The organism is Streptomyces sp. NPDC002476 (assembly GCF_042889785.1).
Lineage (GTDB): Bacteria > Actinomycetota > Actinomycetes > Streptomycetales > Streptomycetaceae > Streptomyces.
Genome location: NZ_JBIARH010000003.1, coordinates 125,237 through 182,142 on the forward strand (window position 1 = coordinate 125,237; position 56,906 = coordinate 182,142).

Annotated in this window: 49 protein-coding genes and 1 pseudogene (2 of these 50 running past the window's edge); 33 read left to right on the forward strand and 17 right to left on the reverse strand. The window is 71.3% G+C overall.

Features of this window, described 5'->3' with window-relative positions:
* From ACFYXM_RS04420 to ACFYXM_RS04440, 5 genes are all read right to left on the reverse strand, one after another.
* Positions 1–824, reverse strand: partial view of a glucoamylase family protein gene (locus ACFYXM_RS04420; protein ID WP_389286753.1) — the 5' portion only. It extends 694 nt beyond the left edge of the window; 824 of the gene's 1,518 nt are visible here — the first part of the coding sequence; it begins with the start codon at positions 822–824; the stop codon falls past the left edge of the window.
* A 297-nt stretch (positions 825–1,121) separates the two neighbouring features.
* Positions 1,122–2,324 carry a glycoside hydrolase family 1 protein gene (locus ACFYXM_RS04425; RefSeq protein WP_389286755.1) on the reverse strand — a complete coding sequence of 401 codons (1,203 nt, stop codon included), beginning with the start codon at positions 2,322–2,324 and terminating at the stop codon, positions 1,122–1,124.
* A gap of 251 nt (positions 2,325–2,575) precedes the next feature.
* Positions 2,576–3,511, reverse strand: a complete 936-nt coding sequence (locus tag ACFYXM_RS04430) for a carbohydrate ABC transporter permease (protein ID WP_389286757.1) — start codon at positions 3,509–3,511, stop codon at positions 2,576–2,578.
* Positions 3,508–4,500: a carbohydrate ABC transporter permease gene (locus ACFYXM_RS04435; RefSeq protein WP_389286759.1), complete on the reverse strand. Its 993-nt coding sequence runs from the start codon at positions 4,498–4,500 to the stop codon at positions 3,508–3,510. Before ACFYXM_RS04435 ends, ACFYXM_RS04430 begins: the two co-directional genes overlap by 4 nt.
* Before the next feature lie 24 nt (positions 4,501–4,524).
* Positions 4,525–5,775, reverse strand: a complete 1,251-nt coding sequence (locus tag ACFYXM_RS04440) for a sugar ABC transporter substrate-binding protein (protein WP_389286761.1) — start codon at positions 5,773–5,775, stop codon at positions 4,525–4,527.
* A gap of 270 nt (positions 5,776–6,045) precedes the next feature.
* On the opposite strand from ACFYXM_RS04440, the gene ACFYXM_RS04445 reads away from it, so the two are divergent.
* Positions 6,046–7,041 carry an acetylxylan esterase gene (locus ACFYXM_RS04445; protein ID WP_389286763.1) on the forward strand — a complete coding sequence of 332 codons (996 nt, stop codon included), beginning with the start codon at positions 6,046–6,048 and terminating at the stop codon, positions 7,039–7,041.
* 309 nt (positions 7,042–7,350) lie between these two features.
* Here ACFYXM_RS04445 and ACFYXM_RS04450 read toward each other — a convergent pair whose 3' ends face one another.
* The gene (locus ACFYXM_RS04450; RefSeq protein WP_389286765.1) at positions 7,351–8,403 is read right to left on the reverse strand and encodes a LacI family DNA-binding transcriptional regulator; all 1,053 of its coding nucleotides are present in this window, start codon (positions 8,401–8,403) and stop codon (positions 7,351–7,353) included.
* A 497-nt stretch (positions 8,404–8,900) separates the two neighbouring features.
* On the opposite strand from ACFYXM_RS04450, the gene ACFYXM_RS04455 reads away from it, so the two are divergent.
* The 13 genes from ACFYXM_RS04455 (at position 8,901) to ACFYXM_RS04515 (ending at position 28,137) form a co-directional block, all read left to right on the forward strand.
* Positions 8,901–11,264: an ABC transporter family substrate-binding protein gene (locus tag ACFYXM_RS04455; protein WP_389286766.1), complete on the forward strand. Its 2,364-nt coding sequence runs from the start codon at positions 8,901–8,903 to the stop codon at positions 11,262–11,264.
* A 645-nt stretch (positions 11,265–11,909) separates the two neighbouring features.
* The gene (gene typA, locus ACFYXM_RS04460; RefSeq protein ID WP_389286768.1) at positions 11,910–13,814 is read left to right on the forward strand and encodes a translational GTPase TypA; all 1,905 of its coding nucleotides are present in this window, start codon (positions 11,910–11,912) and stop codon (positions 13,812–13,814) included.
* Positions 13,815–14,345: 531 nt separating this feature from the next.
* Positions 14,346–15,998: an ABC transporter substrate-binding protein gene (locus tag ACFYXM_RS04465; protein WP_389286770.1), complete on the forward strand. Its 1,653-nt coding sequence runs from the start codon at positions 14,346–14,348 to the stop codon at positions 15,996–15,998.
* A gap of 168 nt (positions 15,999–16,166) precedes the next feature.
* A complete protein-coding gene (locus tag ACFYXM_RS04470) occupies positions 16,167–17,090 on the forward strand; it encodes an ABC transporter permease (protein ID WP_389286772.1) in 924 nt (307 codons plus the stop codon).
* 31 nt (positions 17,091–17,121) lie between these two features.
* Entirely contained in the window at positions 17,122–18,045 is a 924-nt protein-coding gene (locus ACFYXM_RS04475) for an ABC transporter permease (RefSeq protein WP_389286774.1), read from the forward strand.
* Positions 18,046–18,062: 17 nt separating this feature from the next.
* The gene (locus ACFYXM_RS04480) at positions 18,063–19,118 is read left to right on the forward strand and encodes an ABC transporter ATP-binding protein (RefSeq protein ID WP_389286776.1); all 1,056 of its coding nucleotides are present in this window, start codon (positions 18,063–18,065) and stop codon (positions 19,116–19,118) included.
* Positions 19,111–20,262: an ABC transporter ATP-binding protein gene (locus tag ACFYXM_RS04485; protein WP_389286778.1), complete on the forward strand. Its 1,152-nt coding sequence runs from the start codon at positions 19,111–19,113 to the stop codon at positions 20,260–20,262. The genes ACFYXM_RS04480 and ACFYXM_RS04485 overlap by 8 nt, the downstream gene beginning before the upstream one ends.
* Positions 20,263–20,908: 646 nt before the next feature.
* Positions 20,909–22,534 (forward strand): ABC transporter substrate-binding protein, encoded by a 1,626-nt coding sequence (locus tag ACFYXM_RS04490; RefSeq protein ID WP_389286780.1) that lies wholly within the window; start codon positions 20,909–20,911, stop codon positions 22,532–22,534.
* Positions 22,535–22,637: 103 nt separating this feature from the next.
* Positions 22,638–23,561, forward strand: a complete 924-nt coding sequence (locus ACFYXM_RS04495) for an ABC transporter permease (RefSeq protein WP_389286782.1) — start codon at positions 22,638–22,640, stop codon at positions 23,559–23,561.
* Positions 23,554–24,531, forward strand: coding sequence for an ABC transporter permease (locus ACFYXM_RS04500; protein WP_389286784.1), 978 nt, complete (start codon positions 23,554–23,556; stop codon positions 24,529–24,531). The genes ACFYXM_RS04495 and ACFYXM_RS04500 overlap by 8 nt, the downstream gene beginning before the upstream one ends.
* 10 nt (positions 24,532–24,541) lie before the next feature.
* Positions 24,542–25,519: an ABC transporter ATP-binding protein gene (locus ACFYXM_RS04505; RefSeq protein ID WP_389286786.1), complete on the forward strand. Its 978-nt coding sequence runs from the start codon at positions 24,542–24,544 to the stop codon at positions 25,517–25,519.
* Positions 25,509–26,729, forward strand: coding sequence for an ABC transporter ATP-binding protein (locus ACFYXM_RS04510; protein WP_389286788.1), 1,221 nt, complete (start codon positions 25,509–25,511; stop codon positions 26,727–26,729). Before ACFYXM_RS04505 ends, ACFYXM_RS04510 begins: the two co-directional genes overlap by 11 nt.
* Before the next feature lie 274 nt (positions 26,730–27,003).
* Positions 27,004–28,137 (forward strand): hypothetical protein, encoded by a 1,134-nt coding sequence (locus tag ACFYXM_RS04515; RefSeq protein ID WP_389286790.1) that lies wholly within the window; start codon positions 27,004–27,006, stop codon positions 28,135–28,137.
* Positions 28,138–28,329: 192 nt separating this feature from the next.
* Here the strand turns inward: ACFYXM_RS04515 and ACFYXM_RS04520 are convergent, their stop codons facing one another.
* Positions 28,330–30,462 (reverse strand): prolyl oligopeptidase family serine peptidase, encoded by a 2,133-nt coding sequence (locus ACFYXM_RS04520; RefSeq protein WP_389286792.1) that lies wholly within the window; start codon positions 30,460–30,462, stop codon positions 28,330–28,332.
* 206 nt (positions 30,463–30,668) lie between these two features.
* Between ACFYXM_RS04520 and ACFYXM_RS04525 the strand changes: the two genes are divergently transcribed.
* The 4 genes from ACFYXM_RS04525 to ACFYXM_RS04540 all read left to right on the forward strand — a co-directional run bounded on the left by ACFYXM_RS04525 (position 30,669) and on the right by ACFYXM_RS04540 (position 34,726).
* A complete protein-coding gene (locus ACFYXM_RS04525; RefSeq protein WP_073781780.1) occupies positions 30,669–30,863 on the forward strand; it encodes a hypothetical protein in 195 nt (64 codons plus the stop codon).
* Positions 30,864–31,084: 221 nt separating this feature from the next.
* Positions 31,085–32,053, forward strand: coding sequence for an N-acetyl-1-D-myo-inositol-2-amino-2-deoxy-alpha-D-glucopyranoside deacetylase (gene mshB / locus ACFYXM_RS04530; RefSeq protein ID WP_389286795.1), 969 nt, complete (start codon positions 31,085–31,087; stop codon positions 32,051–32,053).
* The gene (locus ACFYXM_RS04535) at positions 32,050–32,496 is read left to right on the forward strand and encodes a DUF6113 family protein (RefSeq protein ID WP_389286797.1); all 447 of its coding nucleotides are present in this window, start codon (positions 32,050–32,052) and stop codon (positions 32,494–32,496) included. The genes mshB and ACFYXM_RS04535 overlap by 4 nt, the downstream gene beginning before the upstream one ends.
* A 175-nt stretch (positions 32,497–32,671) precedes the next feature.
* Complete coding sequence (locus tag ACFYXM_RS04540; RefSeq protein WP_389286799.1) at positions 32,672–34,726, forward strand: hypothetical protein; 2,055 nt, start codon at positions 32,672–32,674, stop codon at positions 34,724–34,726.
* Positions 34,727–34,834: 108 nt separating this feature from the next.
* On the opposite strand, the gene ACFYXM_RS04545 is transcribed toward ACFYXM_RS04540, so the two are convergent.
* On the reverse strand, positions 34,835–35,554 hold the full coding sequence (locus tag ACFYXM_RS04545; protein WP_389286801.1) for a hypothetical protein: 720 nt from the start codon (positions 35,552–35,554) through the stop codon (positions 34,835–34,837).
* Between ACFYXM_RS04545 and ACFYXM_RS04550 the strand changes: the two genes are divergently transcribed.
* Positions 35,534–35,839: a Scr1 family TA system antitoxin-like transcriptional regulator gene (locus ACFYXM_RS04550; RefSeq protein WP_389286802.1), complete on the forward strand. Its 306-nt coding sequence runs from the start codon at positions 35,534–35,536 to the stop codon at positions 35,837–35,839. The two genes, ACFYXM_RS04545 and ACFYXM_RS04550, sit on opposite strands and share 21 nt — an antisense overlap.
* On the forward strand, positions 35,826–36,128 hold the full coding sequence (locus tag ACFYXM_RS04555) for a DUF397 domain-containing protein (protein ID WP_389286803.1): 303 nt from the start codon (positions 35,826–35,828) through the stop codon (positions 36,126–36,128). Before ACFYXM_RS04550 ends, ACFYXM_RS04555 begins: the two co-directional genes overlap by 14 nt.
* Before the next feature lie 117 nt (positions 36,129–36,245).
* Here ACFYXM_RS04555 and ACFYXM_RS04560 read toward each other — a convergent pair whose 3' ends face one another.
* Positions 36,246–36,974 (reverse strand): class F sortase, encoded by a 729-nt coding sequence (locus tag ACFYXM_RS04560; RefSeq protein WP_389286805.1) that lies wholly within the window; start codon positions 36,972–36,974, stop codon positions 36,246–36,248.
* 189 nt (positions 36,975–37,163) lie between these two features.
* On the opposite strand from ACFYXM_RS04560, the gene ACFYXM_RS04565 reads away from it, so the two are divergent.
* Positions 37,164–38,048 carry a hypothetical protein gene (locus ACFYXM_RS04565; RefSeq protein ID WP_389286807.1) on the forward strand — a complete coding sequence of 295 codons (885 nt, stop codon included), beginning with the start codon at positions 37,164–37,166 and terminating at the stop codon, positions 38,046–38,048.
* A 476-nt stretch (positions 38,049–38,524) separates the two neighbouring features.
* On the opposite strand, the gene ACFYXM_RS04570 is transcribed toward ACFYXM_RS04565, so the two are convergent.
* Entirely contained in the window at positions 38,525–39,394 is an 870-nt protein-coding gene (locus tag ACFYXM_RS04570) for a tetratricopeptide repeat protein (RefSeq protein WP_389286809.1), read from the reverse strand.
* A gap of 16 nt (positions 39,395–39,410) precedes the next feature.
* On the reverse strand, positions 39,411–40,478 hold the full coding sequence (locus tag ACFYXM_RS04575; protein WP_389286810.1) for a GNAT family N-acetyltransferase: 1,068 nt from the start codon (positions 40,476–40,478) through the stop codon (positions 39,411–39,413).
* A gap of 117 nt (positions 40,479–40,595) precedes the next feature.
* On the opposite strand from ACFYXM_RS04575, the gene fdxA reads away from it, so the two are divergent.
* Positions 40,596–40,916 carry a ferredoxin gene (gene fdxA / locus ACFYXM_RS04580; protein ID WP_018956287.1) on the forward strand — a complete coding sequence of 107 codons (321 nt, stop codon included), beginning with the start codon at positions 40,596–40,598 and terminating at the stop codon, positions 40,914–40,916.
* A 130-nt stretch (positions 40,917–41,046) separates the two neighbouring features.
* Positions 41,047–42,174, forward strand: a complete 1,128-nt coding sequence (dapC, locus tag ACFYXM_RS04585; RefSeq protein WP_389286812.1) for a succinyldiaminopimelate transaminase — start codon at positions 41,047–41,049, stop codon at positions 42,172–42,174.
* Positions 42,175–42,318: 144 nt separating this feature from the next.
* Here dapC and ACFYXM_RS04590 read toward each other — a convergent pair whose 3' ends face one another.
* Positions 42,319–42,717, reverse strand: a complete 399-nt coding sequence (locus tag ACFYXM_RS04590) for an ATP-binding protein (RefSeq protein ID WP_389286814.1) — start codon at positions 42,715–42,717, stop codon at positions 42,319–42,321.
* Positions 42,718–43,004: 287 nt separating this feature from the next.
* Entirely contained in the window at positions 43,005–43,982 is a 978-nt protein-coding gene (locus ACFYXM_RS04595; protein ID WP_389286816.1) for a hypothetical protein, read from the reverse strand.
* Positions 43,983–44,257: 275 nt separating this feature from the next.
* On the opposite strand from ACFYXM_RS04595, the gene dapE reads away from it, so the two are divergent.
* Together dapE and ACFYXM_RS04605 are read left to right on the forward strand one after the other, a co-directional pair.
* A complete protein-coding gene (gene dapE / locus ACFYXM_RS04600) occupies positions 44,258–45,361 on the forward strand; it encodes a succinyl-diaminopimelate desuccinylase (protein WP_389286818.1) in 1,104 nt (367 codons plus the stop codon).
* Between the two features lie 83 nt (positions 45,362–45,444).
* On the forward strand, positions 45,445–46,194 hold the full coding sequence (locus tag ACFYXM_RS04605; protein ID WP_389286820.1) for a TIGR00730 family Rossman fold protein: 750 nt from the start codon (positions 45,445–45,447) through the stop codon (positions 46,192–46,194).
* A 112-nt stretch (positions 46,195–46,306) separates the two neighbouring features.
* Here ACFYXM_RS04605 and folP read toward each other — a convergent pair whose 3' ends face one another.
* Positions 46,307–47,179, reverse strand: coding sequence for a dihydropteroate synthase (folP, locus tag ACFYXM_RS04610; RefSeq protein ID WP_389286821.1), 873 nt, complete (start codon positions 47,177–47,179; stop codon positions 46,307–46,309).
* A 243-nt stretch (positions 47,180–47,422) separates the two neighbouring features.
* Here folP and ACFYXM_RS04615 point away from each other — a divergent pair.
* Positions 47,423–47,744: pseudogene (locus tag ACFYXM_RS04615) on the forward strand (DivIVA domain-containing protein); the annotation flags it as partial.
* A gap of 265 nt (positions 47,745–48,009) precedes the next feature.
* On the forward strand, positions 48,010–48,612 hold the full coding sequence (locus ACFYXM_RS04620; protein ID WP_389286823.1) for a DNA-3-methyladenine glycosylase I: 603 nt from the start codon (positions 48,010–48,012) through the stop codon (positions 48,610–48,612).
* A gap of 98 nt (positions 48,613–48,710) precedes the next feature.
* Here ACFYXM_RS04620 and ACFYXM_RS04625 read toward each other — a convergent pair whose 3' ends face one another.
* Entirely contained in the window at positions 48,711–49,523 is an 813-nt protein-coding gene (locus ACFYXM_RS04625; RefSeq protein WP_389286825.1) for an enoyl-CoA hydratase/isomerase family protein, read from the reverse strand.
* A 324-nt stretch (positions 49,524–49,847) separates the two neighbouring features.
* Between ACFYXM_RS04625 and ACFYXM_RS04630 the strand changes: the two genes are divergently transcribed.
* Positions 49,848–50,015 carry a DUF3117 domain-containing protein gene (locus ACFYXM_RS04630; RefSeq protein WP_003966491.1) on the forward strand — a complete coding sequence of 56 codons (168 nt, stop codon included), beginning with the start codon at positions 49,848–49,850 and terminating at the stop codon, positions 50,013–50,015.
* Positions 50,016–50,257: 242 nt separating this feature from the next.
* Here ACFYXM_RS04630 and ACFYXM_RS04635 read toward each other — a convergent pair whose 3' ends face one another.
* Positions 50,258–50,923 (reverse strand): O-methyltransferase, encoded by a 666-nt coding sequence (locus ACFYXM_RS04635; protein ID WP_389286827.1) that lies wholly within the window; start codon positions 50,921–50,923, stop codon positions 50,258–50,260.
* Between the two features lie 179 nt (positions 50,924–51,102).
* On the opposite strand from ACFYXM_RS04635, the gene sigE reads away from it, so the two are divergent.
* The 5 genes from sigE to ACFYXM_RS04660 all read left to right on the forward strand — a co-directional run bounded on the left by sigE (position 51,103) and on the right by ACFYXM_RS04660 (position 56,205).
* A complete protein-coding gene (sigE, locus tag ACFYXM_RS04640; protein ID WP_389287169.1) occupies positions 51,103–51,867 on the forward strand; it encodes an RNA polymerase sigma factor SigE in 765 nt (254 codons plus the stop codon).
* The gene (locus ACFYXM_RS04645) at positions 51,864–52,955 is read left to right on the forward strand and encodes a zf-HC2 domain-containing protein (RefSeq protein ID WP_389286829.1); all 1,092 of its coding nucleotides are present in this window, start codon (positions 51,864–51,866) and stop codon (positions 52,953–52,955) included. The genes sigE and ACFYXM_RS04645 overlap by 4 nt, the downstream gene beginning before the upstream one ends.
* 138 nt (positions 52,956–53,093) lie before the next feature.
* Positions 53,094–54,842 carry a trypsin-like peptidase domain-containing protein gene (locus ACFYXM_RS04650; RefSeq protein WP_389286831.1) on the forward strand — a complete coding sequence of 583 codons (1,749 nt, stop codon included), beginning with the start codon at positions 53,094–53,096 and terminating at the stop codon, positions 54,840–54,842.
* A gap of 99 nt (positions 54,843–54,941) precedes the next feature.
* On the forward strand, positions 54,942–55,427 hold the full coding sequence (locus tag ACFYXM_RS04655) for a sec-independent translocase (protein WP_389286833.1): 486 nt from the start codon (positions 54,942–54,944) through the stop codon (positions 55,425–55,427).
* Between the two features lie 118 nt (positions 55,428–55,545).
* The gene (locus ACFYXM_RS04660; RefSeq protein ID WP_389286835.1) at positions 55,546–56,205 is read left to right on the forward strand and encodes a hypothetical protein; all 660 of its coding nucleotides are present in this window, start codon (positions 55,546–55,548) and stop codon (positions 56,203–56,205) included.
* Positions 56,206–56,303: 98 nt separating this feature from the next.
* Here the strand turns inward: ACFYXM_RS04660 and ACFYXM_RS04665 are convergent, their stop codons facing one another.
* A protein-coding gene (locus ACFYXM_RS04665; RefSeq protein WP_389286837.1) for an Mrp/NBP35 family ATP-binding protein crosses the window boundary here: on the reverse strand, positions 56,304–56,906 show its 3' portion. 531 nt of this gene lie beyond the right edge of the window; the window shows 603 of its 1,134 coding nt (coding positions 532–1,134); its start codon lies beyond the right edge, outside the window; its stop codon occupies positions 56,304–56,306.

Below are 56,906 nucleotides of genomic sequence, written 5' to 3' on the forward strand. Positions count from 1 at the left end.
TCGTGCTCGGGGAGCATGGTGCGCAGCAGGTGCCAGTAGTGGTCGGCGGGCAGCGAGCCGTCCGCGATGCCGAGGTAACTGGCCATGCGCGGCTCGGTGTTGAGCGCGCCGTAGTGGTGGCCGGTGGGTTCCCCGGTGTCGGTCCAGAAGCCGCCGCGCAGCTGCCCGGGTCCGGCGACGGGGTCGGCCGGGTCGTACGGGGTGTAGTAGTACGACCAGTCCGCGGCGGCCAGGATGCGGCCGATGCGGGGGCGCAGGGCGGGCGCGGCGTCGGCGGCGATCCGCAGACCGGTGACCAGCCAGGCGTTGTCGACGGACGACAGGAACGGGCGCACCGGGTCGCCGGTGCCGGGCCACTCGGTGATGACCGAACCGTCGTGCGCGTCGTACCAGTTGAGCCAGAAGCCGTGGTGGCGCTCCAGCTTCTCGACGGCCCGGACGGCGCGCTCCAGGCGGCGTTCCATCGTGGAGCCGTCGATGACGCCGAGCCCGGCCGCGGCGACGGTCGACCAGAGGCCGCAGCCGATGTTGGTCGGGGAGGTCTGGCGCGACTGGACGGGTGCGCCGGGGCCGCTGACGTCGATCTTGTCGACGGCGAGACCGAAGTCGGTCGTCATCGCTTCCATGGAGCGGTACGTGTCGCGGAACCAGCGCCGCAGCAGCGCCGTGTTCGAGCCGTGCGCGAACCGGGCGGCGCCGGTGGCACCGGTGGCACCGGTGGTGTTCGCGGCGGGTGCGGCGCTCGCGGAAGGTACGGACACCGCGCCGAGCGACAGGGCGGCTGCCCCTGTTCCCGCAGCGGTGAGAAACGTGCGACGGTCCATCAGAATCCTTCGAAGAAGAGCCACCGACTGTGGGCGGTGGACGGATTTCGTTCGTCGGTCGTGCTGAGGGCGCGGGGCGCCGTGGTGCGTACGGCACCCGCGCGGGCGACGCGCGTCGGCGGGGCTGGACACGCGCGTCGCCCGCACGGGCGGGGGCGTACGGGAACCGGGCGGTCGTCAGGTGCCTCCGGGTTCCCGTACGGGCGGGAGCGTCGTCGGATCGCTCCCGGTCTCGGGCCGGCAACGGCCGATGGGCCGAGGCCGGTCGGGGCCGAGGTGGGCCGGCGGGACCGGTGGTCAGCCGGCGATGCGCGGCAGGGCGCGCGTGCGGCCCATCTCGCCCAGCCAGCGGGCGGACGGCTTGGGCAGCCGCTCGAAGGTCTCCGGGTCCCAGCCGATCAGGCCGAAGGCCGGCTTGTAGGAGCCCCACTCATAGTTGTCGAGCGCGCTCCACGCCAGGTAGCCCTGGATGTTCAGGCCGTCCTCCAGGCCACGGGCGACCTCGTTCAGTGCGCCGGTGTAGTAGTCGATCCGGCGGCTGTCGTCGTCGGTCGCGATGCCGTTCTCGGTGACGATCAGCGGCATGTCCTTGCCGATGACCTCGGCGGTGTGGCGCAGGGCGTGGCCGACGGCGGACGGGTAGTACTCCCACTGGGTGAGGGTGCGCTCGGCGTCGTCCGGCGTCGGGATCGGGCCCTCGGGGCCGATCTTGGTCCGGGTGTAGGACTGCACGCCGATCCAGTCGTCGCCGCGGGCAGCCTCGATGAAGACGTCCTCGCGGGGGTGCCGGTAGGCCGCGGTGACCTCCTCGGCGCCGGGCAGGGCCTGGTAGACCTGGTTGGCGATGGTCCAGCCGACCTGGATGCCGGAGTTGATCGCCCGGACCTCCTTGACGGCCGCGTGGTGGGCGGCGATGACGGCCTCGGTGGTCTCGTCGTCGGGGGTCGGCAGGCCCGCGGGCGGGAAGCTGTTGTCGCCGCGCTTGGCCTGGCCCGCCATGACGGCGATCATGTTCGGTTCGTTGATGGTGCAGACGTGCGTGACGCCCTCGGCGATCACCGGTGCGCAGGCCGCGACGTAACGGGCGAAGAGGTCGACCGCGCCCTCGGCGGTCCAGCCGCCGCGCGCCTCGAACCACTGCGGCACCGTGAAGTGGTGCAGCGTGATCATGGGGCGCAGACCGCGTTCGACGGCGCCCTCGACCATGCGGCGGTAGTGGGCGAGTTCGGCGCGGGAGAAGCGGCCCTCGGCGGGCTCGATGCGCGCCCACTCGATGGAGAACCGGTAGTCGGTGAAGCCCAGGGCGGCCAGCACGTCCATGTCCTCGCGCCAGCGGTGGTAGCTGTCGCAGGCGTCCAGGCTGGGCTCCTGGATGTGGGTGCCCGCGGTGTGTTCCTTGACCCACCAGTCGCAGTTGGTGTTGTTGCCCTCGATCTGGTGGGCGGCGGTGGAGGCGCCCCACAGGAAGCCTTCGGGGAACGGGACCTGGGTGTGAGTCATCGCGGAATGTCCTTCCGGTGCGTGAAAAGGGTGTGGCCGACGCGGGGTGTGGGGTGCGCGGCCTCGTACGTTTCGGTGGGGCGGCGGTCTCGTGCGGGCCGGTCCTGCGGCCCGGCCGGTCGAGCCGGTTCGCGTGCGCCGGTTCCGTGGGCCGGTCCCATGAACCGGCTCGTGGGACCGGCCGCCCGGGGCAACCTCCCCGAGGCAGTCCTCGAAGCGGTCTTCGGAGAGGCGTGCCGTGGTGCGGGCCGCTACTTCATGCCCGCCGTGGCGATGCCCTGGGTGAAGTGCCGCTGGAGCGCGATGAAGACGACCAGGACCGGCAGCACGATCAGGAACGAGCCGGCCATCAGCATGCCGTTGGAGCCGCCCGCCTTGTTGGGGTCGGTGGCGAAGGTGGCCAGCGCGACCGGCAGGGTGTACTTGTCGGGGTCGTTGGTCGCGATGAGCGGCCAGACGAAGTTGTTCCAGGAGCCCAGGAACGTGAAGATCGAGAGCGTCGCCAGGGCGGGCTTCACCAGCGGCATGACGATCCGCCAGAAGATGTACCACTCTCCGGCGCCGTCCATCCGGGCCGCTTCCAGCAGCTCGTCCGGGATCGACTGCATGAACTGCCGCATCAGGAAGACCCCGAACGCCCCGGCGGCGAACGGCAGCACCAGACCGGCGTACGAGTCGATCAGCTGGAGCTTGCTCATCAGCACGAACAGCGGCAGCAGCATCAGGTTGCCGGGCACCATCAGCGCGCCGAGGACCAGCCCGAAGATCTTGTTGCGTCCGGCGAAGTTCAGCTTGGCCAGGGCGTACCCGAGCATCGAGCAGAACACCAGATTCGAGACGGTGACCAGCACTGCCACGATCAGCGAGTTCATGAAGTACAGCGGCAGATCGAGCTTGTCGAGCAGGTCCCGGAAGTTGTCCAGGGTCCACTCGGTCGGGAGCCACACCGGCGGGCTGGCCGCCAGGTCCTGCGGTGTCTTGAAGGCGGAGACCGCCATCCAGAGGAACGGCGCCGACATGACCAGCAGGCCGACGGAGAGCAGGACGTAGACGAGGACGCGCCCGGGGCCGCCGGACCGGTCCTTGCCGGCCGGCCGCCGCGAGCCCCCGGACCCCGACGGCAGTGGACCCCCGGACTTCTTCTCCGGCGCCGTCGGAACGGCGCCCGGTGCACTGGTGGCGCTCATTTCGTGTTGTCCTTCAGCAGTCGGAGCTGCAGCACCGTGATGCCCATGATCACTACGAAGAGGACATACGCCATGGCGCTCGCATAGCCCATGTGGAAGAAGTTGAAGCCCTCGCGGTACATGTTCAGCGAGACGGTGAGAGTGGAGTCCGAGGGGCCGCCCTGGGTCATCACGAACGGTTCCTCGAAGACGTTGAGGTAGCCGATGGTGGTGATCACCGTGGCGTAGAGCAGTGTGGGGCGCAGCAGGGGCACGGTGATGCCCTTGAACTCCTGCCACACACCGGCCCCGTCCAGCCGCGCGGCCTCCCGGACCTCGGTGGGGATGGCCTGGAGACCGGCGATGAAGAGCACCATGACCGTACCGAGGTTGCGCCAGACCGCCATCGCGATCATGGAAGGCATGGCGAGCGTCTCGGAGCCCAGGAAGTCGGGCGCGGTGAGACCCACCTCGGAGAAGAGGCCCGCGACGAGTCCGTCGGTCGGGTCGAGCACGAACCGCCAGACCACGGCGACCGCGACGATGGTGGTGACCACCGGGGCGTAGAAGCCGACGCGGAAGAAGGTCCGGGCCCGGTCGATGCCGTTGTTCAGCAGCACGGCGACGATCAGCCCCAGGGAGATCGTCAGGGGGACCCCGACCACCACGAAGTACGCCGTGTTGAACAGCGACTTGAGGAACTTTTCGTCGCTGAAGAGATTGACGTAGTTCTCGAAGCCGACGAAGTTCGCGTCCCACGGGTGCGTGACATTGCGCAGCCCGAAGTCCGTGAAGCTCATCGCCAGCGTCGCCAGGATCGGGAACGCCATGAAGACGAGGAAGAGGACGAGGAAGGGGGTGGAGAACAGCCAGCCGGCCAGGTTCTGCACGCCCATCGACGACTTCTTGCCACCCCGGCGACCCACGGGCCCGGTGGCCGGGGACCCGGAGGTCCCCGGCCCGGCCTGCACCGTGGCCGACTCCGCGGCCTTTGAGGTCATGGTGCGCATGACTCCTACTTCACGAGACCTTGATTACTTCACGAGACCTTCGATTTCGGACTGAGCCGTCTTCAGCGCGTCCTCGGCGGACGCCTTGCCCTGGGTGACCTTGCCGATGGCCTGGTCGACCTTGTCGGTGATCTCGGTCCAGTTGGACAGCGAGGGGGAGGCCTTCGCGGTGTCCATCTGCTTCTTGAAGACCTGGAGGGCGGCGTCGTCGGCGAGGTCGCCGGAGGTCCAGGCGGAGGTGTTGGCCGGCAGGTCCTTGGTGCGCTTGTACCAGTCGGCCTGGCCCTTGGTGTCGGTCAGGTACTTGATGAACTCCGTGGCGGCGGCCTTGTGCTCGCTGTCCTTGGAGATCACCAGGGACGAACCGCCGGCCATGGAGACGGAGGACTTGTCGGCGGGCACGTTCGCCACCGCCCACTTGCCGTCGATCTGCGGCTGGCCCTCGTTCAGCAGGGTGACGTGCCAGGGGCCGCCGAAGAACATCGGGACACGGCCGTTGCCGAAGTCCTTCACCACGTCGTAGCCGGGCTGCACGGACTTGTTGGAGAGGCCCTTGTCGAAGTAGGAGCCGTACTCCTTGAGCGCCTTGACGGCCTCGGGGCTGTCGATGACGACCTTGCCCTTGTCGTCGACGATCTCGCCGCCGGCGGAGTAGAGGAAGGAGTAGAAGTTCTGCACCGTGTCCAGGCCGCTCGGCTGGATGGACAGGCCCCACTTGGTCCCGGCCTTCTTCTGGTAGGCCGTGGCGAGGTCCTGCATCTCCTTCCAGTTGGTCGGAGCCTTGGTGACACCGGCCTTCTCGGCCAGGTCGGTGCGGTAGTAGAGGACGCGGGTGTCGACGTACCACGGCACGCCGTACGCCTGGCCGTCCACCTCGCCCTGCTTCCAGCCGGACGGGAAGAAGTCCTTCTCGTCGAACTTCTTGGTGTCGACCGGCTCCAGGACGCCGAGTTCGGCGAACTCGCCCATGTAACTGCCGCCCATCTGCGCCACGTCCGGCAGGGTGCCGGCGGCAGCGGCGGAGACCAGCTTCTGGTGGGCGACGTCCCAGCCGACCGGGGTGACCTTCACGGTCACGTTCGGGTTGGCCTTGGTGTACTCCTTGGCCACATCCGTGAGTTTCTCGCCCTCGGCGCCCATGGCCCAGACGGTGATCGTCTGCTTCTCGTCCGCCGCGACGCCGTCGCCACCGGAACTGCCGCACGCGGTGACACCGAAGGTGAGCGCGGCGGCGACGGCGATCGCGACCGAGACGTTTCTGGTGGTGCGGGGCATGGAGGGCTCCTCCTTGAGCAATCCGGATGTATGCGCTGCCTGTAAGCGCATACATCACTCTGCGGCAGGAATTCGGAATTCCGCAAGAGGGTGCTAGGTCACACTCGTGCAACGTGCCGGACACCTGGACGTTCGACTTGGCACGTTAGATGCACTGTTTGTGGAATTGGTAATGAAGTGACCGATTGGCGGATGAATATGACGGATTGCATGTAAAGGGTCACGGATTGTGCGGGGGTGCGGGGTGACGGCTTCGGTACTGTCGCGACCATGACTTCGTTCGAACACGATTTCCCCTTCGATCCGTCCTACGGGCGCACGCTCGACGACCTGCTCCGCGTCCCCGCCCCCGCCACCGCCCCGGATGACTTCGACGCCTTCTGGCGGGCCCGGTACGCGCAGGCGCGCGCGGTCGCCACGGAGCCGGAGCTGGGGCCGCTGGAGGAGGAACGCGACGGCGTACGGATCCACGGGGTGACGTTCACGTCGGTCGGCGGGGTGCGGCTCGGCGGCTGGGTCGCGCTGCCCGCCGAGGGGGCGTCGGCGGAGTACGGATTCGTCATCGGGCACGGGTACGGCGGCCGCGCGGAGCCCGGCCCCGACGTGCCGCTGCCGCTGCCCCGGTCGGCGGCGATCCTGCCGTGCGTACGGGGTCTGCCCGCGCGCGGCCTGCGGCAGGACGTGCCGGACACCTCCGCCCGGCACGTCCTGCACGGCATCGCCTCGCGCGACACCTACGTCATAGGTGACTGCGTGGCGGACCTGTGGTGCGCCGCGTCGGCGCTGAACGAACTGGTCCCGGAGACGGACCCCCGGGCGGGCGGCCCGCGGCTCGGCTACCTCGGCGAGAGCTTCGGCGGCGGGCTCGGCGCCCTGGCCCTGCCGTGGGACGACCGGTTCGGCGCCGGGCAGTTGACGGTGCCCACGTTCGGCAACCACCCGCTGCGGCTCACCCTGCCCTGCGCGGGGAGCGGGGAGGCGGTGCGCGGACACCACCGCACGCACCCGGAGGTCACCGAGGTGCTGCGGTACTTCGACGCCGCCACGGCCGCGACCCGGCTGGAGCTGCCGGTGCTGGTGGCAGCGGCGCTCTTCGACCCGTCGGTGCCGCCGCCGGGACAGTTCGCCGTGCACAACGCCCTGCCCGGTGAGCGTGAACTCCAGGTGCTGAGCGCGGGGCACTTCGAGCACCCGGGGCGGGCGGCGGAGACGGAGGAGCTGCACGCGGCCCGGCGGCGGTTCTTCGGGGCGCACCTGAAGGCGTGAGGGCGGCGGGCGGGTCCGGTGGGGCCCGTCCGGCGACTCGCTCCGGCCGGCGGGGCCGGCGGGCGCGTTCCGGCGGTCCGGGCCGGGCCGTGGGCGGGTCCGGCGGGTCGGTCCGGGGCGAGTTCCCACGGGCCGGTCCCGGCGGACAGCGTTCGTGGTCCCGGCGGACGTCGTTCCCGCGGGCGCGCGCCGCTCCGGGCGACCGCGGCTCGCGCGTCGTACTTGCGCGGGTGCGGGTGCGGGTGCGGGTGCGGGTGCGGGTGCGGGTGCGGGTGCGGGTGCGGGTACTGGTTCCGGTGCTCGTTCCGGTCAGGCGCAGCCGCAGCTGGCGCGGCGGACCACGGACACCGGCAGCATCAGCGACACCGGCTCCCGCCCGCTGTCGCCCAGTCGCTGCACCAGCAACTCGACCGCCTGGTCGCCGAGTCGGCGGATCGGCTGGCGGACGGTCGTCAGCGAAGGGCGGACGATCCGGCTCAGCGGAATCCCGTCGAACCCGGTCACCGCGACGTCCTCCGGCACCCGCACCCCCCGCCGCTCCAGCGCCCGCAACGCGCCCACCGCCATCTGGTCGTTGGCGAAGAGCATGGCCTCGGGCCGTTCGCCCTTCCGGTCCAGCAGCGCCTCGGCGGTCCGCGCGCCCTCCGCCTGCGTCATGATCTCTGCCCGCAGGTCCGGCGCGTCCGGCACCGGCAGCCCGGCGTCGCGGCACGCCTCCCGGAAGCCGCGGAACCTCGCCTCGGCGTCCGGCGACTCGACCTCGCCACCGACGAAGGCGAGCCTGCGCAGCCCGTGGTCCTCGATCAGATGGCGGGCCAGCTCGCGCTCCCCGTCGGCGTTCGCGACGACGATGTGGTCGAGATGGTCGATCTCGCGCGGCCCCGCGAGCATCACCACCGGCAGCCGCCGCGAGATCACTTCGAGGTCCTCGGTCGGCACGGTCCGCGCCAGCACGGCGAACCCGTCGACCCGGCCCGCCACCTTCGCGACGCTCTCCGGTCCACCCTCCAGTGACGCGGCGATCAGCAGCGCGTACCCGTGGCGGCGCGCCGCCCGCTCCATGCCGCGGATGATCTGGTCGGAGTAGAGCATCACCGCGTCGTCGGCGTCGCTGTCCGCCTCCGCGTCGGCCTCGGCGTCGGGGTCGGCCATGTCGGGGAAGCAGAGACCGAGCACGCCGGTGGTCCGGCTGGCCAGACCGCGGGCGTTCCCGCTGGGTACGTACCCGAGCTGGCGGGCGGCTTCGAGGACCCGCTCACGGGTCTGGGCGCGTACCGAATCGGGGGTGCGGTAGACCCGGGAGACCGTGGCAATGGAGACGCCCGACCGCTCGGCGACGTCATACACCGTTGGGGCGCTCACTCGATCGACCGTCCGTCCGTTCCCTCTCGCGCCCGTACGTCCCTGCCGCCGCACGTGCCGACCTTCGTTTGAAAGCGCATTCACCCTAGATCGCTGGTCACGCGAGGGGCAAGAGCGTCCGAAGGAATGACAGGCAGCCCTGCAAGGTGGCTGACCGCGGGTCGCCAAGAACGACTGGCTCGCCGAGGCACTCGCCGCCGAGCTGGACGACGAGGAGCGCCGCACGGTCGCCCAGGCCGCGGAGCTGCTCGACCGGCTGGCGGGGGCGTGAGCGGGAGCTCGTCGAGGACACCCCGGTGCGCGGGCGCGTGTGCGGCCGGTATTGCGCTGCGCGGGTGAGCTTCGGGGAGCCCCCGCCGTGTCTGCGCCGCCTCATGCGGGTGTGCGCTTTCAGTGGATGGGCGAACCAGTGTGATCAACTGCATATGCCATCCAAAACGCACAAATCCGGCCCGTCCCGGTGCGGGTGGGTCGGGCCGGCCCCGGAGGTATCAGCCATGTCCCACGTCGGCGTCCCGTGGGGGACGGCCCGTAAGCGCCGTTCGCTCGCGCTCCTCACGACGGGTGTGCTGACGCTCCCCGTACTGGCAGGCTGCACCGCCGACGACAGCGGATCGGCGACGGCCGCCGCCGCTCCCCAGGACATCGCGGTCGCGGGCCGGGGCTCGGTCGCCGCCGGGGGGACGGTCCACTGGGCGATCGACTCCGTGCCCGCCACCCTCAACGCGTTCCAGGCCGACGCCGATGGCTCCACCACCCGCATCACCGGCGCCGTGCTGCCGACCCTGTTCCCGCTGGACGCCCGGGGCAGGCCGCAGCTCAACCCGGACTACCTGGAGTCCGCGAAGGTGATCGAGCGCGAGCCCCGGCAGGTGGTCAGCTACAAACTCGACCGGAAGGCGGTGTGGAGCAACGGCCGGCGGATCGGGGCGCCCGACTTCGTCGCCCAGTGGCGGGCGCTGAGCGGCAGGAACTCGGCGTACTGGACCGCGCGCAACGCCGGATACGACCGCATCGCGAAGATCGAGCGCGGCGCCGACGACCTGGAGGTCCGGGTCACCTTCGCCAAGCCCTACGCGGACTGGCGGTCGCTGTTCTCCCCGCTGTACCCGAAGGAGGTGACCGGCGCCCCGAACAACTTCAACGACGGCGCGCGGACCGCCCTGGCGGTCACGGCCGGACCGTTCCGGCTGAGCGGCGTGGACACGAAGGCGGGCGAAGTCACTCTTGTCCGTGAGCCGCGCTGGTGGGGGAAGCCGGCCAAGCTCGAATCGCTCGTCTTCCGCGCCGTCGCGCCGAAGGACCGCGTCCAGGCCCTGACCGAGCGCAAGGTCGAGGTCGCCGACATCGACGCCGGCACGGCCAACCGGGTCGCCTCCGCGGCCCGCGGTAACGGTCCGAACGGACAGCCCCTCGCCCACGGGCCCGGGGCCGCGGACGACCCGGCCGCCGCGATGCGGTCCTGGGCCATGGCGTACGGCTCGGACGAGACGGAGGCGGCCGCCGCGCGGGCGGCCAGGGAGAAGGCCCGGGCCGCCGCGGAGGCGTACACGGCCGAGCAGAACGCGCTGCGCTCGTACGCGGTCCGCAAGTCGCTGGAGCCCGCGTACACCCAGCTCGCGCTCAACGGCGGGTCCGGGCCGCTCTCCGACGAGCGGGTGCGGCGCGCGGTCGCCCGGGCCCTGAACCGGCAGGAACTCGTCGACACCGTACTCAAGCCGCTCGGCCTGCCCGCCGTGCCGCTCGGCAGCCACGTCGCCCTGGCGGGGCAGCCCGGGTACCGGGACGGCAGCGGCGCGCTGGGCGGCGAGGACAAGGAGGAGGCACGGGCCCTGCTGGCCGACGCGGGCTGGACCCGCGAGGGCGCGGTCAAGAAGCCGGGCAGCGCGAAGGCGGGCAGCGAGGCCGAGAAGAAGAACGACAAGGAAGGCAAGAACGGCCGGAGCGGCAACGAGGACCGGAGCGGCAGCGAAGGCCGGAGCGGCGTCGAGGGCGCGGACGGCGACGACGGCGGGAACGGCGGCCGCGGCGACGGTCTGTACATCGTGGGGGACGACGGCAAACCCGGTGACGCGGACGGAACCACCGCCGGCCTGCGGATCCTCGCCCCCGCCCCCGCCGCAGCGGCCCACAGAGCCGCCCTCCTGCGGCAGGCCGGGCACCTGGCCGGAACCGGCGTCCCCGAGGGCGCCACCACCACGATCGCCGCACAGGACCAGCGGCCCGGCGGCGCGGCCGGTGCCTATGCCCCCGCCGGGACCGCCGCTCCGGCCCCGGAGACCGGACGCGGTCCGCTCGGCAAGGACGGCCAGCCGCTGAACCTGCGCTTCGTCCTGCCGTCCGGGCCCGGGTCGGAGCCGCTGCGCGCGGTCGGCGGCAAGATCTCGGCGATGCTCGACTCGATCGGCATCGGCACGTCGATCACCAGGGTCTCCGACGACAGCTACTTCCGGGATCACATCGCCGCCGGCGACTACGATCTGGCGCTCTACTCCTGGCCCGCCACCGCCTACCCGGCGACCGACAACCGTCCGATCTACGCCAAGCCGATGCCCGCCGGTGACGGTTCGCTGGTGGTCGAGCAGAACTACACCCGCGTGGGCACGGATCGCATCGACCAGTTGTTCGACAAAGCGGTCTCCGAGCTGGACGAGGGGGCAGCCCGGGACCTGATGAACCAGGCGGACGCCAGGATCTGGGCCGCCGCGGGCTCGATCCCCCTCTATCAGCGGCCGCAGCTCGTGGCGGCCGACAAGCGGCTGTTGAACGTCGGGGCCTTCGGCTTCGGGACGCCCCGCTACCAGGACATCGGCTTCAAGCGCCCGCAGCCCGCAGGGCCCCCGGCGCAACGCAAGCGGTAGCCGCAGGCACCGACCACGGCCACACCGTGCCGGGTGCGAGACGTACAAGGACAAGACGCACAAGCGATGAAGGAGCAGCAGGTCAGAGCGGCGCCAGAAGCTCAGAACCAGCTCAAGTCCCTTGCCCGCCCGGCTTTCCGGCGGGCAAGGTCGTGAGCACCCGCTGACCCGGGTGGCCGCTCACTCCCCCCACCTCCGGGCCTCGTCCCGGAGTCCAGCCGCTGCGGAGCCCCACCTCCGGAGCCGCTCAAGTCCCGTGTCAGACGTCCCACCGGGGACCGTGGCCGTGTCCTTCGGTGAAATCCGTCGGAAGACATGGCCACGGTGATGCGAACGAGGACCGCGCCGCATCGCGGTGAGCGCGTACGCCGACGGGGACGACGGGAGCGGGCGGCCGAGACCGACCGGGGCCGCGGCGGGCATGGATCCGCCGCGGTCCGGCGGGCGGGACACCGGGCCCCGGCCCCGTCCGGAGCCCGCCGCGACCTCCGTTCCGGGGGCGGCGGGAATTCGCCGGGGAAGCCGCTACGGCGTCGGCCCTTTACGATGGTGGGTAGCCGTGGCGCGTACGCCCGGCGGGCGTACGAGGACCCGAGAGCGACTGAGACGCCTGATCCCACGATCCGAGAGAAGCTCAAGCCACACATGCCCACGCGCCATGACATCCGTAACGTAGCCATCGTCGCCCACGTCGACCATGGCAAGACCACCATCGTCGACGGCATGCTCAAGCAGGCCGGTGCCTTCGGCGCGCACCAGCTCGACTCCGTGGACGACCGCGTCATGGACTCGAACGACCTGGAGCGTGAGAAGGGCATCACGATCCTCGCCAAGAACACGGCGGTGAAGTACCACCCCAAGGACGGCGGGGACCCGATCACGATCAACATCATCGACACCCCCGGCCACGCCGACTTCGGTGGCGAGGTCGAGCGCGGTCTGTCGATGGTCGACGGCGTGGTGCTGCTGGTGGACTCCTCCGAGGGCCCGCTCCCGCAGACGCGTTTCGTGCTGCGCAAGGCACTCCAGGCACGGCTCCCCGTCATCCTGTGCATCAACAAGACGGACCGTCCCGACTCCCGCATCGACGAGGTCGTGAACGAGGCGTACGACCTCTTCCTCGACCTGGACGCGGACGAGGACCAGATCGAGTTCCCGATCGTCTACGCCTGCGGCCGTGACGGCATCGCCTCGCTGACCAAGCCGGAGGACGGCACCGTCCCGGCCGACTCGACCAGCCTGGAGCCGTTCTTCTCGACGATCCTCCAGCACATCCCGGCCCCGCGGTACGACGACGAGGCCCCGCTGCAGGCCCACGTCACCAACCTGGACGCGGACAACTTCCTCGGCCGTATCGCGCTGCTCCGCGTCGAGCAGGGCGAGCTGCGCAAGGGCCAGACGGTCGCCTGGATCAAGCGCGACGGCTCGGTCCAGAACGTCCGCATCAGCGAGCTGATGATGACCGAGGCGCTCACCCGCAAGCCGGCCGAGGTGGCGGGCCCCGGTGACATCTGCGCCGTCGCCGGTATCCCCGACATCATGATCGGCGAGACCCTGGCCGACCCGGAGAACCCGATCGCGCTGCCGCTGATCACGGTCGACGAGCCGGCGATCTCCATGACCATCGGTACGAACACCTCGCCGCTGGTCGGCCGCGGTGGCACCGGCAAGGGCGCGGACGCCAAGTCCGCCGTCAAGGACCGCAAGGTCACCGCCCGCCAGGTGAAGGACCGCCTGGACCGCGAGCTGATCGGTAACGTCTCGCTCCGCGTCCTCGACACCGAGCGTCCGGATGCCTGGGAGGTCCAGGGCCGTGGTGAGCTCGCGCTCGCCATCCTGGTCGAGCAGATGCGTCGCGAGGGCTTCGAGCTCACCATCGGCAAGCCGCAGGTCGTCACCAAGGATGTCGACGGCAAGGTCCACGAGCCGGTCGAGCGCATGACGGTCGACGTGCCCGAAGAGCACATGGGCGCCGTCACCCAGCTCATGGGCGTCCGCAAGGGCCGCATGGACAACATGTCGAACCACGGCTCCGGCTGGGTCCGCATGGAGTTCGTCGTCCCGTCCCGCGGCCTGATCGGCTTCCGCACGGAGTTCCTGACCCAGACCCGCGGCACGGGCATCGCCCACTCGATCCACGAGGGCCACGAGCCCTGGTTCGGCCCGCTGCAGACCCGTAACAACGGCTCCCTGGTCGCCGACCGCGCCGGTGCGGTCACCGCCTTCGCGATGACCAACCTCCAGGAGCGCGGCGTGCTGTTCACCGAGCCCGGCACCGAGGTGTACGAGGGCATGATCGTCGGCGAGAACTCGCGCTCCGACGACATGGACGTGAACATCACCAAGGAGAAGAAGCTCACGAACATGCGGTCCTCGTCGGCCGACTCGTTCGAGGCGATCGTCCCGCCGCGCAAGCTCTCCCTGGAGCAGTCGCTGGAGTTCTGCCGCGACGACGAGTGCGTCGAGGTGACCCCGGAGGCCGTCCGCATCCGCAAGGTCAACCTGGACGCCCGCGAGCGCGCCCGCACCGCCTCGCGCGCCAAGCGCTGACGCCGGCCAGTACCTTTCGGCCTCCGCCAGTCCCTTTCGGCCCGGCCCCTGCGCACACGGTGCGCAGGGGCCGGGCCGCTTTCGGGGAACGTCTTTTGACGGCCCGGCGGCATCCCGTGACGGTCACCGGCACGGCCCGTGTCGCCCCGTCAGCGGGCCCTCCGGAACCGGGGGCGCGGGTTCCTCAGACATTCAACCCGTTTTCTTCGATCGGATGTCCGGTTATCGGGCGTCGCTCTCCGGAACATGCATTAACGGTCCGGTTCGGGGGTGTCTGTCTAGGATCGCTTTGTCCGTATTTCGGGTCTACGCGTGCGGTTGATGTTGCCAAAACGAGACCCTTTAGGTGTGGTTTACGGCCCAGCCGTCCTTAATAGTTGGCTCGATGAGCTCGGGTCAATGGGTCACGCACTGTGGGGAGTGCCGACTCACGAGCACACTCGGGGCACTGAACGATCGCCGTCAGGGGTGTCGGTGTATCACTCCAGTGTCCTTCTTGAAGTCAAAAGTGGACTCATGAGGAGGAAACCCATGCGTGGTGCCAAGAGCGCCAAGTGGGTCGCGGGAGCGGCAATCATCGCCCTGTCCGCGACCGCCTGTGGCGGCGGGGACGGCGACAAGAACGAGGGCGCCGGTAAGGGGGGCAATGGCGGCACGTTCCGGCTCGGCATCACCGAGCCCGTTTCCATCGACCCGGTGAACGCCCAGGAATCCGAGGGCATGCTCGTCACCCGGGCCATCTTCACTCAGCTGTACGACGTGGCCACGGACGGCAAGCTCATCCCGAAGCTCGCCGAGTCCGGCACGTCCGAGGACGGCAAGACCTGGACGTTCAAGGTCAAGGCCGGCACGAAGTTCACCAATGGTGAGACGGTCGACGCCGAGTCGTTCATCCGCGGCTGGACCCGTGTCGCCGCCAAGGCGTCGGCCTCCGACGTCTCGTACCACATGGCCGGCATCAAGGGCTACGAGGACCTCAAGGGCGGCAAGACCGACAAGTTCGCCGGTCTGTCCGCTCCGGACGCCAACACCCTCAAGGTCGAACTGTCCGAGGTCGACTTCGAGTTCGACAAGAAGACCGCCCACGCGGCCTTCAGCCCGGTCCCGAAGGTCGCCGGCGCCGGTAAGAACAAGAAGTACAACGGTGCCCCGATCGGCAACGGCCCCTTCAAGATGGAGGGCAACTGGGAGCACAACAAGTCGATCAACCTCGTCCGCAACGACGACTACGGCCTGAAGAAGGCCAGCCTGGACAAGGTCGAGCTCAAGATCCTCAACCCGAGCAACAGCTCCCAGCTCGAGTACACGGGCTTCCAGTCGGGTCAGTTCGACTTCGCCCGTATGCCCACGCCGCAGCTCTCGGTCGCCAAGGCCAAGTACGAGCCGCAGGGCCAGTGGTACTCGGCCGATTTCTCCGGCATCAACTACCTGGTCGCGTTCAACAAGAACAAGCCGCTGAACAACGCCGACGCGCGCAAGGCGATCTCGTACGCGATCGACCGCGAGGCCATCGCCAAGTCCGTCTTCCAGGGCATGCAGAAGCCGGCCACCGCGTTCCTTCCGCCGTCCTTCGCCGACACCTACCAGGCCGGTGTCTGCACCTCCTGCCTCAAGCAGGACAAGGCCAAGGCCAAGGAGCACGCCGAGAAGGGCGGCCTGAAGCCGGGCACGACCATCAACTTCGGCTACAACACCGGTGCCGGCCACGAGGAGTGGGTCCAGGCCGTCGGGGCGCAGCTGAAGGAGGTCCTCGGCCTCAACGTCAAGCTGAACGGCAAGCCGTTCAAGGAGGCCCTGGCCGTACAGCAGGAGAAGAGCACCGACGGTCTGTGGCGTTCGGCGTGGACCGCCGACTACCCGACCGCGGACAACTTCCTCGCCCCGCTGCTGAGCACCGACGGCATCGGTGAGGACCCGTCGACCGGCAAGGCGCAGGGCGACAACCGCGGCCGCTACTCGAACCCCAAGTTCGACAAGCTGCTCGACCAGGCCCGTTCCGAGAAGGACGCCGCCAAGCGCGCCTCTCTGTACCAGCAGGCCGAGAAGATCGCGCTCGACGAGGACCAGGGCGTCATCCCGCTGTGGCAGCGCACGCAGTACCGCCTGGTGAACACGAAGAAGTTCGGCAACTTCAAGATGAACTTCTTCGAGGACCCGGACCTCGCGGAGATCACGCTCAAGTAAGAGCCTTCTTCAGCAGGTAGGCGAAGGCCGTGGAGTCGGAGTAACTTCTTCGGCTTCCACGGCCTTCGCCCAGTACCGGGCGTACCCCCCTAGCGGCGCCCGGCAGCGGCCGCTCTCCCGACCGGATGATGCCGCCCATCCCCACGCTCAGTATGTGAAGGAGGCATCGTGGGCAGATATGTGATCCGCCGGCTCGGGCAGATGATCGTCGTCCTCTTCGGTGCGACCGTTGTTCTTTTCTGCTGTCTGTTCATCCTGCCCGGCGACCCCGTGGGTTCGCTCGGTGGCGACAAGGCCCGTGACCCGGCCGTCGTGGCCGAGCTTCGGGAACGCTACGGACTCAATGATCCACTGCCGGTGCAGTACGGTCACTTCGTCCAGAATCTGGCCAAGGGCGATCTCGGTGAGGACTACACCCAGGGCCGCCCGGTGACCGAGATCCTGAAGCCGAAGCTCGCGAACACCGCACAGCTGGCCATCGCGGCCATCGTCATCGACATCGCGATCGGCGTCTTCGCGGGCCTGATCGCCGCGTTGTTCAGATATTCATTCTGGGACGTGTTGATCACACTACTGACCACGTTGGCCGTCGGATTCCCATCCTTCATCATCGGTATGGTCCTGCAGAAGTTCTTCGTGGTGGACCTCCAGTGGTTCCCGCTGATCTCCGACGGCTCCTTCAACTCCCTGGTCCTGCCCGCCTTCACCCTCGCGATCCTCGACGCGGCACTGGTGGCGAGACTCATGCGCGGCACCATGCTGGAGGTGCTGCGGGCCGACTACGTCAAGACGGCCATCGCCAAGGGCCTGCCTCGGCGCACGGTTCTCGTCAAGCACGTGATGCGCAACTCGATCATCCCGGTCGTCACCTACCTGGGCATCTCCTTCGGCAGCCTGCTCGGTGGTGCGCTCATCACCGAGGCGATCTTCAACTGGGACGGCATCGGGCTCGCCCTGGTGCAGGCGGTCCAGCAGCAGAACAACCCGATCATCATCGGCGTGGTGACCTTCGGCGTCGGCGTGTTCGTCCTGCTCAACCTGATCGTCGACCTCTTGTACGCGGTCCTCGACCCGCGCATCCGTCTCGCCTGAACCCAGGCAGCCCGTTCTAGGAGTCACACCCATGACTGAGCTCACCAAGAGCACAGCGGAGGCGGGGACCGCTCAGAAGGCGGCCGCTCCGGCCGAGGCCGAGCCGGCGATCGCCCGCGTCACCCAGTGGGGCGAGATCCGTCACCGCTTCATGGCCAACAAGCTGGCCGTGGTCGGCCTCGTGCTGGTCGTCCTGCTGTTCCTGACCGCCGCTCTGGCACCGCTGCTGGCGCCGTACGACCCGCTGGCGCAGGACCTCAACAACACCCTCCAGGCGCCGGGCGGCGACCACCTCCTCGGCACCGACGCGCTCGGCCGCGACCAGCTGTCGCGCATCATCTACGGCGCCCGCATCGCCGTCATCATCGGTCTCGCCTCGATCTTCCTGGCCTCCCTCATCGGCATCATCATCGGTTCCCTCGCCGGATACTTCGGCAAGGCCACCGACTCGGTGCTGATGCGCATCGCGGACGTCTTCTTCGCCTTCCCGCTGCTGATCGGTGCCATCGTCATCATCATCGCGATGGGCCGCGGCGTCGCCCCGGTGATCATCTCGCTGGCGGTCTTCTCCTGGCCGACCGTCTCCCGACTGCTGCGCAGCTCGATCCTGTCGGTCCGTGAGGCGGACTACGTGCTCGCCGCCCGCGCGCTGGGCGCCAGCACCTCGCGGATCATCATCCGGCACATCATTCCCAACTCCATCGCCGCCGTGATGGCGTACGCCGCCTTCAGCGTCGGCAGCGCGATCGTGGCCGAGGCATCGCTGTCCTTCCTGGGCGTCGGCGTCAGCCCCGAGGTCGCGGAGTGGGGCAACATGCTGTCGGCCGCCAAGGACTTCCTCGGTGTGAAGGACTACCTCTGGGTGTATCCCTCCATCGCGATCGTCCTGACCGTCCTTGGTTTCGTTTTCGTCGGTGACGGGCTGCGCGACGCCCTTGACCCGAAGCTGCGCTGAGAGGGCGGCACCACGACATGACTACTTCACACGTCACTGCGGAGGCGCCGGGCAGGCGCTCCGGCGACGCCGACACGCCCGTCCTCGAAGTGCGCGACCTGCACGTCGAGTTCAAGACCCGCGAAGGCATCGTCAAGGCCGTCAACGGCGTCAACTACAGCGTCCGTGCCGGTGAGACGCTCGCCGTGCTCGGCGAGTCCGGCTCCGGCAAGTCCGTGACCGCGCAGGCGATCATGGGGATCCTCGACTCGCCCCCCGGGCGGGTCGCCAAGGGCGAGATCCTCTTCCGGGGGCAGGACATCCTCCAGCTCCCGGAGAACGAGCGGCGCAAGCTGCGCGGCCCGAAGATGGCGATGATCTTCCAGGACGCGCTCTCCGCGCTGAACCCGGTCTACTCGGTCGGCAACCAGCTCGGCGAGATGTTCCGGGTCCACCAGGGCATGTCCAAGAAGGACGCCAAGGTCAAGGCCATCGAGCTGATGGACCGGGTGAAGATCCCGGCCGCCAGCAGCCGGGTCAACGACTACCCGCACCAGTTCTCCGGCGGTATGCGCCAGCGCATCATGATCGCCATGGCGCTGGCCCTGGAGCCCGACCTGATCATCGCGGACGAGCCCACCACGGCGCTCGACGTGACGGTCCAGGCGCAGGTCATGGACCTGCTGGCGGAGCTGCAGCGCGAGTACAACATGGGCCTGATCCTGATCACCCACGACCTCGGCGTGGTCGCCGACGTCGCGGACAAGATCGCGGTCATGTACGCGGGCCGGATCGTCGAGCAGTCCCCGATCCACGAGCTGTACAAGCGCCCCGCGCACCCGTACACCCGCGGCCTGCTCGACTCGATCCCGCGCCTGGACCAGAAGGGCCACGAGCTCTTCGCGATCAAGGGCCTGCCGCCCAACCTGCTGAAGGCGCCGTCCGGTTGCGCCTTCAACCCGCGCTGCCCCAAGGCGCAGGACATCTGCCGCACCGACGTCCCGGCCCTGCTGCCGGTGACCGAGGCGGACGGCACCGAGCTGGTCGGCCGCAGCAGCGCCTGCCACTTCTGGAAGGAGCAGATCCATGGCTGAGGACAGCAAGAAGGCCGACGCCGTGGACGCCACCCCCAACGTCACCGAGGTGGACACGGCCGACGTCGCCACGGAGGCGGAGGCGGTCGCCGCCCTCGACGCCAAGGTGGACCGGGGCGAGCCCATCCTCCAGGTGCGCAACCTGGTCAAGCACTTCCCGCTGACCCAGGGCATCCTGTTCAAGAAGCAGATCGGCGCGGTCAAGGCGGTCGACGGCATCTCCTTCGACCTGTACCAGGGCGAGACGCTCGGCATCGTGGGCGAGTCCGGCTGTGGCAAGTCCACGGTCGCCAAGCTCCTGATGCTCCTGGAGACCGCCACCTCCGGCGAGATCTTCTACAAGGGCCAGGACATCACCAAGCTGTCCGGCAAGGCCCTCAAGGCCGTCCGCCGGAACATCCAGATGGTGTTCCAGGACCCGTACACCTCGCTCAACCCCCGTATGACGGTGGGCGACATCATCGGCGAGACGTACGAGATCCACCCCGAGGTGGCACCGAAGGGCGACCGCCGCCGCAAGGTCCAGGAGCTCCTGGACGTGGTGGGCCTGAACCCGGAGTACATCAACCGCTACCCGCACCAGTTCTCCGGCGGTCAGCGCCAGCGCATCGGCATCGCCCGCGGTCTCGCGCTCAACCCGGAGATCATCATCTGCGACGAGCCGGTCTCCGCGCTCGACGTGTCGGTGCAGGCGCAGGTCATCAACCTGATGGAGAAGCTCCAGGACGAGTTCAACCTCTCCTACCTCTTCATCGCGCACGACCTGTCGATCGTCCGGCACATCTCCGACCGCGTCGGCGTGATGTACCTGGGCAGGATGGCCGAGATCGGCACGGACGAGCAGATCTACGACCACCCGACGCACCCGTACACGCAGGCGCTGCTGTCGGCGGTCCCGGTGCCGGACCCGGAGGCCCGTGAGAACCGCGAGCGGATCATCCTCACCGGCGACGTGCCGTCCCCGGCGAACCCGCCGTCCGGCTGCCGCTTCCGCACCCGTTGCTGGAAGGCGCAGGACAAGTGCGCCGCGGAGACGCCGCTGCTGGCGGTGCCCGAGCGCTTCAAGTCGTCGGATTCGCCGGCCGCGCACGAGTCGGCCTGCCACTTCGCCGAGGAGAAGGACGTCGTCGGCGCGGCTTCGTGACCCGGCGCGTGCCGCGGCACGTATGACGCGGCGTGTGTGACACGGACGGCCCGGAACCCCCGAGGTTCCGGGCCGTCCGTCGTGTCCGGCCGTCCTGGCCGTCCCGGCCGTCGAGCCGGTGTCCGGCCGCACCGCCGCACGGACACTCACCGCGGTGTCCGACGCCCCGTCACCCTCCGCTCGTCCGGCGGAGTGGGGACGCGTCACACTCCGGCAGTCAGGTCGCCGTTGCGATACGGGACTTGAGTGACTGCCGAGGTCCGGTGGCCGGGCGCGGACGTGATCGTTTCCTTGTCGCGGGAAGGCGCCGGTCCGGTAACGCGCACGCGCTCGGCGGTGCCTGCCCGTCGGCGGTGCCTGCCGTCCGGTGAGTGCTCACTCCGTGCTGAGCCCGTTCCCTCTTGCTCCCCAGGTCGTAAGAGGGTCTCCCGCATGGCGTCGGTCCGTCAGATCGCCGCCCAGGGGCCCCTGGACCTCCGCCGGGCGGGCCCGCCCGGATCCCCGTCGGAGAGGTGACGGGTGCACACGTACGGCCGCCGACAAGGTGCGTGGGTCGTGACGGGAGGTGATATTCGACGAGAGGTGACGTCGAGTGAGGGTTCGGTGACATGAAGTGATGCGACCGGGCGCGAGGAGAAGGCACTCCATGCGCGGAGCCACACGGGCCGGATGGATCGCCTGCGCGGCGGTCGGCGCCCTGACGGCGACGTCATGCGGAGGCGGCGAGGAGCTCCGCGGCGGTCCCGACGGAATCGTGAGGTCCTCCTGGGGCGACCCGCAGAACCCGCTGGAACCGGCGAACACCAACGAGGTGCAGGGCGGCAAGGTCCTCGACATGATCTTCCGCGGGCTCAAGCGCTACGACCCGAGGACCGGCGCCGCCACCGACATGCTCGCCGAGCGGATCGAGACCAAGGACAACCAGAACTTCACGATCACCGTGAAGGACGGCTGGACGTTCAGCAACGGCGAGAAGGTCACCGCGAGGTCCTTCGTGGACGCCTGGAACTACGGCGCCCTGCTGAAGAACAACCAGAAGAACGCCTACTTCTTCGGCTACATCGACGGATACGCCAAGGTCCACCCGGCCGCCGGTCCCGCCACCGCGAAGACGCTCTCCGGCCTCGGGGTCGTCGACGACCGCACCTTCACGGTCAGGCTGTCGCAGAAGTTCTCCCTCTGGCCCGACACCCTCGGCTATCCCGCCTTCGCCCCGCTGCCCCGGGCCTTCTTCGCCGACCACGCCGGCTGGCTGGCCAAGCCCGTCGGCAACGGTCCGTACACCGTCGACTCGTACACCCGGGGCGCCGCCATGAGCCTGCGCAGATGGGACGCGTACCCCGGCCCCGACAAGGCGCGCAACGGCGGCATCGACCTCCAGGTCTACACCGACAGCAACACCGCCTACACCGACCTGATGGCCGGGAACGTCGACCTCGTCGACGACGTGCCCGCCGCACAGCTGAAGAACGTCAAGACGGACCTCGGCCCCCGCTACATCAACACCCCGGCCGGCATCATCCAGACCCTCGCCTTCCCCTTCTACGACCGGAAATGGGCCGCACCGAAGGCCGCCAAGGTCCGTCAGGGCCTGTCCATGGCCATCAACCGGGAGCAGATCACCCACCAGATCTTCCGGGAGACCCGCACCCCCGCCTCCGACTGGACCTCCCCGGTCCTCGGCGCGCACGGCGGCTTCAAGGAAGGGCTGTGCGGCGCGCCCTGCGCGTTCGACGCCGCCGGGGCCAAGAAGCTGATCCAGGAGGGCGGCGGCATCCCGGGAGGCCGGCTCACGATCACGTACAACGCGGACACCGGATCCCACAAGGAGTGGGTGGACGCCGTCTGCAACAGCATCAACCGGGTGATGGACGACAACAAGGCGTGCGTCGGCACCCCGGTCGGCACGTTCGCCGACTTCCGCGCCCAGGTGTCCCGGCAGCGGCTCACCGGCGCCTGGCGGTCGGGCTGGCAGATGGACTACCCGCTGATCCAGAACTTCCTCCAGCCGCTGTACTACACCGACGCCTCGTCCAACGACGGCAAGTGGAGCAGCAAGAAGTTCGACGGCCTGGTCGACCGGGCCAACGCCGAGTCCGACCGGGCCAGGGCCGTTACGACGTTCCAGGACGCCGAGAGGGTCCTGGCCGAGCAGGTGCCCGTCATTCCGCTCTGGTACCAGAACGGCAGCGCGGGCTACTCGGAGCGGGTGAGCGACGTGGCGCTGAACCAGTTCAGCGTCCCGGTGTACGAGGGGATCCGGGTCAAGTGACCCGCCGGGACCGGCATCCCGCCGTACGCCGCCGCCCCCGGCCACCGGGAACCGCACCCCGGCCCTCCGGAACCCGCCGCCCCCGCGACCCCCGGGAGCCCTCATGGGACGCTATGTGATCCGGCGGCTGCTGCAGATGATCCCGGTCTTCTTCGGCACCACGCTGCTCATCTTCCTCATGGTGAACGTGATGGGCGACCCCGTCGCGGGCCTCTGCGGCGAGCGCCGGTGCGACCCGGCCACCGCCGCCCGGCTCCGCTCGGAGTTCGGCCTCGACAAGCCCGTGTGGCAGCAGTACGCGACGTACATGGGCAACGTCTTCACCGGCGACTTCGGCACCGCGTTCAACGGGCAGAAGGTCACCGAGCTGATGGCCAGGGCCTTCCCCGTCACGATCCGGCTCACCGTCGTCGCGATCGTCTTCGAGATCGTCATCGGCGTCAGCCTCGGCGTCGTCACCGGACTGCGCCGCGGACGCCCCGTCGACACCACCGCCCTCGTCCTGACCCTGGTCGTCATCTCCGTCCCGACGTTCGTCACCGGCCTGCTGCTGCAACTCCTCCTGGGCGTCGAATGGGGCCTCGTCAAGCCCTCCGTCCCGCCGGGGGCGCCCGTCGACGCGCTCATCGTCCCCGGGCTCGTCCTCGCCTCGGTCTCCCTCGCGTACGTCACCCGCCTCACCCGGACCTCGATCGTGGAGAACGCCCGCGCCGACTACGTCCGCACCGCCGTCGCCAAGGGGCTTCCCCGGCGCCGCGTCGTCGTCCGGCACCTGCTGCGCAACTCGCTGATCCCCGTCGTCACGTTCATCGGCACGGACATCGGCGCCCTCATGGGCGGCGCGATCGTCACGGAACGGATCTTCAACATCCATGGCGTCGGCTACCAGCTCTACCAGGGCATCCTGCGCCAGAACTCCCAGACCGTCGTCGGTTTCGTCACCGTCCTGGTCCTCGTCTTCCTGACGGCCAACCTGCTCGTCGACCTGCTGTATGCCGTACTCGACCCGAGGATCCGCTATGCCTGAGCAGCAGACACCGGACGAGGCGATCTCACCGGGCGGCGCGGGCGGAGCGACGGGCCTCGCCCTGGAGGAGGGCACGACCCTCGAAAGGGCGCCCGGCGGCCCCGGGGGCACCGGACCCGCCGGGAAACCGCGCAGCCTGTGGTCCGACGCCCGGCGGGACCTGTGCCGCGACCCGGTCTTCCTCGCCTCCGCCCTGATCATCCTCTTCCTGGTGGTCATCTCGATCCGGCCGTCGCTGATCGCCGGCCAGGACCCCCTCGACTGCGACCTCGCCCGGGCCCAGGACGGCCCCCGCCCCGGGCACCCCTTCGGCTTCGACGGACAGGGCTGCGACGTCTACACCCGTACCGTCCACGGAGCCAGGAACTCCGTGACCGTCGGCATCTGCGCCACCCTCGGCGTCGCCCTGCTCGGCGGACTCCTCGGCGGTCTGGCGGGATACTTCGGCGGCTGGTGGGACGCCGTCCTCTCGCGCGTCACCGACGTCTTCTTCGGCATCCCCGTGGTCCTCGGCGGGCTGGTCTTCCTGTCCGTCGTCACCAGCTCCACCGTCTGGCCCGTGATCGGCTTCATCGTGCTGCTGGGCTGGCCGCAGATCGCCCGCATCGCCCGGGGCGCCGTGATCACCGCCAAACAGAACGACTACGTACAGGCGGCCCGGGCGCTCGGCGCCTCCCACACCCGGATGCTGCTGCGCCACATCGCCCCGAACGCCGTCGCGCCGGTGATCGTCGTCGCGACCATCGCGCTCGGTACGTACATCGCGCTGGAGGCGACCCTGTCGTTCCTCGGCGTCGGGCTGAGGCCGCCCGCCGTCTCCTGGGGCATCGACCTCTCCGCCGCCTCCCCGTACATCCGCAACGCCCCGCACATGCTGCTCTGGCCCGCCGGGGCCCTGGCGGTCACGGTGCTCGCCTTCATCATGCTCGGCGACGCGGTGCGCGACGCCCTCGATCCCAAGCTGCGCTGAGGAGCCCGCCATGCTGCTGGAAGTGCGCGATCTGTACGTGGAGTTCCGCACCCGCGACGGTGTCGCCGAAGCCGTCAACGGAGTCACCTGTGCCGTGGACGCGGGCGGGACACTGGCCGTGCTCGGCGAGTCCGGCTCCGGCAAGTCCGTGACCGCGCAGGCGATCATGGGGATCCTCGACTCGCCCCCCGGACGGATCGGCGGCGGCGAGATCCTCTTCAAGGGCCGCGACCTGCTGAGGATGGGCAGGGAGGAGCGCAGGAGGATCCGTGGCCAGGAGATGGCCATGATCTTCCAGGACGCGCTCTCCTCCCTCAACCCCGTCCTCGGCGTAGGGGAACAGCTCGGTGAGATATTCGTCGTCCACCGGGGGATGTCCCGCAAGGACGCCCGGACGAAGGCCGTCGAGCTCATGGACCGGGTCCGCATCCCGGCAGCGGGGCAGCGCGTCCGCGACTACCCGCACCAGTTCTCCGGCGGTATGCGCCAGCGCATCATGATCGCCATGGCGCTGGCCCTGGAGCCCGACCTGATCATCGCGGACGAGCCCACCACCGCCCTCGACGTGACGGTCCAGGCCCAGGTCATGGACCTGCTGGCGGAGCTCCGGCGCGAGTACGGCATGGGCCTGATCCTGATCACCCACGACCTCGGCGTGGTCGCCGACGTCGCGGACCGGATCGCCGTGATGTACGCGGGCCGGATCGTTGAATCGGCCCCCGTCCACGACATCTACCGGGCCCCGGCCCACCCGTACACCAAGGGCCTGCTCCGGTCGATCCCGCGCCTGGACCAGAAGGGCCGGGAGCTGTACGCGATCAAGGGCCAGCCGCCCAACCCGCTGCGCGTCCCGCCCGGTTGCGCCTTCCATCCGCGCTGCCCGCTGGCCCGGGACGTCTGCCGGGGCGAGGTGCCACCGCTGTTCCAGGTGGCCGAGGACCGCGAGAGCGCCTGCTACTTCTGGGAGGAGGCGCTCGATGCGCGCTGATCACGCGACGCCCGCCGACCGGGGGAGCGGTCCGTCCCCGGGAAGCGCCCCTCTTGGGGTGAGCGACCGCGGCGAACCGATCCTCCAGGTCCGCGACCTGGTCAAGCACTATCCGCTGACCCGGGGCGTGCTGTTCAGGAAGCAGATCGGCGCGGTCAAGGCCGTCGACGGCGTCTCCTTCGACCTCGCGGCCGGGGAGACGCTCGGCATCGTGGGGGAGTCGGGCTGCGGCAAGTCGACCGTGGCCCGGATGCTGGTGCATCTGGAGCGGCCGACGGCCGGTGCGATCAGGTACAAGGGCGAGGACATCACCAGGCTGTCGGGGCGCGCCCTGAAGGCGGTGCGCCGCAACATCCAGATGGTGTTCCAGGACCCGTACACCTCGCTGAACCCGCGCATGACCGTCGGCGACATCATCCGGGAGCCGTACGAGATCCACCCCGGGGCGGCGCCGAAGGGCGACCGCCGCCGCAGAGTGCGGGAACTGCTGGACGTGGTGGGCCTGAACCCGGAGTACGTCAACCGCTACCCGCACCAGTTCTCCGGGGGGCAGCGCCAGCGCATCGGCATCGCCCGCGGACTGGCCCTGAACCCGGAGATCATCGTCGCCGACGAGCCCGTCTCCGCCCTCGACGTCTCCGTCCAGGCACAGGTCGTCAACCTGCTGGACCGGCTCCAGAGGGAGTTCGGGCTGAGCTACGTCTTCATCGCGCACGACCTGTCGATCGTCCGGCACATCTCCGACCGGGTGTGCGTGATGTACCTGGGCCGGATCGTGGAGACCGGCACCGACGAGCAGATCTACGACCACCCCACCCACCCGTACACCCAGGCGCTGCTGTCCGCCGTGCCGGTGCCGGACCCGACGGTCCGCACGCGGCGGGAGCGGATCATCCTGCACGGCGACGTCCCCTCGCCCGCCGATCCGCCCTCCGGCTGCCGCTTCCGGACCCGCTGCTGGAAGGCGCGGGAGAGGTGCGCCCGGGAGGTGCCGTTGCTGGCGGTCCCGGAGGTCTTCCGGGGGACGGACGGCCCGGCGGAGCACCCCTCGGCCTGCCACTTCGCGGAGGAGAAGCGGGTGGTGGCACCGGAAGGACCGGCCAGGCCGGGCGGACCGGGTGGGGAGGGCGGATCGGACAGGCCGGGCGGGCAGGGTGGACCGGGCGGGGAGGGTGGGACGCCGCCTTCCGGGAGCGGCCGGCCGGCCTGACCACGGGGCGTACGGGCGGGGCCCGGTGGCGGGGCCGGGCGGCGGGGCCCGGTGGCGGGGCCGGGGGATTCCGTAACGCGTGGGCAACGCGGCCGTCGCGCCTCCGGCACGCGGCTGCGGCAGCATGGGCGGAGCGCGGCCGTGCGGGTGCCGCGGACCGGCCGGGGCGCCAACTCCCCCCGGCAGGTCGCCCGTTGATCGTCCGGTTGCCCGTTCGCGCAACACCCCGGCGATCCCCTTGCCCGGTGCCGGGGGACGGTGGAGTATCGCTCGGGTGATACTCACACGGGGGGCAAGGATCACAGGCGCCGTTCTCTGCGCCCTGCTTGCGGTGATCGTCGCGGGCTGGATCGTACGGGACCTGGGCGCGGTCGGCGGACCGGGACGGTTGCTGCGGCACTGGACCGGCTACGAGAACGCACACCTGCCGGAGATGCCCACCACCTCGATCGACGACCTGGTCCTGTTCGTGGTGTATCTCGTCGTCGCCCTCACGGTCATGCGGGTCTCGGTGGCCGCCTCCGCGCTGGTCGCGACCGGGGTCCTCACGCTCGCCCTCCGGCTCCCGGGACTCTGGAACATCGGGACGTCCCCGATGGACGGCATGTTCTCCGACGAGCTGCGCACTCGCGCTCTGATCTGCGCCTTCGTGGCCATCGCGATGGCGGTGGCGCTGATCATCACGGCGGGCGCGGGGCGCCGCCCGCCGGCCGGCTTCTCCGAACGGGTCCCGATCCGGCCGGGCCAGGGCGCGGGCGTGCTCACCTTCCTGCTGCTGGGCGCCTCGGCGGCGATCAACGCCGCGTGGGAGATCCGGACGATGGCGCGGCTTCCCGAGCTCTTCCCCGACTGGTACCTGGGCGGGGAACAGGTCTCGCACGGGCTGATCGACCCCCCGCTGGGCTGGGCCGGTGCCGTCGTCGTGCTGCTCTGCCTGTTCGCGGGCGGGAGCGCGCTCGGCCGCGCCGCGTACGCCCGGCCGTTCGGCCTGATCGCCGCCGGGATACTACTGCCGGGCGCGGCGGGGGCGGTGATCCGCTCCCTGGATCAGGGCATGCTGGGGTACTTCGGCGAACTGCCCACCGAGAGCCAACTCCTCGTGCTGAGCTGGACCTTCGAAGCGATCGCCGCTCTGGTCGTGCTCATCGCGCTGGCCGTCCGGGGCCCGGCCGGCCACCTCGCCCAGCCGTATCAGGGGTACGACCCGGACTACGAGGGCTACGGGGGCTACGGGTACGGCCCGGTCCCCGGCCCCGGACCTGGGCCGGGACTCGGACAGGGCTACGGCTACCCCGGCTCCGGCCCGGGCCCCTTCGGGGCATCGCCTCCGCCGCCGCCCGACCGGACGCCGCCCCTTCCTCCTCATCAGCCGCCGCCTCCGCCGTCCCAGCCGCCGCCGGGCTGGTGACGATCCGATGAAAGATCGGAGGACGTCCGGTGAGGAGCCGGTGAAAGGCCGAAGGCGGGCCGGTGAAGGTCCGGAGGCGGATCGGTGAGAGATCGGTGAACGGTGGACGGCCGCCGGGCACCCCGGCGGGGTGCCCGGCCCGGTTCAGAGCCTGCCGGGTGACCTCCGACCGGGCGGCCACCCGGCGGAATCTCAGTCGCGCAGCCCCAACGACCGCTTCAGGAAGTCCACTTGGAGCAGTAGCAGGTTCTCCGCCACCTGTTCCTGGGGCGTCATGTGCGTCACCCCGCTGAGCGGCAGCACCTCGTGCGGGCGCCCCGCCGCCAGCAGCGCGGACGACAGCCTGAGCGAGTGCGCGACCACGACGTTGTCGTCCGCCAGACCGTGGACGATCATCATCGGGCGCACCTGCTCCGCCGCCTCCGAGAGCCCGTCGTCCGTCAGCAGCGAGGTGTGCGCGTACACCTCCGGCTGCTCGGCCGGGTCGCCGAGATAGCGCTCCGTGTAGTGGGTGTCGTAGAGCCGCAGGTCGGTCACCGGTGCGCCGACCACCGCCGCGTGGAAGACGTCCGGCCGCCGCAGCACCGCGAGCGCCGACAGATATCCGCCGAACGACCAGCCGCGGATTGCAACCCTGCCGAGGTCCAGGGGGTAATTTTCGGCCAATGTGTGAAGCGCCTCGACCTGGTCGTCCAGGGTGAGCGCGAGATCGTCCTTGACGGCCTTCTCCCAGGCCGGTGAACGGCCCGGGGTGCCCCGGCCGTCCGCGACGACCACGGCGAAGCCCTGGTCGGCGAACCACTGCGAGGTCAGGTGCGCATGGTGCGCGGCGAGCACCCGGCGGGCGTGCGGTCCGCCGTACGGATCCATCAGCACCGGAAGCGGACCATCCGATTCCTTGTAGTCCCGGGGGAGCAGCACGGCGCACGGAATCCGCCGTGCGCCCCCCTCGGTGAGCCGCACCCGCGGCGAAAGCACCGGTTCCTGGGCGAAGTTCGCGATGGTGGCGATCCGCTTGCCGTCGCGGAGCACCTCGGCGCGCACCCCCGGCCACTGGAGCGACTGGGAGGTCAGCACCGTCACGTCGCCCGCGCGGACGGCCGAATGGACCCCGGCCTCTTCGGAGATCCGTTCGACGCCCAGCTCGTTGACCCGGTACACGTGGGTCTCGCCGATCTTCGCTTCCGCGGCTTCCTCGCCCGCCGACGCCGACACCAGAATGTCCGAATCGCCGATGTCCAGGACCGCCCGGAGCTGCAACTGGGCGCCGGTCAGCAGCCGGTCGCCGACCGCGAGCACGCGCGCCCCGCCCTCGTCGGCGATCCGCACCAGACGCCCGTCCGGCGCCCAGGCGGGTACCCCGGGGAAGATCTCCAGCCAGACCGGATCCTCGTCGACGTGCACCGTCCGCGTGGCGCCGGTCTCCGTGTCCACCGCGAGATGGAGCTGACTGCGCTGGTCACGGGCCTGCACCAGGAGCAGCGGAGCCCCCGCCGACGACCAGTGCACCTGGGCGAGGTACGGATAGCGCGCACGGTCCCAGACCACTTCGGTACGGCCGCCGTCCAGGTCGGTCAGGAAGAGCCCCACCTCGGCGTTGGGCGTCCCCGCCGCCGGGTAGGCGACCTCGGCGGGCGTGCGGTCCGGGTGTGCGGGGTCGGCGATCCACCACCGCCGCACGGGGCTGTCGTCGACCCGGGCGACCAGCAGCCGGTCCGAGTCCGGCGACCACCAGAAGCCCCGCGAACGCTGCATCTCCTCGGCGGCGATGAACTCCGCCAGACCGTACGTGACGTTCCCCGTCTCCGGTTCCGCGAGCGCCCGGTCCCCGTCGCCCTCGGCGCCCACGACGCGCAGCGCGCCCTTGGCCACGTAGGCGATGTGCCGCCCGTCCGGCGAGGGTCGCGGGTCGATCACCGGGCCCGGTACCGGCAGCGCGCGCGCCGTGCCCGCCCGCAACTCCGCGACGTACACCTTCCCGGAGAGCGCGAACGCCGCCAACTCGGCCGCCGCGTCGACCGCGTAGCCGACGATCCCCGAGGAGCCCTCGCGGCTCCGCTCGCGCCGGGCGCGCTCCTGGGCCGACAGCCGTTCCGCGGAACCGCCCAGCAGGGCCTCGGGATCGGCGACGACCCGTTCCGTCGGAGCGCCGCTCTCGGGCAGGTCCAGCACCCACAGCCGGCCCGACCGTTCCGTTCCGGAACCTGACCGAAGAAAGACCACCCGCCTCCCGTCGGGTGAGATGGTGAACGCGCGCGGAGCGCCCAGGCTGAAGCGCATGGTCCTGGCGTGCTGGCGAGGAAATGAGATCTGCTGCGAAGTCATGGCCCGAACCTAGTCCCCGATCCACTGCCCAGTCCCGATCCAGTCCCGGCCCAGTCCCCGATCCACCGGTCGTGCGCCCCTCGTGCTGCCGTGCTCCGATCAATGCGGTGGCACGGATAGTTATGATCCGTAGCGCTCGGTGGGTATGAACCTGCTGGCTCCACTTGTGCTGCCCGTCCCGACCGTACTGATGGAGGTGAACCGCCGTGGCACTCTCGATTTCGGCGGTGGTGCTGCTGGCGATCGTCGTCTTCCTGCTGATCCGGAAATCCGGACTGAAGGCCGGACATGCGGTGGTCTGCGCGCTGCTCGGTTTCTATCTCGCCAGCTCGTCCATCGCGCCCAGCATCGCGAACCTGACCACGAACGTGGCAGGGATGATCGGCAGTCTCAAGTTCTGAGGCACGGCCTCCGGAACGCTGTTTCCGGGGCACGGCGTCCGATCCCGAGACACGACTTCTGAGGCACGGTTCCGAGACAGCGGCTTCCGAGTACGGCCCATGAGGCACGGCTCGGCGGCGCGTCCCGGTTCGGCGGCACGGTGGTCCGACGGTACAGCGGTCCGACGGTCATACGCAGGCGCGGTCGGTTCTCCAGGCGCTCGGCTCGTAGGGTGGTCCCCATGACGGACCACCCCGCCCGGCGCCTGCTTCTGGTGCACGCGCACCCCGACGACGAGTCGATCAACAACGGCGCCACCATGGCCAAGTACGCGGCCGAGGGCGCCCTGGTCACCCTGGTGACCTGCACGCTCGGCGAGGAGGGCGAGGTCATCCCGCCCGCCCTCGCCCACCTCGCGGCGGACCGGGACGACGTCCTCGGCCCCCACCGCCGGGGCGAACTCTCCGCGGCCATGAAGGAACTCGGCGTCACCGACCACCGCTTCCTCGGCGGTCCCGGCCGCTACCGCGACTCCGGGATGATGGGCGCCGAGCAGAACGACCGCCCCGGCTCCTTCTGGTCCGCGGACGTGGACGAGGCCGCGGCCCACCTCGTGACGGTGATCCGCTCGGTGCGCCCGCAGGTCCTCGTCGCCTACGACCCCGACGGCGGCTACGGGCACCCGGACCACATCCAGGCGCACCGCGTCGCGATGCGCGCGGCGGAGCTGGCCGCCGACCCGGCCCACGACCCCACGACCGCCCCGCACACCATCGCGAAGACCTACTGGAACCGGGTGCCGCGTCCGGTCGTCGAGGAGGGCTTCGCGCGCCTGCGCGAGACGGCACCGGACGCCTTCCCGGGCATCGCCACCGTGCAGGACGTGCCGGGCGTGGTCGACGACGCCGGGATCACCACGCGGATCGACGGCTCGGCCCACGCGGCGGCCAAGCGCGCGGCGATGCGCGCACACGCCACGCAGATCGTCGTGGACGGCGACTTCTTCGCCCTCTCCAACGACCTCGGCCAGCCCGTTCTCACCACCGAGTACTACGAGTTGGTGCGCGGTGTTCCCGGAGCCCCGCGGGGCGAGCGCGAGGACGACCTGTTCGCCGGCCTGCCGGACGCGGAGTCGGACGTACGTGCGGGCGCGGAACCCGGAGCGGGCTCGGAAGCGGGCGCGGGCACGGGGACGGGAGCGGGACGATGAGCGACGGCGGGAAGCGCGCCGCGCGCTCCGGGGCACCTTCCCGGGACGTCCCGGCCACCGGACTGGCCGCGCCCCTCAACCCCGGCCGGATCGCCGGCCATGTGGGCCTCGCGGTCCTCGGCGCGCTCGTCGGGATCGCCGGTTCACTCGTCCAGGCGGCCTGGTTCCCCGGCGGGCTGCTGCTCGCCCTGGCGGCCTGTGCCGGGCTGTTCCACGGCGGGCGGCGCCTCCACGACACCCAGACCGGCGCCCTGGTCCCTGCGGCGGGCTGGCTGATTTCGATCGTGTTTCTGCTCGGCGGGCGGCCGGAGGGCGACTATGTCTTCGGCGACGCGGTGGGGCTCGCCCTCTTCCTGCTGGGCGGGATGGTCATCGCCATGATCTGTGCCACCATGTCGCGGTCGCCCCATCCGGGAGCCGACAGCGGCCGACCTGGCAAGTAATGTGCCACGGCCGACCCCGTAATGCCCTGGGCCCGTCAGGGGGTCACGCGGTCGTTTCCCCCGGTCGAGGGGTGTCTGTCGGCGCTGGCCAGTATGGTGGTTCGCGCGCCGAGCCGTCCCCCGGCCCGCGGCAGGGGGGAAGTACGGGCGGCGGAGCCAATCGGGAGAACCTGCTTTGAGTCGTGAAACTGACAGTTCGTCCTCCGGGACCCAGGGGCGCGGAGGAGCCGCGTACCCCTCGGGGACGCCGCCGTACGGATCCCGCCAGTATCCGTCGCCGCACCCCTCGCAGGACGCCCAGGACGGGGCTCCGGAGCCCGCGGACCGGAAGCGGCCCGAGGAGCCGCGGACCGAGACGACGCTGACGACGCGTATCCGGATCAACATTCCGGGCTCGCGTCCCATCCCGCCCGTCGTGATGCGCACGCCCGTGAACGAAGGCGACGCCGCCGACATGGAGCGCACCAGCAGCATCCCGCGCCCCGGTTCGCCCGCGGCGGACGCGCCGGGCGCCGTGCCCGACGCCGAAGCGGCGTCCGCCGCCGCGCCCTCGGAACCGGCCTTCGAGAAGCCGGCCGCCAGGGAGAAGAGCAACAGCGACTGGTTCGCGCCGCGCAAGCCGCCCATGAGCACCTCGGTCACCGGCCCGAAGACCTCGGTCGCCGGTGGCGCGCCCGGCGCCCCGGCCGGTGGCGGTGGAGCGACCGGTGCCCCGACGGGCGGCGCGGACGCCCGGGAGGGGGCCGCGGCCACCCCGCCCCGCGTCGAGCCGCCGTACTTCTCCGACGGTCCGCAGCGCACCGCCGGCCCCGAGGGGCCCCGCCCTGGCGGCAGCGCGCTCGACGAGTTCGGTGTCCGGGCTCCCGAGGGCCCGGCGGCGGGCCCGGGCGGCCCTACCGCGGGACCGGTCGGCGGCGCCTCGCCCCTGACTCCGAACACCGCCACGAGCACCGTCACCGGGGGCGGCGCGGTGCCGCGACTGTCCGACGACACGGCGGAGCTGACACCCCAGTTCGCCGCCGCGGCGCGTACCGGGTCCGACGGCAACGTCTCCGGTGACACGCTCACCAGCGGCATTCCGGTCATCACGCCGGAGTCGCGCCCGGCGTCCTCGTTCCCGAGCGCGGGCGGGCCCGGTGGCCTCTCCGCCCGGCGCGCCGACGCGGCGCCCCGGGTCGAGGACGGGGCGATGGGCACGGGTCCGCTGGGCTCGGGCGGCTCCGCCGCCCCGACGCCCGTTCCCCCCGCCCGTTCCGCCCCGGCGTCCGCGCCCGCGAAGAAGAAGGGCCGCTCCAAGCTGGTGCTGCTCGGCGCGGGTGTCGTCGGTCTGGCCGCCGTCGCGTACGGTGCCGGGCTGCTGATGAACCACTCCGACGTCCCGAAGGGCACCACCGTCCTCGGCGTGGACATCGGCGGCGGCACGAAGGAGGAGGCCGTCGCGAAGCTGGACGCCGCCCTCGGCAAGCGTGCCGTGGCGCCCCTCCAGCTGTCCGTGGACGGCAAGAAGACCGAACTCGCGCCGGACAAGGCCGGACTCGCCCTGGACAGCCAGGAGACCGTGCGCGCCGCCGCCGGCAGCGACTACAACCCGATGTCCGTCATCGGTTCCCTCTTCGGCCAGAAGCGCGTCGTCGACCCGGTGATCCCGGTCGACGAGGAGAAGCTGGGCGTCGCGCTGACGGACCTGGCGGGCGTCTCCGGCTCGGCGAGCGACGGCACGATCAAGTTCGAGCCCGACAAGGCCATCGCCGTACCCGGCAAGGCGGGCAAGGGGCTGGACGTCAACCAGTCGATGATCTCGGTGCGCGACGCGTACCGGGCCCAGGTGCAGACCGGCAAGGCGTCCACGGTCCAACTGCCCGTCACCAGGCGCGAACCCACCATCACCCAGGCCGAACTGGACCGGGCGATGAAGGAGTTCGCGGAGCCCGCGATGTCCGGCCTGATCACGATCAAGGCAGGGCCGAAGCAGATCCAGTTCGGTCCCGCCAAGTCGCTGCCGCAGATCCTCTCGATGGTGCCGGTGGACGGGAAGCTGGTCCAGCATTACGACAAGAAGGCCATCGACACCCTGTGCGACGGCGTCTTCGACGGCATCATGATCACCAAGGGCGACGGCAAGAAGCACCAGTTGAACGCCGACGACGTGGCGGCGGCCATGCAGAGCGCGCTGCTCGGCAAGACTCCCGCCGAGCGCACCGCCACGATCAGCCTCGACGGCAACGGCTGACCGGTCCCCGCCCCGGGCCTGCGCGCCCCGGGAGACGTCACACGTGCCCGCCCCCGTCCGGACCCGGCCGGGGGCGGGGCGGCCCGTTCGGACCCCGCACCGGGCCGGTCAGCGCCGGGCCGGCCGGCCGCACAGCCCCGCGCGTACGGCGGCGACGCCCTTTGCCGTGGCCGCCGCGTACTGATCCTGCTGCGGTGCCTGCTCCTGGCACGAGTCGCAGCATTCCTCGTCCCCCACGGGGAGGAAGAGGAAGGGCTGCGTGTGGGCACCGGCGCATTCCCGCATCAACGACAGGCGGGACGGGGACGCGCTCACGGCGGGCTGGACGCGCGTTGCGGGCGTCCTCGCGGGCCCCGGGTCGCAGAGCACGTACCGCAGAAGGCCGCCGGGCCGGTGGATGATCCGGTCCATCCCCGGCAGGCTGCGGCGGACCTCCGCGCGTACGTCGTCGGCCGTATGGCCCATGTCCAGCCACTGCGAGGCGAGCGCGGCGAGCTGGGGGAGCATGCCACGCGGGACGTTCAGGCGGGGGTCGAGGGCGGTGATGCTGTCGACCAACTCCTGTGCCGCGTCAGGCGCGTGCCGCACCTCGGTCCGCGCCTCGGTCCGCGTCTGCGTCTCCGCCTCGACGGCCTCGGCGGCAGGGGCCGGAGCGGGGAGCGGGGGAGGGTTGGAGGTCTTTCCTTCGGAGGTCTTTTCGGGATGACGGCCGACGACCCGACCCTTCGGCTGACCGGCGGCCGGGCAGGCGGCTGTCGGACGTCCGTCGCGCACGGCGACCGCCTCCTCGGCGGTGGTCCCGCCGTGATGGCCGAGCAGTTGCGTCACCTTGTGGAGGTGGGGGAGAGCCGACGAATCCGGCTGCATGTCCTGCCGTTCGCGGTCGGCTACCACGCGCTGATGGAGGGCATGGTTTCCCTGATGTGGTTCAAGGACCTGCCGCCGGTGGCCTATGCGGAAGGTCTCAAGTCGGGGCGGGTCTGGGAGATTACGTCGGTAGTGCGTGACTGTCAGGTGGCCTACGATCACGCACTGGGGGACGCACTCTCGCACCGCAAGTCCCTGGCTTTCATCCGGTCGGTCGCGGAGGAATACGAGCATGAAGCGCAGTGAGTACAACGTCCGGGATGCCTCGTCCCTGCCCGCCTGGCGCAAGTCCAGTTACAGCGGTTCCAGCGGCGGTTCGTGCCTGGAGGTCAGCGAGGCGTTCGCGGTCTGGCGCAAGTCTTCGTACAGCGGCGGCAGCAGCGGTGACTGCCTTGAGGTGAACGACGCCTGTGCTGCCTGTGTCCCTGTGCGGGACAGCAAGAACCCGCAGGGTCCGGCTGTTGTCTTCTCGGCTTCGGCGTGGACGCCCTTCGTCGCGGCGGTCAGGGGCGACGGCGGCGGTCTGCGGTACTGAAGACGATGTGATGTACGGCGGTGGCGGTCAACTGCCTCCGTACGCAAGGGCCCCGCCCGGTACTCGTGCGCCATTCCGGACGTACAAGGGCCGGGCGGAGCCGCTGAGGCGTGACCGTCAGCCCTTCTTGGACGAGTCGAGGTGGGCGAACACCACCACGTTGTCCTCGTAGTCCTTGGCCTTCTTGTTGTACGCGCCGCCGCAGGTGATCAGGCGGAGCTGGGCGGACGGGGTGTCGCCGTAGACCCGGTCGTCCGGGAATTTCGCCTTCTTGAACGTCTCGACGGAGTCCACCTTGAACGTGGCCACGGACTTGTCGGCGCGGGTGATGTCGACTGTGGACCCTGGCTTGAGGAACTGGAGTTGGAGGAAGACGGCGGGTCCGGTCTTCGTGTCGACATGCCCCGCCACGATCGCGGTACCGCGTTCGCCGGGCGTGACGCCGTCCTTGAACCAGCCGACCAGATTGCTGTCGTTCGGGGGCGGCGGGTTCAGCCGGCGGTCGGCGCCGAGGGCCAGTTCGGTGAACGGCGCGTTGACCGCGAGGGACGGGACGCGCAGCCGCGTCGGGACCGAGCGCAGCATCGCGGGGCCGTCGCCCTGGGGGGCGGGGGGCGGTGGGGCGTGCGAGCCGAGCACCTCCTCGGGCGGGGCCGGCATCGCGGGTGCCATGGCGGCGGCGGGCGGGGGCGGCACTTTGCCATCGGCCACGTCACCGAAGGAGTTGTAGATCATGATCGCGCCGAGCCCGGCCGCCATGGCAGGCCACAGCAGGTGGTGGCGGCGTGATGGGGAGGCGTGGGCCTTGCGGCCGGGCGTGGAACCGGGTGGCTGCGGGGCGGCCATGGGAATGCGCCTTTCGCTTGCGAGGAGCGGAGCGAGGATGGGAAACGGGGCCGAGCGGAGGGGCGGAAACGAAGTCGCCGCGGCCGCCGCCCCCGAGGGACGACGGCCGCGACAACATGAGCGACCGGTTGACGGTCGCGGGCCGGGTCGTGGCCAACCCGGTCAGGCGACCGTGTCACCCGCCGACCGGTGACGGCGCAGCTTGTACGCGCCGACGCCGAGGCCGCCGAGCAGCAGCGCCGAACCGGCGGCCAGGCTGCTGCCGGTCATCGCCGTCCCGCCACCACCGGTCTGGACGCCACCGCTCGGACGGCCCTCGTCGCCACCGTTGTCGTCGCCGCCGCGACCGCCTTCGTCGCCGCCGCGACCGCCTTCGTCGCCGCCTCGGCCACCTTCGTCGCCGCCTCGGCCACCCTCGTCACTGCCGCGACCGCCTTCGTCGCCGCCTCGGCCACCCTCGTCCTCGGTGGTCACCCGGGCCATGAAGCCGCCACCGGTGTCCATGCCACCGCTCGGACGGCCTTCGTCGCCGCCGCGACCGCCTTCGTCGCCGCCTCGGCCACCTTCGTCGCCGCCGCGACCGCCTTCGTCGCCGCCTCGGCCACCTTCGTCGCCGCCTCGACCGCCCTCGTCCTCGGTGGTCACCCGGGCCATGAAGCCGCCACCGGTGTTGACGCCGCCCTGCGGACGGCCCTCGTCGTCGCCGCGGCCGCCTTCGTCGTCGCTGCCGCGACCACCCTCGTCGTTGCCGCGACCGCCCTCGTCGTTGCCGCGGCTGCCTTCGTCGTCACCTCCGCGACCGCCATGGTCGCCGTTGTCGTCGCCCCCGCGACCGCCATGGTCGGAGCCGCGTCCTCCGTGCTCGTCGTCGCGCGAGGACGAGGAGCCGGGCGCCTGTGCCGTGTCCCCCGCCGTGGTCACGGCGTAGGCGGAGGGACCGGTGATGGCGAGGGCCGCAGTGACAGCGGCCGTAGCGAACAGTGTGCGGGCAGAGCGCATCTGAACACATTCCTTCCAGTCGCGACTGCGAAGAGTGACGGGGTGCCGACTCGATGTGGAGCAGTAGCGACGTGATCAACCGTCAGCCAGGATGCGGTCGCGCGCCATCGGGGAGCGTCGCATTCGAGCGACGTCATGGGCTCATCGGGTGGCGAAGCGCCAATAATCACCCGTTGGATCGCATACGGCGCGTCGAGAGGTTTGAGCGGCGGCCTGCCACCCGTTTGCCGAGGTCCGGCGCGTTCCGGCCGGTTGGTCGCGGCCGTGCCGGATGACCCGGTGTCGGGGGCCGACTCCCGGTCGGCAGCGGCTGTTGGAGGCCGCCCATCGGCTTGGCGGGCGGTCGGCGGGGCGCGGGGTGCGGTGGTGTCCCGGCGGTTTGCTCGACGGGCCGGCGAAGCGGATCGCCACCGCGATCACCCCGTCGCCGTCGATGACCGCCGCGGTGGACGGCTCGTACGACCGCATGCCGGCATCAGCGAGTCCACACTCCACCTCACCGAACGTGCCGTCCGCCGGCACCACCACGGTCTCCTGCGGCCGCACAGCACTCAGTTCAGCAACGCCCGTGCCGCCCGCGCCCGTTGGCGGATCGCCTCGGCCGCCTCGGGCTCGATCCCGGCGACCACGTCCGCGTACTCCTCCATCTCCGCCGCCCCGCGCAGGAACTGCCCGCTCTGCACGAGCAGCTGCGCGCGTTCGTAACGCAGCCGGGCCGGATGCGAGGGCAGCAGCAGGGAGAGGTCCACCGCCCGCAGCGCCACGTCCGTGTGCTCCGGGCGGGCCGCCGCCCACGCCCTGATGTTGTTCAGGATCCGCAGCACGATCTCCAGCGGCCGGGCCGGGGCCAGCATCGACTCCTCCAGCGGCGCCCCCGTCGTCCCGGCCACCAGAAGCTCCGCGTCCTGTCCGGTCAGCGGACGGCCGCCCTCGAAGGGGTCGGCCAGGACGCGCTGGGACGGATCGCCGAACCCGACCACGAAATGACCCGGCAGCGCCACTCCGTACACCGGGCCGCCCGCCCGTCGGGCCACCTCGATCCACACCACCGCCAGCAGGATCGGCAGCCCGCGCCGCCGTCGCAGCACCTCGTGGAGCAGCGACGACTCCAGCCGCCGGTAGTCCGCCGACGAGCCCGCGAAACCGCATCGCTCGCCGAGCAGTTCCGCCAGCGCCGAGGCCCATGCCCGGGCGTCCCGCAGCCCGTACGGAAGCCGCCCCGCCAGCTCGTCCAGCTCGATCTGCGCCATGTCGATCCCGGTCGCGTCCAGGGCGGGGTCGGCCACGGCGGCCAGCAGCAGGCAGAGCTCGGCCAGGTCCGGCCGTTCGGCGCGCGCCTCGGCGGCGAACCGCCGCAGCAGCTCGTCCCGGCGGTCCGGGTCGTCGGGCCGCCCGTGCGGACCGGGCCGGTGAGCGTTCATCGGACTCCTCGCCCCGTCATGCCGACCGGAAGTGGTGATACCGGTGGTGCACCGCGAACCCCATGCCGTCGTACAGCGCCCGAGCGGCCTCGTTGTCCGACTCCACCTGGAGCCACGCCGCCGAGGCGCCCTCGTCCAGCGCCCGGCGGGCCAGCGCGGTCATCACGGCGGTGGCGAGCCCCCGGCGCCGGTGCGCGGGGTCCACCTCCACGGCCATGAACCCGGCCCACCGCCCATCCACCACGCACCGCCCGATCGCCGCAGGAGCTCCGGCTGCCCCGGCCGCCCTACCGGCCCCGGCTTCGGCACCTGCGCCCGCGTCATCGCCGGCGTCGTCGGCCGGTACGGACGCGAACCACACCGAGGGGCCGCCGCGCAGCACCTCCAGGACATGCGGTCCCGGGCGTCCCGGGGTCTCGAAGCGCTGGTAGCGGGAGAGCCATGCCACGTCGAGATCCCGGCTCAGCCGCACCCCCGTCACGTCCGCGTCCAGATCGGCGACCGGCGCCAGCGCGCCGACCCGTACCTCCGTCGTGACCTCGCGCCGCCAGCCGCGCTCCTCCAGGGCCGCGCCGAGCTGTTCCTGGGTGCCCTCGGCGCCGGTCGCGACCTGGACGTACGCGGGCAGCCCGCGCTCGCCGTACCACCGCTCGACGTACCGGAGCGCCTCGTTGAGCGGAACGCCGGGATCGCCGAGGGGCAGCACGGAGTTGGCGCGCCGGGTGAACCCTTGCGCGGCCCGCAGCCGCCAGTCGCCCAGGGCCTCGCTCTCCACCGGGGGCCAGGCCCGGGCGCAGACCAGCGCCAGTTCCTCGAAGGAGGCCGCAGGGACACCGCGCCGCCGCGCCGGGGCGGCGGGGACGACCTTGCCCGCGACGAGATCCGATTCCGCGATGCGGACGGACTCACCGTTCTTCGTTGTGATCGACAGCACACCATGTTCCCATGATGTGAGAACACCTACCGTGTCCGTGAACTTCGGGTGCTGCGCCCCCTGCGTCGAAGTGCGCCGGACTGATACCCGTTTGCCCACGTCAATCGGTGCAATTCGGACTTCGAGTCGTCCGCCGACGGTGAATTCCACAGCTCTGTCCGCCCCTCCTGTTCGGTTCGTGCCCGGGAACGGAGATACTAGGGGTGGGCATCGACGACGCCGCGCTCCCGCGCGAGAGCCAACGCCCTACCGAGGAGGAACGACAGCGTGACCTACGTCATCGCGCAGCCTTGTGTCGACGTGAAGGACAAGGCCTGCATCGAAGAGTGCCCCGTCGACTGCATCTACGAGGGCCAGCGGTCCTTGTACATCCACCCGGACGAATGTGTCGACTGCGGAGCCTGTGAGCCGGTGTGCCCGGTCGAGGCGATCTTCTACGAGGACGACACCCCGGAGGAGTGGAAGGACTACTACAAGGCGAACGTCGAGTTCTTCGACGACCTCGGGTCGCCGGGTGGTGCCTCCAAGCTGGGCCTGATCGAGCGCGACCACGCGTTCATCGCCGCGCTGCCGCCGCAGAACCAGTAATCGGCGGGCCGCACGTGCGTCGCCCGGTCCCGTACGGCTCGTCCCGTACGGGACCGAGGCGTTTTCGCGCTCCGGCGGTCGCAGCGGTTCCCGTGGGCTTCAGCGGCCCCCGTACGAGAAAGCAGAGATCGTGTCCGCAGGCTCCTCCCGCATCCCCCGTTCCTCCCTCTCCTCCCGTCTCCCGGTCTTCCCCTGGGACAAGCTCACGCCCTGCAAGTCGACGGCCTCCGCGCACCCGGACGGCATCGTGGACCTGTCGGTCGGCACGCCCGTCGACCCGGTGCCCGAGCTGATCCGGCGAGCGCTCGTCGACGCCGCGGACAGCCCCGGCTATCCCACGGTGTGGGGGACCCCCGAACTGCGTGACGCGATCACCGGCTGGGTGGGGCGGCGGCTCGGCGCGGTCGGGGTGACGCACGAGAACGTGCTGCCGGTCGTCGGTTCCAAGGAACTGGTGGCCTGGCTGCCCACCCAGCTCGGTCTCGGCGCGGGCGACAAGGTCGCCCACCCGCGCCTGGCCTACCCGACGTACGAGGTGGGCGCCCGGCTCTGCGGCGCCGAGCCCGTCGCCTACGACGACCCCACGGAGCTGGACCCGGCCGGGCTGAGGCTGCTCTGGCTCAACTCGCCGTCCAACCCGACCGGCCGTGTCCTGTCCAAGGACGAGCTGACCCGGATCGTCGCGTGGGCGCGCGAGCACGACATCCTGGTCTTCAGCGACGAGTGCTACCTGGAACTGGGCTGGGAGGCCGAGCCCGTCTCCGTGCTGCACCCGGACGTGTGCGGCGGTACGTACGAGGGCGTCGTCGCCGTCCACTCGCTCTCCAAGCGCTCCAACCTGGCCGGGTACCGCGCGGCGTTCGTCGCGGGCGACGCGTCCGTGCTCGGTGAGCTGCTGCTGATCCGCAAGCACGGCGGAATGATGACCCCGGCCCCCGTTCAGGCGGCGGAGGCCGTGGCTCTCGGTGACGACGAGCACGTCGCCGAGCAGCGCACCCGGTACGCGGAACGGCGCGCCGCCCTGCGCACCGCGCTGGAGGCCCACGGCTTCAGGATCGAGCACAGCGAGGCGAGCCTCTACCTCTGGGCGACGCGGGACGAACCCTGCTGGGACACCGTGGCGTACCTGGCGGAGCTCGGCATCCTGGTGGCGCCGGGGGACTTCTACGGGCCGGCCGGTGACCGCTTCGTGCGGGTGGCGTTCACGGCGACGGACGAGCGGGTGGCCGCCGCGGTCAAGCGGCTGACCCACGGCTGACCCGTGGCCGGGCCCGGCCGGCAGCCCGGCAGGGCTCAGGGCTCAGGGAGCGCGCGAGGGGCCGCGGGAGTGCACGTACGCCGTGACTCCCGCGGCCCCTCGCGTGTGAGGTGACGACGGACCGGATCGGTCGACGCGACCGGGTCAGCCGATCGGCAGGCCCGTGGCGGGCAGGCCGCCCTTGGTCGCGGCGCCCGCGGTGCCGCCGAGGACCTGGCCCGCGGCGCCCGCCGCGCCACCGGCGGTCTTCTGCACGGTCGGGACGGTCTCGGAGCCCGCCTTGTCGACGGTCTTGCCCGCGGCCGGGAGGGTCGTGCCGACGATCTTGCCGCCGGTCTCGTTCGCCGCCTTGGTGCCCTGCTTGGACGCGCCGTCGACCGTCTTGCCGAGGCCGGAGCCGTCGACGGAGGTCAGGCCGCCGAGGTCCGGCGTCTGCGGGAGCGGCGCGGCACCCGCGGCTCCGGCCGCGCCGATCACGGGGGCGGCGCCTGCGGCGAGCAGCAGAGCGGCACGGGTGATCCGGCGGGTCAGGGGGAGGGACATGATGCTCCTTCGACGGAATGAGGAATCTGTCTGTCCGTTGATCGGACGCAATGACAACCGTCATGGGGGCGGGAGAGGTTGCGGTGCGCCGAGGTAAAGAGTCGGTAACGCACCATGGTCCCCATGCCGGGGCGACCCGGGTGGATCCCCTGATCCTCGTGAGGCTGACGCTTCATCACTTCCCTTGGGATGCAAGGGAATCCGGGGTTCCGCAGGCGGCCGGGAGGGGGTGGGCGCGGGGTGCCGCCACGAGCCGGCCGGACGACACCTCCGGGGGACCGCTCGTACTAGCGCGCGAGCTTTATTTGGACCCTTTCCGTGTTCGATTCCCTGCCGCCGTCCTTGTCGCCGTCGGAGCCCCTGTGCTCCGTCCGCCAGCCCGCCCCGGCCTTCCATACCCGGTCCGCGTACGTGACCTCGTCCACGCCGAGTGACGCGGACTGTGCGACCGCCCAGTGCGCCAGCTCCCAGCCGCGCCGAGTCGCGTCGTCCTCCCCGGCGTCGGGGGCCGTTCGCACCGGCACCGCGATCGTGCTCGTCGACGGCGCACCGCCCGTGCCCGGCGTGTCCTCCGCCGACGGCTGCGCCGAGGGCAGCACGTCCTTGCCGAAGGCGCGTTCCAGCTCCGTCCGTACCTTCGTCGCGTCGGAGGCCGTGGCCGTCGTCCGCGGCGGATTGCAGTTCAGCGTGGCCGGCGCACGGCCGGTCAGGGCCGCCGACAGCAGCGCGGCGTCCGGCTCGTGCTTCGCGTACGCCTGCGGGAAGCCGCTGCGCTGGACGCGCTGCGCAGCGACCGTCAGCGGCAGCCGCGAATAGCCGGGGACCTCGGCCAGGTGCCGGTAGAACTCGCCCGCGGAGTAGACCGGGTCCATGATCTGCTGCTCGGTGCCCCAGCCCTGCGAGGGCCGTTGCTGGAACAGCCCCAGCGAATCCCGGTCGCCGTGCTCGATGTTGCGCAGGGCGGACTCCTGCAACGCGGTCGCCAGCGCGATCGTCACCGCGCGTTCGGGCATGCCCCGCGAGGTGCCGACGGCGGAGATCGTCGCTGCGTTCGAAGCCTGCTCCGTGCTCAGCCGGTACGTGCGGCTCTCGCCGGTCGAGCCGTCGGTGGACTCCACGGTGCACCCTTGGGCGACCGTTCTGCCGGTGATGTACTGGATGAGCACGTAGCCGCCCAGGGCGGCGAGCACGACGAGAGCGGCCACGATACGGAAGAGACGGCCGAGGCCGGTGCGGCGGCGGGCTGGGGTGAGGGTCCGGGACACGGGGCCACCGTACTGGAGTGCCTGTCCGGGACGAGGGCCCCAGGGCCCGTTCGCCGAGCGGGCCGGAGAGACACCGGGCCGACGCACCGGACAAGCGGGACGGCCCGAACAAGCAGGACAGGCAGGACAGGCAGGACAGGCAGGACAGGCGGAGCAGGCCGGACGGGCCGGACGGGGCAGGAGGGGCCGAGGGGGCCGAGGGGGCCGAACGAGCAGGACGGCCAGGACGGGCACAGGGCCGGGGCGGCCGGGGCGTGGTCGCTATGGTCGGTGTCATGACCGAAAGCACCCTTGACCTCACTCTGGACGGCCCCGCGCTGACCGCGCGGCTCGTCGACTTCCCGTCGGTCAGCGGACAGGAGAAGGAACTCGCCGACGCCATCGAGGCGGCACTGCGCACGCTGCCGCACCTGACCGTCGACCGGCACGGCAACAACGTCGTGGCCCGGACGCACCTGGGCCGAGCCGAGCGGGTCGTGCTCGCCGGACACATCGACACCGTGCCGATCGCCGACAACGTGCCGTCCCGGCTCGACGACGACGGCGTGCTCTGGGGGTGCGGCACCTCCGACATGAAGTCGGGCGTCGCCGTCCAGTTGAGGATCGCCGCGACCGTGCCCGAGCCCAACCGCGACCTCACGTTCGTCTTCTACGACAACGAGGAGGTCGCCGCGCACCTCAACGGTCTCGGACACGTCGCCGAGGCCCACCCCGACTGGCTGGCGGGCGACTTCGCGGTCCTCCTGGAGGGTTCCGACGCCGAGGTCGAGGGCGGCTGCCAGGGCACCCTGCGGGTCTTCCTGCGTACCGAGGGGGAGCGGTCGCACTCCGCGCGCAGCTGGATGGGGTCCAACGCCATCCACGCCGCCGCCCCGATCCTGGCCCGCCTCGCCGCGTACGAGCCGCGCCGCCCGGTCATCGACGGCCTCGAATACCACGAGGGCCTGAACGCGGTACGGATCGAGGGCGGTGTCGCCAACAACGTCATCCCCGACGCCTGCACCGTCGTCGTCAACTACCGGTACGCCCCCGACCGCACCGCCGAGGAGGCGCTGGCCCACGTCCGCGAGGTCTTCGCGGACTGCGGCGTCGCCGAGTTCGTCGTCGACGACCACTCGGGCGCGGCCATGCCCGGCCTCTCCCATCCGGCGGCGAAGGCGTTCATGGCGGCGGTCGGCGGCACCGCCCGGCCCAAGTTCGGCTGGACCGACGTCTCCCGCTTCGGCTCCCTCGGTGTGCCCGCTGTGAACTACGGACCCGGCGACCCGCTCCTTGCCCACAAGCGCGACGAGCACGTGCGGACCGACCGGATCACCCACTGCGAGGAGCGGCTTCGCTCCTGGCTGACCGGCCGACCTCAGGGATTCGCCCGCGCGTAACCTCCGTGGATCTAGGCTGACCTGACAGAGACGGTCATCACGGACGACGGGTGGCTGTCGACCGTCGTCGGAGGGAGCAGGTCATGGGCAACCCCGAAGGAGCACACGTCCCCGAGGAGCAGCGGCTCGGGCCGGTACTGCGCCGCAGGGAGCAGGTGCAGCCCGGCACCACGGACCAGCGGCTGCTGGACACCGAGGGCGACTCCGAGTGGGTGCACACCGACCCCTGGCGGGTGATGCGCATCCAGTCGGAGTTCGTCGAGGGCTTCGGCGCCCTCGCCGAGCTCCCGAGCGCCATCAGCGTCTTCGGTTCGGCCCGGACCCGGCCCGGCGGACCGGACTACGAGGCGGGCGTGCGGATCGGCCGGGCCCTGGTCGAGGCCGGCTTCGCGGTGATCACCGGAGGCGGCCCCGGTGCCATGGAGGCGGCGAACAAGGGGGCGCGGGAGGCCAGGGGCATCTCCGTCGGGCTCGGCATCGAGCTGCCCTTCGAGTCCGGTCTCAACCCGCACGTCGACATCGGTGTCAACTTCCGCTACTTCTTCGTCCGCAAGACGATGTTCGTGAAGTACGCGCAGGGCTTCGTCGTCCTGCCGGGCGGCCTCGGCACCCTCGACGAACTCTTCGAGGCGCTCACCCTGGTCCAGACCGGGAAGGTCACCCGCTTCCCGATCGTGCTGTTCGGCACCGCGTACTGGAGCGGGCTCGTGGACTGGCTGCGGGACACGGTGGTGGCGCAGGGCAAGGCGTCCGACCGGGATCTGCTGCTGTTCCACGTCACGGACGACGTGGACGAGGCCGTCGACCTGGTGACCAAGGAGGTCGGCCGGTAGGACGTGCCGGTACGGCGCGACCGCGCCGGTGGGGCGTCCCGGGCCCGGCGGCCGCCGGGCGGGGCGCACCCGCCGGCCGCGCACCCGGGAGCCGGTCCGTCGGGCCGGTCCGTCAGGCCAGTCCCCGCCGGGCCACGGCGGGCTCCCGGTGTCCCGCGATCGACGCGACCATGTCCAGCACCTGCCGGGTCTCCGCCACCTCGTGCACCCGGTACACCCGGGCGCCCAGCCACGCCGACACGGCCGTCGTCGCCAGCGTCCCGATCAACCGCTCCTTGACCGGCCGGTCGAGCGTCTCGCCCACGAAGTCCTTGTTCGACAGTGAGACCAGGACCGGCCAGCCGGTCTCCGCCATCTCGCCGAGCCTGCGCGTCGCCTCCAGGGAGTGCCGGGTGTTCTTCCCGAAGTCGTGACCCGGGTCGATCATGATCCCGTCCGGCCGCACCCCGAGTTCCACCGCCCGCTCGGCCAGCCCCACCGTCACCCGCAGGATGTCCGCCATCACGTCGTCGTACGCGACCCGGTGCGGCCTGGTCCGGGGCTCGGCGCCGCCCGCGTGCGTGCACACCAGACCGGCGCCGTGCCGCGCGGCGACCTCCGCGAGCTTCGGGTCGACGCCGCCCCACGCGTCGTTCAGCACGTCCGCGCCGGCCTCGCAGACGGCCTCGCCGACATCGTGGCGCCAGGTGTCGACGCTGATCACCACGTCCGGGTGGCGGCGGCGCACCTCCGCGACGAACCCGACCGTGCGGCGGGCCTCCTCCTCGGCCGTCACCTCCGCGCCGGGACCCGCCTTCACCCCGCCGATGTCGACGATCGCCGCCCCGTCCGCGATGGCCTGCTCGACCCGGGCCAGCGCGGGCTCGTCCCGGAACGTGGCGCCCTGGTCGTAGAAGGAGTCCGGAGTACGGTTCACGATCGCCATGATCACCGGCTCGTGCGCGTCGAACTCGCGCCGTCCCAGCCTGAGCGCACCGCTTCGCATCCCGCGTTTCTCCTCTGGTAGATCGCCCGTGGTCGCCTGCGACCCTAGTGCCCCTCACCCGGTACGGGCTCGCCGGGCGAGGACGCGCCGGGCCGCCGGACGAGGCAGCGGGGCGCCGCGGGAAGGGGACCGGCAGGGCCGTGCACGGGGAAGCACGGGCCCGCTGCACGGGGAAGCACGCGGCACCGGTTGTCGGTGGGGCGTGGCACGATCGGACGCGGACAGGTTTCCGCTCCCGGGGAGATGCGCGTGTTCTGGTTCTTGCTGCTGACGATGGTGGTGGTCGTGGCCACGGTGACCCTCGCGGTGGTCGGTGGCGGAAAGGACGCCGTCCTCCAGGACGTCGCCCCCGAGCGGCTGACGGACCCGCTGCCCGCGACGCGCCCGGTCGGCCGCGCCGACATCGAGGCGCTGCGGCTGCCGGTGGCCGTGCGGGGCTACCGCATGACGGACGTCGACGAGGCGCTCGACCGGCTCGGCGCCGAGCTCGCCGAACGGGACGCGCGGATCGCGGAGCTGGAGTCGGCGCTGGCCGGCGCGCGGGCGGCCGCGGCCTCCGGCCCCGGTCCCCTCGAACGACCGGAGGCCGGTGCGCATCCGGTGCCGGAGCGGCCGGAGGACGCGACGAGGCAGCCGCCGGAGCGGCCCGAGGACCGTTCCGAGGCGCCGTGGGAGACCTCGCGGCAGGACGCCGGGCCCGAGGGGGACCCGGAGCAGGACCCCTGGCACGACCCCCGCAAGCACGGCCCGCAGCAGCACGATTCCCAGCGGAGCGACCCACGGCGCCACGAGTCCCGGGGGGCGGAACGACCCGGAGAGGAGCCCCGACGATGAGCGGCGGCACGATGACGGCACCGGACGGCGGCGCGCGCTGCCCGTGGGGGCTCTCCACCGAGGACTACCTCGCGTACCACGACACCGAATGGGGCCGCCCCGTCCACGGCGACGACGCCCTCTTCGAACGGCTCTGTCTGGAGGCGTTCCAGTCGGGCCTGTCCTGGCTGACGATCCTGCGCCGCCGGGAGGGCTTCCGCTCCGCCTTCGCCGGGTTCAAGATCTCCGCCGTGGCGGAGTTCAGCGACGCGGACAAGGACCGCCTCCTCGCCGACGCCGGGATCATCCGCAACCGGGCGAAGATCGAGGCGACCCTCGCCAACGCCAGGGTGCTGGCCGGCTGGACCGACGGCGAACTGGACGAGCTGATCTGGTCCCACGCCCCCGACCCGGCCGGCCGCCCGGCCCCGCGCACCGTCCAGGACGTCCCCGCGGTCACCCCGGAGTCCACGGCGCTCGCCAAGGACCTCAAGAAGCGCGGCCTCCGATTCGTCGGACCGACGACGGCCTACGCCCTGATGCAGGCGTGCGGCCTGGTCGACGACCACCTGGCCGACTGCGTGGCGCGCGGCGCCGGGGCATCCGGCTCCGCGTCCTGACCGGGGCCTGGGCCGGGGCGGAGCCGGATGCCCCGGCGCCGTGCCGCGCCCCCGGCCGTGCGCTCGTATGCCCGCACGGCCGGGGACGGGTCGGCCGGTCAGCGGCCGAGGTACTTCGGCTTCTCCTTGTCCAGGAATGCCCGCACCGCGATCGAGTGGTCCTCGGACTTGCCCGCCCTCGTCTGGAGCTCGTCCTCCTTCTCCAGTGCCTCGCTCAGGCCGTGGGAGGCACCGAAGGCCAGCGACTCCTTGAGCGAGGCGTACGCCACCGTCGGACCGGAGGCCAGGGCGCGGGCCACGGCGACCGCCTCGGCCGCCAGGTCGGCGGCGGGCACCAGCTTGTTCACGATGCCCAGCTCATGGGCTTCCCGTGCGGAGATCGAACGCGGGAAGAGCAGTAGATCGGCGGCGCGGCTCTGCCCGATCAGCCGGGGCAGCGTCCAGGAGACGCCCGAGTCGGCGGTGAGCGCGACCCCGGCGAAGGACGTGTTGAAGGAAGCGGTGTCCGCGACCACCCGGTAGTCGCAGGCGAGCGCGAATCCGAAACCCGCACCGGCGGCGACACCGTTCACCCCGGCCACGACGGGCTTGGGCATGTCGGTGATGGCCCGGACGATCGGGTTGTAATGCTCCCGCACGGTGCTCAGCGCATTGCCGCCGCCGGACCCACGGGCCTCTTCGAGCTTCCCGACGTGCTCCTTGAGATCCTGGCCGACGCAGAAGGCGCGCCCTGTCGCGGTGAGCAGCACGGCTCGTACGGCGGTGTCGGTGGCCGCCGAGCGCAGGGCGTCGCGCAGCGCGACCTTGACCGCGGTGTCCAGGGCGTTCATCGCGTCGGGGCGGTTGATCGTGATCGTCGCGAGTCCGTCGCTCACCTCGTAGAGCACGCTGTTCGCCGTCTCGTCGGCCATTTCGATGTCTCCTTCTGCGCCTCGGACGATGTGCTGTCCGGGAAAGCATGGCCGACCCGGACACCGGCGAACATGTGACCTGCGTCTAACAATCGTGCCCACCCGCGCTCCGGCGAGGGGGCGAAGTGACGGAGTATCGCAGCCTGATCGTCGAATTGGGTGGTTTTGGGAGCGCGCGTTGCGCAAGCGATGCCTACCGATGTTGGTCATTGGGGTCTGTGATGCGGGATAATGGCCAGGAAGCAATGTGTTCGATGCCGGTGACACAGCGCCTGTCATGGGGCCGCCGGTTGCGATGAGCTGGTTTCAGGAAGGGGAACGAGCATGGCGGCCATGAAGCCGCGGACGGGCGACGGCCCGCTCGAGGTGACCAAGGAGGGGCGGGGCATCGTCATGCGCGTTCCGCTCGAAGGCGGCGGACGGCTTGTCGTGGAGCTGACACCGGACGAGGCCGATGCGCTCGGTGACGCCCTCAAGAAGGTCGTCGGCTGAAGCAGAGGCGCCCACACTTCGTCACTGCCCCGGCACGGGTGACCGTGCCGGGGCAGTGACGCTTCGTGACCGGTTTCCCGTCCTCCGTCACACGGCCGCCAACGGCCGGCGGCCCGCCGTCACCATGCGACCGCGCCGCCGCCATCCGGCCGTGGCGATACGCACCGTCCGCGGTCGCACGCTCCGGCGTCCTCGGCCGTACGCTCCGGCCGTGACCCGTCGCGCACCGCGCGGACGCCGCGTCAGCCCCGCCGCACCGCGCACAGCAGTCCGTCGCCCACCGGCAGCAACGTCCCCATCAGCCCCTGGCTCTCGCGCACCGCCCGCAGCAGTTCCCGCAGCCGCAGTACCTCCGTGGGCTGCGCCGCGGCGTCGACCGTGCGGCCGTCCGCGAAGACGCCCTCGAAGCAGACCAGGCCGCCGGGGCGCAGCAGGCGCAACGATTCGGCGAGGTAGTCCAGGCTCTCCAGCCGGTCCCCGTCGCAGAACACCAGGTCGTAGCCGCCGTCCGCGAGTCGCGGCAGCACGTCCAGGGCGCGCCCGGGGATGAAGCGGGCCCGATTGGCGGCGAAGCCCGCCGCGCGGAACGCCTCACGGGCGAACTGCTGGCGCTCGGGCTCCGGATCGACGGTGGTGAGTACCCCGTCGGGCCGCATCCCGTACAACAGATAGAGTCCGGATACACCGGTCCCGGTGCCGATTTCGGCCACGGCTTTGGCGTCCGTCGTGGCAGCGAGCAAGCGCAGCGCGGCGCCGGTGCCTGGTGACACCGGGCGGAGCCCCGTCTCCCGGGCCCGGTCCCTGGCCCAGAGCATCGCTTCGTCCTCGGCGACAAAGGCGTCGGCGAACGCCCAGCTCGTCTGCCGGTTGGCGGTAATGACCCTCTCCTGTCCCCGTAGTTGGCGCAACGGTGACTGTATCCGCTGTGCCCGGGAACCCGCAGATGGGACCGGACGTTGTAGAGGGGCGGGGAGAGCCCGTGGAAAGCGGCCCGGAGGACCGGGCCGGGGCCACGGGCCGCGGTTCCGGGGAGTTCCCCGGCCTCAGCAGGAAAAAGGCTTATCCGGAGCTAACGGGCGAGGTGGTTATGGTAGGGGCTCCGCTGGACACCACCAGAGCCGATAGGGGAGGTGCGGCTGCGCCTGCGGATCGGGGAGGAGTGCTGAAGCGCTTTCTCAGGTCGGCGGGTGAGCCGAAATCCGTGACCGACATCGCTGACCGTTCTTCCGCCGCCTCCGCGCCGACCGCGACCTTCGCCTCAGATGCGGACTCCCAGGCGTGGACACCGCCCTCCTGGGAAGAGATCGTCAGCACGCACAGCGGCCGGGTCTACCGTCTCGCCTACCGTCTGACGGGCAATCAGCACGATGCGGAGGACCTCACGCAGGAGGTCTTCGTCCGCGTGTTCCGGTCGCTGTCGACCTATACGCCGGGCACGTTCGAGGGCTGGCTGCACCGCATCACGACCAATCTGTTCCTCGACATGGTCCGCCGCAAGCAGCGGATCCGTTTCGACTCCCTCGGCGACGACGCCGCCGAGCGGCTGCCGAGCCGTGAGCCGTCTCCGCAGCAGGTCTTCAACGACGCCCATTTCGACGCGGACGTGCAGCACGCGCTGGACACCCTCGCGCCCGAGTTCCGTGCCGCCGTGGTGCTCTGCGACATCGAGGGCCTTTCGTACGAGGAGATCGCCGCGACGCTGGGTGTGAAGCTCGGCACCGTGCGCAGCCGCATCCACCGCGGCCGTTCGCACCTGCGCAAGGCGTTGAAGCACCGTTCGCCCGGGGCCCGGCGCGTCCAGCAGCCGTCGCTGGCGGGCGCGGTTCTGGCAGGGGAGGGCGGAACGGCGTGAGCGGCACGGGTCCGACCCCCGCGGAACAGCATCTGGGGGACCGGCTCGCCGCGCTTGTCGACGGCGAGCTGAAACACGACGCCCGCGAACGGGTACTGGCCCACCTCGCGACCTGCGCCAAGTGCAAGGCCGAGGCGGCGGCCCAGCGCCGCCTGAAGAGTGTCTTCGCACAGTCGGCCCCGCCCTCGCCGTCCGAGGGGTTCCTCGCCCGGCTCCAGGGCCTTCCCGGGGGCCCGGGGAATGACGACGACGGCCGGGGAGGACCGTTCGGCGACTCCGGGCGGTTCGCCGACGGATTCCTGCCCCTGAGCCGTCGGCCCGGCAGCCGTACGGCCACCGGGCGCGGTCCGGGGCTCGGCGACTTCGGCTACCTCCCGGACGACCGGCACGGATCCACCGCCGTCCTCCCGCGCGCAACCGCCCGCGCGGATCTCCGGCTGCCCGGGGGGTCCGCCCGCACGGGCTTCCGGATCCACGAGGTCGGCCGTGAGCCGGACCGGGCGGCGTCGCGCGGCCGGAGGTTCGCCTTCGCCGCCGCCGGTGCCGTGTCGCTGGCGGCCATCGCCCTCGGCGGCGCCCTCCAGACGGGGGCCGGTACCAGCGCCCCGGTCAGGGCGGCCGGCGCCGGGAACACCGTGACCCCGCTCGACACCGCCCGCGGCGAGAGCGGCAGCTCGGTCAGCCGTCGCGGCGGAAGCGGTCAGAGCGCCCGCACCACGACGGAGACGTACGACCGCGCGGGCACCCCCGCCGCCCCGCCGACCGTGCCGGAGACCACGCCGGCGCCCTACGCCGCTCCCGCGCTCTCCGCCTCCGCCAACCGCCTCCCGGTTCTCTCGAACCTCTCCGGGGGCCCGGGGCTCCTGCACAACACCCTCGACGTCCAGGCTCTGCCCCAGGTGTCGGCGCCGCCGCTGATACCTCCGACCGGGACCACCCCGCTGTTCGCCCCGGTGCTGGGACGGCTCGCCCCGACGCCGTCGCCGACGGCACTCGTGCCGTCCGTGCCGCCGTCCTGGACGCCTCCTCCGGTCACGGCTCTCCCGACCCCCGCGGACCAGGGCACGCCGCTCTCCTCCCGGCGGTGAACGCCACCCGGCACTGAACGAGGTCTGCGCGGACAATCGCAAACCTGGCTCGCAAACCTGGTTGAATTCCGGGTGGAGTTCCGGGAGGGGCGCCCCGCCCGGGGCGCGGTACCCGGTCGCGGCAGTTGCGGGGAGAGTATGGAAGACGCGAAGTCCACCGGGCCGAAGGCGAAGTGGTGGAGCCGGCCCACGCCGGGGCATGCCACCCGCCCTGAGCCGGACGGGCCGTCCTCCCCGCAGGACGCCACGCCGCCCGCCGACACGCTGGAGACCGCGCACATTTCGCACCCGGCGCACATGGACCCTCCGGCCGATTCCGTGCCCCCGTCTCCCGAGGTGTACCCGTCTCCCGGGGCCGGGCCCGGGGCGTCGCCCTCCACGACCGGGACCCCGTCCCCCGGGACCGGGCCCGCTGCGCCCCTACCGGCGGCGCAGTCGATGCGGCCGCTGCACGAGCCCGACGAGTACAGCACCCCGCCGTACGGGGAACCCGGCCCTTGGGCGCCCGCGCCCCCCGTGCAGCGGCCGGTCCCGACTCCGGCGCACGGCACCCCCGTGCCCGCGCCTTACGCGGGGACGAACGGCGCGGGCATCAGTACCGCACCGACGCCCGGCTTCACACCCCCGGCGCCCCCGCTCCCGCAGCCCGGTGCCCGGTCGGCGCCGCCGACACCTCCGGGCCAGTCGACGCAGTGGCTCCAGTACGACCCCTGGGGCGCCCCGCGCCGGCCGCTGACCCACCCCGGCCCGCCACTCGGCGCCGACGGCGGGAGCAGGAAGAAGCGCCGGGGTTCCGTCCTCGTCGGCGCGCTGCTGCTCGCGCTGGTGGCGGGCGGGATCGGCGGCGGGGTCGGCGCCTACGTCGAGCGCAACGGCGGCCTCACTCGCGTCGAGCTCCCGCAGACCGGCCGGAACGACGGCGGCCGGGCCCCCGACAGCGTCGCGGGTATCGCCGCCAGCGCCCTGCCCAGCGTGGTCACGCTCCATGTCAGCGGCACCAGCGAAGCGGGCACCGGCACCGGCTTCGTGCTCGACAAGTCGGGCCACATCCTCACCAACAACCACGTCGTGGCCCCCGCCGGTTCCGCCGGCCGGATCACCGTGACGTTCAGCGGCGGCGAGACCGCGCGCGCCGAGGTCGTCGGCAAGGACAGCGGCTACGACCTCGCGGTGGTCAAGGTCACCGGCGTGTCCGGCCTCAAGCCGCTGCCGCTGGGCAACTCCGACAACGTGCGGGTCGGTGACCCCGTGGTGGCCATCGGCGCCCCCTTCGAGCTGTCCAACACGGTGACCTCGGGCATCATCAGCGCCAAGGACCGCCCGATCACCGCGGGCGGCGAGAAGGGCGACGGCAGCGACATCAGCTACGTCGACGCGCTGCAGACCGACGCCCCGATCAACCCCGGCAACTCCGGCGGACCGCTCGTCGACACCGACGCACATGTCATAGGCATCAACAGCGCCATCCGCGCCGCCGACGGCGGCTCCGGCACCGATGGCGGACAGTCGGGGTCCATCGGGCTCGGCTTCGCCATACCGATCAACCAGGGCAAGCGCGTCGCCGAGGAGCTGATCAACACAGGCAGGGCCACGCACCCCGTGATCGGTGTCACGCTCGACATGAAGTACACGGGCGACGGCGCCAAGGTCGGGGCCGAGGGCGGGGAGGGCAAGCCCGCGGTGACGCCCGGCGGGCCCGGCGCCAAGGCCGGGATCAGGCCGGGGGACGTCATCACCGCGGTCGACGGCCGACGGGTGCACAGCGGTGAGGAACTGATCGTGAAGATCCGGGCGCACCGGCCCGGTGACCGGCTGGACTTCGGACTGACCCGCGGTGGTAAAGAGCTGTCCATCTCTGTGACGCTCGGGTCGGCAACCAGCGGCTGACGGCCGTGAGGCGCTACCGCGCGGGCAGTCACGGCGGGTACCGTGGAGCCGGTCCGGACCGCAACCACCCTGGTCGCGGAGAACACGAGGAGCGACAAGGTGTTCACTGATATAGGCGTCATGGAGGTGCTGACGCTCGCGATCCTGGGCATGCTGATCTTCGGCCCGGACAAGCTGCCCAAGGTCATTCAGGACGCCTCGCGCTTCATCCGCAAGGTCCGCGAGTTCTCGGAGAGCGCCAAGCACGACATCCGCTCGGAGCTGGGGCCGGAGTTCAAGGACTTCGAGTTCGAGGACCTCAACCCCAAGACGTTCGTCCGCAAGCAGCTCATGGCGGGCGAGGACGAGCTCGGGCTGAAGGAGATCCGCGAGAGCTTCGACCTGCGCAAGGACCTGTCCGAGGTCACCGACGCGGTGAACGGCCGGGAGCCCGCGGCCGTGGAATCCGCCGACTCCCGCGGCGGCGCGCCGGACGGTTCGGCGGTCGGCGGTTCGGGTGGGTCCGCCGGTACTCCGGATCTGCTCAAGAAGCGTCCGCAGCCGGTGAAGGACGATCACCCGCCGTTCGACGCCGACGCCACCTGACGGTGGTCAATCCCAGGTCGTCCGGACGCTATGGCTATTCTCCATCTGTCCGGTTGTGAGGACGCCCGCGGGGGGCGGGCCGCTCCGGACCCCATGGATCGAGGAGGCGGCCGGGCAGATGGAGACGACCAGTCGGGTGGGCGCGGAGGACGCGCCGGGCACAGGCACCGCCGAGGGGACGTCGGCTGCCCGGCGCATGGTCGATGGTTTCCTGGCCGCTCCGTTTCCCTGGTACGGACTGGACGGCGCCTTCACCGGACCGCGCCGGCTGCTGCAGATCGGCGCCGCGGCCGACGGCCCGGTGCGGCACGGTTCCATCGGTCACGGCGACGAGCCGTCGGTACGCACCGACGCGGGTGGTGAACGGCAGCGGTTCGCGGTCGTCGTGACAGTGGCCGGCGGCCCCGAACAGCGCAGCGGCGACGGCACCGGACTGCTGGACGCGACGACGGTCGCCTCTGCGGCCTGGCTGGCCTGGTCCGGGCTGCTCGCCTGCACCTGGCCCGCCCATCTGGACCACGCGCTGCGTGACGACTGGCTGAGCCAGCAGACGGAGACGGCGTTCGAACTCGCCGACGATCTGGACGGGTCCGCGTGGTCGACGCTGTCCCTGCCGGTGGACGGCGTCCCGGTGCCGTTCCACTACCGCGAGTCCGAGTTCGGCTGGGTGCTGGCGGGGTCGGCGCCCGGAGAGGTGCACATCGGCGCGTACGGGCGCGGGATGAGCGCGTACGGGCTGGGCTTCTCGGTCGTCGAGGACATCACGGCGTACGCGTAGCGGATGACGGGGCCCGCTGCACGCGCTCGGGCGCGTACAGCGGGCCCCCGTCCGGTACAGCGGTACGACGGGCCGTGTGCCGTACAGCGGGCCGCGGCTCAGAACTTGTTGCGCGGGGTGATGCCCAAGGACAGGCCGGACAGACCGCGACGGCGGTTGCCGAGCTTGTCCGCGATGGTGCGCAGCGCCTTGCCCGCGGGGGAGTCGGGGTCGGACAGGACGACCGGCTCGCCCTCGTCGCCGCCCTCGCGCAGCCGCACGTCGATCGGGATGGAGCCGAGCACCGGCACCTCCGCGCCGACCGTCCGGGTCAGTCCCTCCGCGACCCTCGCGCCGCCGCCCGTACCGAACACGTCGACCATCTCGCCGCAGTGCGGGCACGGCATGCCCGACATGTTCTCGACGACACCGGCGATCTTCTGGTGCGTCTGCACCGCGATCGACCCGGCCCGCTCGGCGACCTCGGCCGCCGCCTGCTGCGGCGTCGTGACGACGAGGATCTCGGCGTTCGGCACGAGCTGCGCGACCGAGATCGCGATGTCGCCCGTCCCCGGCGGCAGGTCGAGCAGCAGGACGTCCAGGTCGCCCCAGTACACGTCGGCGAGGAACTGCTGCAGCGCGCGGTGCAGCATCGGCCCGCGCCACACCACCGGAGCGTTGCCCGGGGTGAACATGCCGATGGAGATGACCTTCACGCCGTG

Coding starts and splice junctions, on each gene's coding strand:
- ACFYXM_RS04425 (WP_389286755.1), bottom strand. CDS start 2,324: ATGACTCACACCCAGGTCCCGTTCCCCGAAGGCTTCCTGTGGGGCGCC.
- ACFYXM_RS04430 (WP_389286757.1), bottom strand. CDS start 3,511: ATGAGCGCCACCAGTGCACCGGGCGCCGTTCCGACGGCGCCGGAGAAG.
- ACFYXM_RS04435 (WP_389286759.1), bottom strand. CDS start 4,500: ATGCGCACCATGACCTCAAAGGCCGCGGAGTCGGCCACGGTGCAGGCC.
- ACFYXM_RS04440 (WP_389286761.1), bottom strand. CDS start 5,775: ATGCCCCGCACCACCAGAAACGTCTCGGTCGCGATCGCCGTCGCCGCC.
- ACFYXM_RS04445 (WP_389286763.1), top strand. CDS start 6,046: ATGACTTCGTTCGAACACGATTTCCCCTTCGATCCGTCCTACGGGCGC.
- ACFYXM_RS04455 (WP_389286766.1), top strand. CDS start 8,901: ATGTCCCACGTCGGCGTCCCGTGGGGGACGGCCCGTAAGCGCCGTTCG.
- typA (WP_389286768.1), top strand. CDS start 11,910: ATGCCCACGCGCCATGACATCCGTAACGTAGCCATCGTCGCCCACGTC.
- ACFYXM_RS04465 (WP_389286770.1), top strand. CDS start 14,346: ATGCGTGGTGCCAAGAGCGCCAAGTGGGTCGCGGGAGCGGCAATCATC.
- ACFYXM_RS04475 (WP_389286774.1), top strand. CDS start 17,122: ATGACTGAGCTCACCAAGAGCACAGCGGAGGCGGGGACCGCTCAGAAG.
- ACFYXM_RS04480 (WP_389286776.1), top strand. CDS start 18,063: ATGACTACTTCACACGTCACTGCGGAGGCGCCGGGCAGGCGCTCCGGC.
- ACFYXM_RS04485 (WP_389286778.1), top strand. CDS start 19,111: ATGGCTGAGGACAGCAAGAAGGCCGACGCCGTGGACGCCACCCCCAAC.
- ACFYXM_RS04490 (WP_389286780.1), top strand. CDS start 20,909: ATGCGCGGAGCCACACGGGCCGGATGGATCGCCTGCGCGGCGGTCGGC.
- ACFYXM_RS04495 (WP_389286782.1), top strand. CDS start 22,638: ATGGGACGCTATGTGATCCGGCGGCTGCTGCAGATGATCCCGGTCTTC.
- ACFYXM_RS04500 (WP_389286784.1), top strand. CDS start 23,554: ATGCCTGAGCAGCAGACACCGGACGAGGCGATCTCACCGGGCGGCGCG.
- ACFYXM_RS04505 (WP_389286786.1), top strand. CDS start 24,542: ATGCTGCTGGAAGTGCGCGATCTGTACGTGGAGTTCCGCACCCGCGAC.
- ACFYXM_RS04510 (WP_389286788.1), top strand. CDS start 25,509: ATGCGCGCTGATCACGCGACGCCCGCCGACCGGGGGAGCGGTCCGTCC.
- ACFYXM_RS04520 (WP_389286792.1), bottom strand. CDS start 30,462: ATGACTTCGCAGCAGATCTCATTTCCTCGCCAGCACGCCAGGACCATG.
- mshB (WP_389286795.1), top strand. CDS start 31,085: ATGACGGACCACCCCGCCCGGCGCCTGCTTCTGGTGCACGCGCACCCC.
- ACFYXM_RS04535 (WP_389286797.1), top strand. CDS start 32,050: ATGAGCGACGGCGGGAAGCGCGCCGCGCGCTCCGGGGCACCTTCCCGG.
- ACFYXM_RS04550 (WP_389286802.1), top strand. CDS start 35,534: ATGGCCGAGCAGTTGCGTCACCTTGTGGAGGTGGGGGAGAGCCGACGA.
- ACFYXM_RS04555 (WP_389286803.1), top strand. CDS start 35,826: ATGAAGCGCAGTGAGTACAACGTCCGGGATGCCTCGTCCCTGCCCGCC.
- ACFYXM_RS04560 (WP_389286805.1), bottom strand. CDS start 36,974: ATGGCCGCCCCGCAGCCACCCGGTTCCACGCCCGGCCGCAAGGCCCAC.
- ACFYXM_RS04570 (WP_389286809.1), bottom strand. CDS start 39,394: ATGAACGCTCACCGGCCCGGTCCGCACGGGCGGCCCGACGACCCGGAC.
- ACFYXM_RS04590 (WP_389286814.1), bottom strand. CDS start 42,717: ATGTCCCTCCCCCTGACCCGCCGGATCACCCGTGCCGCTCTGCTGCTC.
- dapE (WP_389286818.1), top strand. CDS start 44,258: ATGACCGAAAGCACCCTTGACCTCACTCTGGACGGCCCCGCGCTGACC.
- ACFYXM_RS04605 (WP_389286820.1), top strand. CDS start 45,445: ATGGGCAACCCCGAAGGAGCACACGTCCCCGAGGAGCAGCGGCTCGGG.
- folP (WP_389286821.1), bottom strand. CDS start 47,179: ATGCGAAGCGGTGCGCTCAGGCTGGGACGGCGCGAGTTCGACGCGCAC.
- ACFYXM_RS04620 (WP_389286823.1), top strand. CDS start 48,010: ATGAGCGGCGGCACGATGACGGCACCGGACGGCGGCGCGCGCTGCCCG.
- ACFYXM_RS04625 (WP_389286825.1), bottom strand. CDS start 49,523: ATGGCCGACGAGACGGCGAACAGCGTGCTCTACGAGGTGAGCGACGGA.
- ACFYXM_RS04630 (WP_003966491.1), top strand. CDS start 49,848: ATGGCGGCCATGAAGCCGCGGACGGGCGACGGCCCGCTCGAGGTGACC.
- sigE (WP_389287169.1), top strand. CDS start 51,103: ATGGTAGGGGCTCCGCTGGACACCACCAGAGCCGATAGGGGAGGTGCG.
- ACFYXM_RS04650 (WP_389286831.1), top strand. CDS start 53,094: ATGGAAGACGCGAAGTCCACCGGGCCGAAGGCGAAGTGGTGGAGCCGG.
- ACFYXM_RS04660 (WP_389286835.1), top strand. CDS start 55,546: ATGGAGACGACCAGTCGGGTGGGCGCGGAGGACGCGCCGGGCACAGGC.